The sequence below is a fragment of the Salinicola sp. CR57 genome (assembly GCF_003206585.1).
Classification (GTDB): Bacteria; Pseudomonadota; Gammaproteobacteria; order Pseudomonadales; family Halomonadaceae; genus Salinicola; species Salinicola lusitanus.
The window spans coordinates 1-50,577 of the sequence record NZ_PZJL01000009.1 but is presented as its reverse complement, the minus strand read 5'-3'; the positions used below and the strand labels follow the sequence as shown (position 1 = coordinate 50,577).

Here is a 50,577-nt window from a genome sequence, read left to right as displayed (position 1 = left end):
GGGTGCGGCGTCCTCATTTTTGGCTCGTAGCTCGTGGCTCGTGGCTCGTGGCTCGTGGCTCGTGGCTCGTGGCTCGTGGCTCAGGAATCGTTACGCCAGAAATCGCGAATCGACGCGATACCCTGGGCCCCGACGGCCCGTGCCTGGTTCGCATGGTGACGCGTCATCCCGCCCAGTGCGAAGACCGGCATCGCCGCCATCTCCACCATCTGCTGGAAATCGTGCCATCCGATCGTCACCGCCTCCGGGTGCGACGGGGTCGGTGCCAGCGGCGAGAGGGTGACGAAGTCGCAGTCGATCTGCCCGGCCTGGGTCAGTTGTTCCTCACCATGCGTCGACGCGCCCAGCCACTTATCGCTGGGAACCGGGCGCCGCTTGAGCTCCATCAGCCTGGCACTGGTCAGATGGATACCGTCGGCATCGACCCGCTGCAGCCACTCGGGATCGGCGTTGAGCAGCAACTTGGCGCCATGGCGATGGCAGAGCGCCAGTGTCTTCTCGGCGCGGGCCTGGTAGGCAGCGTCATCCAGACCCTTGGCGCGCAACTGCACCAGCCGGATGTTGTCCTCCTTCAAAGCACGCTCGAGCCGGTCGAGAAAGACAGCGTCGTCCGCCTCCTCGGCGGTGATGAGATACTCCTGGGGCAGCGCCACCGCGCGCAGAATCGGCAAATTGGCCGCCGGAAAGGCGTAGCTGGTCAGATCGTCGACCTCGACCCAGCGCACCGGTTGCCCTTCTCTGCCGTACGGGTCGCCTTCGTACTCGCGCACCTGCCAGACATCCAGCAGGATATGCTTGTCGGCGTATTCGTGATGCACGCGAATCAGCGGCTGGGCGCGCAGGATCTGGATACCGAGCTCTTCACTCAGCTCTCGCTTGAGCGCTTCGAAGCCGGTTTCGTAGGGAGCCAGCTTGCCCCCCGGGAATTCCCACAGACCGCCCTGGTCGACCGTCGCCGGACGCCTGGCAATCAGCACTCGTCCGTCACCTCGGATGACGGCGGCAGCCGCTACATGGACCCGTCTCTTGATCATCTTGCTAAGTCTCTCGCACCACTTCAGTGTTTGACGGCGATATCCGGCTTCGGGATAGCGCTCTCCGTCAGAAAGCGTTCAACTGCGGTAATCCGCGTTGATCGATACGTAATCGTGGGACAGGTCCGATGTCCAGATCGTGGCGCTGGCGTCGCCGCGACCGAGGCGAATGCGGATAACGATCTCTTCCTGCGCCATCACCCGACTCCCTGCCTCTTCCGTGTAGCTGTCGGCGCGACCACCATGCTCAACCAGGCGTTCGCCACCGAGATCGATGACAACGCGCTCGACGTCCAGATCCTTCACCGGCGCACGCCCGACGGCAGCCAGGATTCGGCCCCAGTTGGCATCGCTCGCGTAGAGCGCGGTCTTGACCAGCGGCGAATGGGCGACCGTAAACGCCACCGCCCGCGCCTCGTCGACGCTCTCCGCCTGCTCGACCTGCAGCGTGACGAACTTGGTCGCCCCCTCTCCATCGCGGATGATCGCCTGCGCCAGCTCGACGAGCACCGATGTCAGCGTGTCGCGGAACCGGCGCTCATCGTCGGCCGACTCGACGCGCGGACCGCGACCGGTGGCGATCAGGGTGCAAGCGTCGTTGGTGGAGGTGTCCGAATCGACGGTGATCGAGTTGAAGGAGACCTGCACCGCTTCGCGCAGCCACTGCTGGAGCCGCTCCTGATCGATCGCCGCATCGCAGGCGACGAACCCGAGCATGGTCGCCATGTTGGGCTGGATCATGCCGGAGCCCTTGCTGATGCCGTTGATGGTGACCGTGCCACCGCCGAGCTCGACCTGGGCCGACGCACCCTTGATGCGGGTGTCGGTGGTCATGATGCCCTCGGCGGCGAGCGCCCAGCCCTCGGCATCCCGCGCGGCCAAGGCGGTGGACAGCGCGTCCGTGATCCGACTCACTGGCAGCGGCTCTCCGATCACCCCGGTCGAGAACGGCAGCACGTGCTGGCTCTCGACGCCGGTCAGCGCCGCCAGGGCGCGGCAGCAAGCCTCGGCATCGTCAAGCCCCTTCGCGCCGGTGCCCGCATTGGCATTGCCGGTATTGATCAGCAGGAAACGTGGCGTCGCCTGCTGCAGGTGATCCCGAGCGACGTGCACGGGTGCGGCGCAGAATGCGTTGCGGGTGAACGTGGCAGCGACGGAGGCGCCCTCGGGCACCTCGATCACGACCAGATCGCGCCGGTTCGGCTTCTTGATACCCGCCATCGCGGTTCCCAGGCGCACACCCTCGAGCGCCGGCATCCAGGGAAACTGTGATTTACCTACGGCCATTCCATTCTCCTCGGCGAGCACGGACCCTGCCCGTGCCCTTGGCCATTCTCAGCTCAGCGCACCATGGCACTGCTTGTACTTCTTGCCGGAACCGCACGGGCAAGGATCGTTGCGTCCGACTTTCGGGCCTTCGCGGCGAACCGGCTGGGCACCATCCTCGGCCGGCGCGGCTTCGGTTTCCGCTTCCGCCCCTTCGGCCGTCTGCTGGGCAGCGGCGACCGCGTCCTCGTGGACGGACTGACTGGCCGCTTTCTCCCGCTCGAGCGCTTCGCGACGCTGACGCTCCAGGTCCTCGACCTCTTCCTGGCGACGCACCTGCACGTGGCTCAGGATGCGGGTGACGTCATGCTTGATGTTGTAGAGCAGGGACTGAAACAGCTCGAAGGCTTCGCGCTTGTACTCCTGCTTCGGGTTCTTCTGGGCGTAGCCGCGCAGGTGGATACCCCGACGCAGGTGATCCATCGACTGCAGATGCTCCTTCCAGCGCGTATCCAGCACCTGCAGCATGACCTGCTTCTCGAAGCGCTGCATCATGTCGACACCGATCGCGTCGACCTTGGCGCGATACTGCCCCCGATGCTGGTCCAGCAGGCGCTGGCGCAGCACCTCCTCGTTGAAGTTGTCGTCCTCTTCCGCCCACTGCACCAGCGGCAGGTCGATATTGAACTCCTGCTTGAGCTGATCCTGCAGCCCCGCCAGTTCCCACTGCTCAGGCAGGCTCTGCGGCGGCACGTAGTCGGAGATCGTCTGCTCGAGCACTTCGTCGCGGATGCTGGCGACATTGTCGGAGATCTCGTCGGCGGCGAGGATGTCGTCCCGCTGCTCGTAGATGACCCGGCGCTGGTCGTTGGAGACGTCGTCGTACTCCAGCAGCTGCTTGCGGATGTCGAAGTTGCGACCTTCGACCTTCTTCTGCGCCCGCTCGACCGCGTTGGAGACCATCTTGTGCTCGATGGCTTCGCCCTCCTCGAGCCCGAGCGCGCCCATCAGGCGTTGCACCCGGTCGGAACCGAACAGCCGCATGAGACTGTCTTCCAGCGACAGGAAGAACCGCGTCGAGCCCGGATCTCCCTGACGCCCGGCGCGGCCACGCAGCTGGTTGTCGATCCGCCGAGATTCGTGCCGCTCGGAGCCGATCACGTGGAGGCCACCGGCCTCGAGCACGGCATCATGACGTTGCTGCCACTCAGCCTTGATCGATTCGATCTGCGCCTCGCTGGGGTCCTCGAGCCTGGCGACTTCCGCTTCCCAGTTGCCGCCGAGCACGATATCGGTGCCACGGCCCGCCATGTTAGTGGCCAGCGTGACGGCACCGGGGCGACCCGCCTGAGCGATGATCTCGGCCTCGCTGTCGTGCTGCTTGGCGTTGAGAACATTGTGAGGAATCTGCTTCGCCTGCATCAGCTTGGAGAGATACTCCGAGGTCTCGATGGACGCGGTACCCACCAGCACCGGCCGCTTGGCCTCGCGCTGGGTGTTGACGTCCTCGATGATCGCGGCGTACTTCTCCTCGGCGCTCAGATAGACCAGATCGTTCAGATCCTGGCGCGCCAACGGACGGTTGGTGGGGATCACCAGCACGTCGAGCCCGTAGATATGGTTGAACTCGAAGGCCTCGGTATCGGCAGTACCGGTCATCCCGGCCAGTTTCTCGTAGAGGCGGAAATAGTTCTGGAAGGTGGTGGATGCCAGCGTCTGACTCTCGCGCTGGATCGTCACCCCCTCCTTGGCCTCCACCGCCTGATGCAGACCTTCCGACCAGCGGCGCCCGGGCATGGTACGACCGGTGTGCTCGTCGACGATCACCACGTTGCCGTCCGAGACGATGTAGTCGACATCGCGATGGTAGAGGCAACGAGCCCGCAGCGCCGAATGGATATGCTGCAGCAGCCCGAGATTCTGGACGGCGTAAAGCGAGTCTTCCGACTTGAGCAGGCCCGCCTCCCGCATCAGCTGCTCGACCTGCTGGTGACCCTCTTCGGTCAACTCCACCTGCTTCTGCTTCTCGTCGATCAGGAAATCGCCGGTGGTCGGGTCCTCTTCGTCGGTACACTGATTGAGCTGCTTGGAGAGCGCGTGAATCGTGCGGTAGAGCTCGACGTTCTCCTCCACCGGGCCGGAGATGATCAGCGGCGTGCGCGCTTCATCGATCAGGATCGAGTCGACCTCGTCGATGATCGCGTAGTGGAGCGGTCGCTGGACCTTGTCCTGCAGCGAGAAGGCCATGTTGTCGCGCAGATAGTCGAAGCCGTACTCGTTGTTGGTCCCGTAGGTGATATCGCAGGCATAAGCCTGCTTCTTTTCCTCGTTCGGCTGGCCGGAGGCGATGACCCCGACACTCAGGCCGAGGAATTCGTAGAGCGGGCGCATCCAGTTGGCGTCGCGGCTGGCCAGATAGTCGTTGACCGTGACCACATGCACGCCTTTCTCCAGCAGCGCGTTGAAGTAGACCGACAATGTCCCGACCAGTGTCTTGCCCTCACCGGTCTTCATCTCGGCAATCCGGCCCTCGTGCAGCGCCATGCCGCCAACCATCTGGACATCGAAATGACGCATGCCGAGGACGCGCTTGCTCGCCTCGCGGACGGTAGCAAACGCTTCCGGCAGCAGGGATTCGTGTTTCTCGCCATCGGCCAGGCGTCGGCGAAACTCGGCGGTCTTGGCCTTGAGTGCCGTGTCATCGAGCGCTTCGAACTGGGCTTCCAGCTCGTTGATCGCCGCCACCTGCTTGCGCATGCGCTTGACGTCGCGGTCGTTCTTGGACCCGACCAGCTTGTGTAGTATTGCATTCAACATGATCTATTCCTGCGTGCCCCTGAGGCAGCCATGCGACGACGAAGTCGGCACCGGCTGCCGGTGATGATGAGATAGCGATAGCGGTCATCAGGCAGGCACGGGCGGGCCTCGGCGGGACAGGACGTCCAGGGCGGCGCTGGGGACAACCAGGGGTTCGAGGTGGGCTCGCTTCGGCTGCGGCAAGGGGGCCACGGTGCGCGGATGCAGGGGCCGCTTGGCGGCGATGCGCGCGACCCGCCGGGACTCGGCCCGAATGGCCTCCGGGGCCATCAGGTAGACTTGCGTCAGACGCTCGGCCAGCCGCATCGCCTCGGCATGCATCAAGCCCGCAGGCAGCAGGCAGCCGACCAGCACACTGGCCAGCCACCAATGGGCTCGCTGCCGGGGGCGCCAGATGGCGCCACGCTGACCGGACTGCGCTTTGACCGAAGTCATGCTGTCGACGAACTCCGCGCCGTGATAGGTTTAGCGGGTCTTTCCCCACCGCGTGCAAGCCGATGAGTATAAAGGCTAAGCGTTTACGAGCCCAGCCCGTTTCCCGACTCCTTGAGCAACCGGGGGGATTGGGCGACGTGATGCGCATGGCGACGTTGATCGAACGCGCCCAGAACCACCTGAGACGGCAACTCCCACCGGACGTGGCCGAGCATCTCTATGTCGGCGGCTACCGCAACGGCGTGCTGACGCTGATCACCGACCGCGCCGCCTGGTTGACGTGGCTGCGTTACGAACAGCCTCGCCTGCTGGCGTTGCTGCATCAACTGCCCGGCTTCGAGGCCGTCATGAAATTCTCGCTGAAGGTGCGCCCGATCCGGCCGGTCAAGGCGCTACCACGGCAGACGCGTCGACTGTCTCCGGCCGGCGCCGACGCCCTGTCCCACTGCGCGGAGGGCCTGGAAGACTCTCCGCTAAAGCGCTCGCTGAATCGCCTGGCCTCACACGCCCAGATCGCACCGGAATCGAACGACGACTCCGCGACCTGAACCGGAGCGCACGCCCATCCCCGCCATCGCGCTGACTGACCAGGCACCGAAGCATTCGCCGTCTACAAACGAAGACGCCGACCCTGGGGTCGGCGTCTAATTCAGCGACAAGAGCCTAAGCTTTCGGGAAGGCTCAAGCCATGGCTGGGGCGGCGTAGGAGATCGGCGCCGATTGCGAGGTTTCCTCGAAAGTCACGATCTCGTAAGCCTCCGGGTGGGCCAGCAACTCACGGCAGAGCTGATTATTGAGCCCATGGCCGGACTTGTAGCCCCGAAACTCACCAATCAGGCTGTAGCCGAGCTGATATAGGTCGCCGATCGCATCGAGCATCTTGTGCTTGACGAACTCATCGTCGTAACGAAGGCCGTCCTGGTTCACGATGCGGTAGTCGTCGACGACGATGGCGTTGTCGAGACTGCCCCCCAGCGCCAGGTTCTGCGAGCGCAGAAACTCTAGATCGCGCATGAAACCGAACGTGCGCGCTCGCGACACCTCCTTGACGAAGGAAGTCGTGGAGAAATCGACCGTCGCGGTCTGCTTCTGCTGCTCGAAGACGGGGTGATCGAAATCGATCGCGAAACTGACCTTGAATCCGTCGTGGGGCAGAAACGTCGCCTGCTTGCCATCGTCGTTGACGGTCACTTCGCGCTTGATACGGATGAACTGCTTCGGCGCCGACTGTTCGGCGATACCTGCCGACTGGATCAGAAAGACGAACGGACCGGCGCTGCCGTCCATGATCGGCACTTCGGGGGCGCTCAATTCAACGTAGGCGTTGTCGATACCCAGGCCAGCGAATGCCGACATCAGATGCTCGACCGTGGCGACTTTGACGCCATCCTTGGACAGCGCAGTGCAGAGATTGGTATCAGTGACGCTTTCGGCGTGTGCCGGGATATGCACCATCGGGTCGAGGTCGGTGCGCACGAAGACGATGCCCGTATTGGGCGCCGCGGGACGCAGTGTCAGATACACTTTTTCTCCGGAATGGAGGCCTACGCCAGTGGCGCGGATCGTGTTCTGCAGCGTTCGTTGTTTGATCATGGGCATCGACCTGACAGTCAAATGGTTTGGAAACGGTGTTCACTATAACACCAAACCACTGGCCCACCAACCATATCGATGTGACAAAATGATGATGGGCAGTCAATTAGTCTATTAATCCGCCTGACGACGCAGGAAGGCCGGGATGTCGAGATAGTCGTCCATATCCGACGTCTTGCGCTTCTCCTGCTGCGACTTCTTCGCGGCGGCCTCTTGCTCCGCGCGCGCGGCCTGCTGACGCATGACGGCCGGCTGCTGAAGCTTGCGATAATCGGTCGTCTCTGGACGCGAAGCCGCCGTTTCACGGGGAACGGCCTTCTCCTTCTGGGCATCCAGTCCCGCAGCGACGACGGTCACCCGCAGTTCGTCGGACATCTCCATATCGATGGCGGTACCCACCACGATGGTGGCGTCCTGAGAAGCGAACTCCTGAACGGTCGCGCCCACATCGTTGAATTCACCGATGGAGAGATCCGGGCCAGCAGTGATGTTGACCAGAATGCCTCGCGCACCGTGCAGATCGATGTCTTCGAGAAGCGGGCTGCGAATGGCTTTCTCAGCGGCTTCCCGGGCGCGATTTTCACCCGTCGCGGCACCGGTCCCCATCATCGCCATACCCATCTCGGACATCACCGTGCGTACGTCGGCGAAGTCGACGTTGATGATACCCGGGCTGGTGATCAGCTCGGCGATACCCTGAACCGCACCCAGCAACACATCGTTGGCGGCACTGAAAGCCGTCAGCAGGCTGGCATTCTTGCCCAGCACCGACAGCAGCTTTTCGTTGGGGATGGTGATCAGCGAATCGACGTACTCGGAAAGTTCCTTCATCCCCTCTTCGGCCGCACGCATGCGCTTCGGCCCTTCGAACGGGAACGGACGAGTGACGACGGCGACGGTCAGAATGCCGAGTTCCTTGGCCACCTGAGCGACCACGGGAGCTCCACCGGTACCGGTGCCGCCGCCCATGCCGGCAGTGATGAAGATCATGTCCGCGCCCTGGAGCATCTCGGCGATGCGGTCACGATCCTCCATGGCTGCCTGGCGGCCAACTTCGGGGTTTGCCCCGGCCCCCAGGCCCTTGGTGATCTCGCCACCCAGTTGAAGAACGGTCTTGGCCGCCACGCGCTTGAGCGCCTGGGCATCGGTGTTGGCGCAGATGAACTCGACGCCTTCGATGTTACTCTCGACCATGTGGTTGACGGCGTTGCCGCCGCCGCCGCCGACACCGATGACTTTGATGACTGCACTACTAGAAGGTGCGTTATCTACTAGTTCGAACATTGCCCCGTCTCCAAGACCGCTTGCGGCCTGTCAGAAATTTCCTTTAAACCAGCCTTTGAGTCGCTCCAGCGTCGAAACCTCATCCCTGGTTGCGCGCCGGGGAAGTGAGTCTTCCCTTAGAGGCTGGGCTGATACTGCGCGAGAGTGCTTGGCGTCTTTCATTCCGTAGAGTAGCAAACCTACCCCCGTCGAATAAATCGGGTTGCGTACCACATCCGCCAAGCCACGGACGTTGTATGGGCAAGCGATGCGGACCGGCATGTGGAATATCTCTTCCGCCAGCTCGACCACCCCCTCCATTCGAGAGGTGCCCCCCGTCAATACGATCCCAGCCGCCACGAGATCTTCGTAGCCACTGCGACGAAGCTCTTCGCGCACCAGCGTGAAGAGCTCTTCATAACGTGGTTCCACGACTTCCGCCAGAGCCTGCCGGGAGAGATCTCGAGCCGGCCGGTCACCAACGCTTGGGACCTTGATCATTTCGTCGCTGCTCGCCAATTGCGTCAGCGCACAGGCGTATTTGACCTTGATGTCCTCGGCGTACTGAGTCGGCGTGCGAAGCGCCATGGCAATATCGTTGGTCACCTGATCGCCGGCGATCGGAATCACGGCGGTGTGCCGAATGGCGCCCTCGGTAAAGACGGCGATATCGGTCGTCCCGCCACCGATATCGACCATGCACACGCCGAGCTCCCGCTCGTCCTCGGTCAGCACCGCGTGGCTGGAGGCCAGCTGTTCGAGAATGATGTCATCCACTTCCAGGCCACAGCGGCGAACGCACTTCTCGATGTTCTGGACGGCGTTCATCGCGGCAGTCACCAGGTGAACGCGAGCTTCGAGGCGAACGCCAGACATCCCCAACGGCTCGCGAATACCCTCCTGGGTATCGATGGCGAACTCCTGGGGAATCACGTGCAGCACGCGCTGCCCTTCGGAAATGGCACGTGCACGGGCGGAATCGATGACACGATCGATGTCGGCAGGCGCGACTTCCCGCTCCTTGATCGCCACGACGCCATCGGAATTCATGGAACTGATGTGGCTGCCAGCGATACCGACGTAGACCGAATGGATGTCGCAGCCTGCCATCAGCTCGGCTTCTTCCACGGCGCGCTGAATCGACTGAACGGTTGATTCGATATTGATCACGACACCCTTTTTCATGCCACGCGAGGGGTGTGAACCAATCCCGGCAATTTCCAACCCGCCATCATCGGTGGGTTGCCCCACGATGGCGACCACCTTGGATGTTCCGATATCCAGCCCGACCACCATATTGGAAGCGTTGGATTGTCCTGCCATAGGTCGGGGTCGCTCCTCAAACTTCACCGATAAACCGGATAAAAATGGGCCAACAAAGATTCGTGCTTATTATAGGAACAAGACGACCCTTTTCACCAGCCCATTGCTGAAACAAAAGCCACATTAAGCCCTTTTTCTTTAAAAGGGAAATAAGGAAGGAGTGTGGCCGCTATTAACCCGGTGTGAAAACAGCGGCCCTTCGGCGATAGCAGGTGTTAAGCACACAGCCCGGAGGGTAAGAAGCCACCGATCGCAGCACCCTCATCTTCTCAGATCGCGATGCCGGAAGCGGCGCCAGCCGCGGGATCCAGCGCGACTTCCAGATCCGGATGACACCGGCCTAGTGGTTGGAGTCGGTGGCCGTTTCGCCGTGCCTCGCCACCGAGACGCCATTGGGATAACGAAGATCGATGTAGCGTATCTGCGACGCCTCCTGTCCCAACTGTCGTTTCCATGCGGCAATAAAACGAGCCAATCGCGCGTCCAAGTCCGTCCGGCCGAGAATAACCCAGACACCATCATTGATCTGAAAGCGCCAGGCACCGCGTGGCTCGAGCCTCAACTGCGTGATCGAAAGGCCAAGGTCGGAAAGGGTACGACGCAGGGAGTCGTAGTAACCAAGGACTTCGCGCCCCGTCCCATCGGGCCCACCGAGATCGGGAAGACGACGCCCAAGATCGCTGACCGGCCCCGGCGAGAACGGCTGCCCACGGTTATTCAGCAACAGCTCGTCGTTCCAGCGCGCAACGGGATCCTGCTCGTAAAGCACGAAGCGTAGGGTGTTGGGCCACTCGCGAGAGACGGTGACTTCCCGCAACCAGCCAATCTTGCGCGCTTCGGTGCGCAGGTCGCTCAAGGAGAGGGAGAGCCAGGTATGGCCGCGTACCAGAGGTGCCAGCTCTTTTTGCAAATAAGCGGCACTGACATAGTTCAGGTCACCGCTGATCGAAACCCGGGCGATCGGCTTGTCCAGCCACAACCACAATGCCCTGCCGCCGGCACCGATGAGGACGACGATCATGAGTATCCCGAGTAGCGTGCCCCGCGCGCTGGAGTTCATGACGCCCGCCCTGCCGAGGCCCCGCACCGCTCGAAACGCTTCGGTCGCGCCATGACGCATCCGCTCTCTTCCGGCAAGACCATTAGCCTCAAAGGACCACCTCGTCGAGCTTGAGCGCACAATGCGCGAGCCCTTGGGCAATACCGCCGATATCACCGGCCCCCTGGGTGATCAGGATGTCGCCAGGGCGCAGCACGCGTGCGAGGATCCCCGGCAACGCCGACTTTTCCTCGATGAATAACGGATCGACCTGACCACGCTGGCGAATCGAGCCCGCCAACATCTTTCCTTCCGCGCCGGGAATCGGTGCCTCGCCGGCGCTGTACACGTCGAGCAGCAACAGGGTATCGACACCGGAAAGCACCCTGACGAAGTCTTCGTAAAGGTCTCGCGTGCGGGTATAGCGATGGGGCTGATAGATCATTACCAGCCGACACTGCGGCCAGCCGGCACGAACGGCGCGAATCACCATCTCGACTTCGCGCGGGTGGTGGCCGTAATCGTCTACCAGCATCACCTCGCCGCCCTGCGGCAACGGATAGTGACCGTGGACCTGGAAACGGCGACCGACCCCGCCGAACGAGGCAAGGCCCCTGACGATATCGTCGTCGCCGACACCGGCGTCGGTGGCCACCGCGATCGCCGCGAGCGCGTTCAGGGCGTTATGGGTGCCCGGCATCGACAGGGTGATGGCCAGCGCCGCGAAATCGGCGGGACGTTCGGCGACGAACCGGATGGTATCAGCGGTCTGTTCGAAGTCCCGAATACGATAATCGGCGTCTTCGCTGAACCCGTAAGTGACGAATTGGCGCTGAACCTGCGGCAGCAATTCCCGTACGTTGTCATCGTCGAGGCAGAGCACGGCTCGACCGTAGAAAGGCAGATTGTGCAGGAATTCGATGAAGGTCGTCTTCAACCGGGAAAAATCGCCGTCGTAAGTCGCCATATGGTCGGCGTCGATATTCGTCACGATCGCCGTCATCGGCTGCAGGTGCAGGAACGAAGCATCGGACTCGTCGGCCTCGGCGACGAGAAAGTCCCCAGCGCCCAGGCGGGCGTTGGTTCCCGCACTGGTCAGCTTGCCGCCGATGACGAACGTCGGGTCGAGCCCCGCCTCGGCGAACAGCGTCGACAATAGGCTCGTGGTGGTGGTCTTGCCGTGGGTGCCGGCAACGGCGATACCGTGACGGAAGCGCATTAGCTCGGCGAGCATCTCGGCACGACGCACCACCGGCACGCGGTGCTCGCGCGCCCACTGGATTTCGGGGTTGGTCGGGTCGACCGCCGTGGATACCACGATCACGTTGGCACCTTCGGCGTTGACCGCCGCATGGCCGATGGCGACACGGATACCACAGTCGCGCAGATGGTGGGTGACCGCCGACTCCCTCAGATCACTGCCACTGACTTCGTAGCCTTCGTTGGCCAGCACCTCGGCGATGCCGCACATTCCAGCCCCACCGATCCCGACGAAATGGATGCCTCGGATGCGTCGCATGCCGAGATGCGATCGCGCCGGACGCGTCTGAATGCTATCGCTCAAAACCGATCTCCATGCAGCCGTCTACCAGGCGCTCGACGGCATCGAGGTGGGCAACCCGACGTGCCTGAACCGCCATTCTCGCCAGCACGACAGGCTGCAAAAGTGACTCGAGCACCGCCTGTAAGCGTTCAGGGGTGAGCTCGGCCTGCTGTATCAATTCCGCGCCACCGGCTTCGACGAGGTGACGCGCGTTATGGGTCTGGTGATCATCGACGGCGTGCGGGAACGGCACCAGCAAGGCGGGCTTGGCCGCCGCGGAGAGTTCGGCGATGGTCAAGGCGCCGGCTCGACAGACGATGACGTCCGCCCAGTCGTAGGCGACAGCCATGTCGTCGATGAAAGCGCTCACCTCGGCCTCGACGCCCGCCGCTCGATAAGCCTCCCGCGTCACGTCATCCTTGTCGCGCCCTGCCTGATGACGAACCTGCGGGCGCCGTGCGGGATCCAGCCCCGCCAACGCGACGGGTAGCTTCTGGTTGAGGGACTGTGCCCCGAGGGACCCACCCAGGACCAGCAGTCGCAACGGCCGGTCGGCCATCTGCTCGTCCGTCCGGGGCGTCTCCCCCAGCTGTGCGATGTCGTCGCGCACCGGGTTGCCGACCACCTCGGCCTTGGCCGACGGGAAGGCACCAGGGAAGGCGGCGTAGACCCGCGTCGCCAGATGCGCCAAGGATCGATTGGTCAATCCGGCAATGGCGTTCTGCTCGTGCACCACCAGCGGCTTCCCGCTCAGACGCGCAGCCAGGCCTCCAGGGCCACTGGCGAAACCGCCAAGTCCGACGACGAGCTGCGGGTCGAAGCGCTGTATCACCCGCCGGGCCTGCCAGATCGCGCGGCTCAACCGCCACGGGATCGCCAGCCAGCCACTCAGGCCATTGCCTCGCAACCCCGAAACCGCAATGCGATGCAACGGGATGTCGGCGGCGGGAACGAGACGATTCTCGATGCCTCGGGGGCTCCCCAGCCACTCGACCGTCACTCCACGCTCACGCAAGGCCCTGGCCAGCGAGAGCGCGGGCACGACGTGCCCACCGGTACCGCCCGCCATGATCAGAACGCGCCGTGCAGCACTCATGAGGTCGACTCCTCGGCCTGGGGGCCTGTCTGTGCATCGGGCCCGCCCTTCGGCTCCGCTCGGCGCTGCAGCCGCCTGACCTCCGCGTCGACGCGAAACAGGATGGCCATCATGACGCCGCTGATGATGAGACTCGACCCGCCGTAACTCAGGAGTGGCAGCGTCAACCCTTTCGTCGGCAACATACCCGAGCTCACGGAGATGTTGATGAATGCCTGGGCGCCGATGACCAACGCAATGCCGTAACACAGGTAGGCCGCGAACGGGATACCGATCAATTCCGCCTTGCGCCCGATCCTGAAAGCTCGAAAGACCAGCAGGGCGAAAAGCAGGATCACCGCCATGGCCCCGAACAGACCCAGCTCCTCGGCCAGTACGGCAAACACGAAGTCGGTGTGAGCCTCCGGCAGGTAGAACAGTTTCTGGACACTGTTACCCAGCCCCAGACCGAACCAGTGCCCCCGCCCGAAGGCGATCAGCGCCTGGGTCAGCTGATAGCCTGTGTTGTACTGATCCGCCCAGGGGTTGGCAAAGCTGGTGATACGCTGCAAACGATAAGGTTCCGCCACCGCCAGCATGACGGCACCCGACCCCACCACGGCCAGAATCAGCAGAAATCGCCACAGCGGCGCGCCGGAGAGCAGCAACATGCCCATGACGCAGCCGGTCAACACGACGACGGCGCCATAGTCCGGCTCGAGGATCAGCAGGAAGCCAATCAGCGCCATCACCGCCAGCGGCCGCATGAAGGCGCCCCAGGTGCGACGCACGTCCGGCAGGTAACGCTCCAGATAGCCGGCGATATAGACGATCAGGCACAGCTTGGCGACTTCCGAGGCCTGGATATTGATGATGCCGAGCGGAATCCAGCGCCGGCTGCCGTTGATTTCACGGCCGACGATCAGCACGACGAACAGCAGCAACAGCGCCACGATCAACATCACCGGGCCTTTCTGCCGCCACCAGTCCAGTGGCAGGCGCACGGCGATGAGGCCGACACCGATCGCGGCGAGAACGAAGATGCCGTGACGAATACTGAAATAGTAAGGGTTGCCGGTCAGGCTCGCGGCGATCTCGGTAGATGCCGAGGTCACCATCACCCAGCCGATCAGCATCAACGACAGCGTCGCCAGCAGCAGCCAGCCGTCGAACGACTGATGCTTGGTGGTCAATCGCGCCTGGGACGTCTTCATCATGGCCTTCAGCATGCAGCTTCCTGCCCTTTTCCGAGCGGTCCTTGATCCAGCAGGGCACGGAACGCCTCGCCGCGCGCCAGGTAGTTGGGGAACTGGTCGAGACTCGCGCAGGCGGGCGACAGCAGTACGCAGTCCCCCGGCTCGGCGATCGCCGCTGCGCGCCGCATGGCTTCTGCCAGCGTACCGACCCGCCAGATGGCGACTTGCGGTTCGAGCGCGGCCGCCAATTGCGACGCATCCTGACCGAAGACGATCGCTTCCCGCGCATATTGTGCCAACGGTTCGGCCAGCGGCGTGAAGTCGGCGCCCTTGCCGACCCCACCGCCCAACCAGACCAGCTTGCCGGTCAGCGTCTGCCCGACGCCGGCGATCGCCGCCAGGGTCGCGCCCACGTTAGTGCCTTTGGAGTCGTTGATCCAGCACACCCCATTGCGCTCGGCGACGATCTCGCCACGGTGCGGCAGGCCGGCGAAACGGGAAAGGACGCTCCGCATCACCTCCCGGGAGATCCCGATGACATGCCCGATCGCCATCGCTGCCAGCGCATTGGCCTGGTTGTGACGCCCCGCCAGACGCAATTCGCCGACCGGCATCAGCGGCTCGCGGCCGTGGCAAAGCCACTCGTCGGCCTCGCCCGCCACCGCCGAGATCCCCCACTCGCCGTCATTGGGAGAATGCGTGGTGAAACGCTCGCAGTTCAACGACGCCTGTTCCGGCCAGGTGGCTGCATCATCCGCGTTGACGACGGCATGCGCGGCGCCCTCGAAGATCCGCGCCTTGGCCCGGCGGTAGCCAGCCATGTCGCCATGGCGATCGAGATGATCCGCCGAGAGATTCAGAAACGCCGCGCAGGCCGCCCCCAATCCGGCGAGCGTTTCCAGTTGAAAGCTCGACAGCTCCAGCACGAACAGCTCTGCATCCTGGTGATCGATCAGCAGATCCAGCGCGGCATCCCCGAGATTGCCACCGACGGCGACGCGCCTGCCCGCCTGCCGCGCCATCTCGCCCACCAGTGTGGTCACGGTCGACTTGGCATTCGAGCCGGTGATAGCGACGATCGGCGCCTCGCAGTGCCGTGCGAAGAGAGAGATCTCACCGACGACACGATCCCGGACGGCATCCAGGCCGGCACGCTCGAGATCGACGCCGGGACTGACGACGATTTCGGCGAATGCCTCCAGGTCCAGCGACTCGAGGCTACCCAGGTGAAGCTCGACCGCCGGATGGGCTGCACGGAAAGTCTCGAGTCCCGGCGGCGCGGCGCGGGTATCGGCGACCATGAATCGCTCGCCACGGCGAGCCAGGAATCGGGCAATCGCACGACCGGAGATCCCCAGCCCGACCACCAGGGTCGCCGGCCTCCCCGCGGTGGAAGGGGCTCCCGGAGCAGAGCCAGCCGGGTCGACAGAGAGCGGATCGGTCATGGCTTCAACGCAGCTTCAATGTCGCCAGCCCCAGCAGGACCAGCATGACGGTGACGATCCAGAAACGCACGATGACGCGGGGCTCTGGCCACCCCTTCAGCTCGAAATGGTGGTGCAGCGGCGCCATGCGGAAGATGCGCCGACCGGTGAGCTTGTAGGACCCCACCTGCAGGATGACCGACACCGTCTCCATGACGAAGACGCCCCCCATGATGAACAGGACGATCTCCTGGCGCACGATGACGGCGACGATGCCCAGCGCCGCGCCCAATGCCAGCGCACCGACGTCACCCATGAACACCTGGGCGGGATAGGTATTGAACCACAGAAACCCGAGGCCGGCCCCGGCGATGGTGCCGCAGAACACGGCCAGTTCGCCGGCCCCCGGCACCTCGGGTATATGCAGGTAGTTGGCGAAGAGCGCGTTGCCGCTGGCGTAGGCGAAGACCGCCAGTCCCATGGAGACCAGTACCGTCGGCATGATCGCCAAGCCGTCGAGACCATCGGTCAGGTTGACCGCATTGGAACTGCCGACGATGACCAGATAGCTCAACACGATGTAGAACAGGCCCAGCGGGATCACCACGTCCTTGAACAGCGGCACGATCAGACTGGTCTCCACCGGACTCGCCGCGGTGAAATAGAGAACCAGGGACGCGCCGAGACCGATCACCGACTGCCAGAAATATTTCCAGCGGGCCGGCAGGCCGCGCGGATTCTTCTCCACCACCTTGCGAAAATCGTCGACCCAGCCGATCGCGCCGAAACCCAGCGTGACCGCCAGTACCAGCCACACGTAATGGTTGGTCAGGTCGCCCCACAGCAGCGTGCTGATCGCGATGGAGATCAGGATCAACGCCCCGCCCATGGTCGGTGTTCCCGCCTTGGACAGGTGGGACTGGGGGCCATCGTCCCTCACTGCCTGGCCGATCTGGCGTTCGACCAGGCGACGAATCATCTGCGGTCCCATCCACAGACTGAGAAACAACGCCGTCAACGTGCCCAGGATCACGCGCAGGGTCAGATAGCCAAAAACATTGAAAGCACTTTGAAAATGGGTAAGCAGTTCAGCCAGAAAAAGCAGCATGAGTCAGATTCACCTTGAGGCATCATCACGCAGTACGGCAACGAGTCGTTCCATGCCGGCACTGCGAGAACCCTTGACCAGTACGCTGGCCCGGGAAGGAAGCTGATCCTGGGCGAAACGCTCTAGCGTCGCCCAGTCATCGAAATGACGGCCTTCGTTGCCGAAAGCCTCCGTTGCGGCACGTGCGGGTTCGCCGTACGTGCCGAGAAAATCGAGTCCGAGCTCGCTCGCCAACTGACCGATCTCGGCGTGCAGACGCTCGCTCTCGGTGCCCATCTCGCCCATGGGGCCAAGGAAACACCAGCGCGGCGCCGGCAGTGATGCCAGGGTCTCGAGTGCCGCGCGCATGGCGCCGGGGTTGGCGTTGTAGGTGTCGTCGATCAGGCGACTATCACGCACCCCATCGATCACCTGCATGCGCCCCGGCATGCTCCGACACGCCTCGAGCCCGGCCACGATCTCCGCGGCATGGAGCCCCAGCGCCTGTGCCGCGGCTGCCGCGGCCAGCGCGTTGCGCACATTGTGTCGCCCCATCAAGGCCAGCGAGACGCGTACCGATGTCTCGCCCGGCAGAGAAAGCGTGAAAGCATAACGCCCACCCGCATCGCACACCAGATCACGGGCGGTGACGCTGGCGCCGCTCTCGATCCCGAAGTCGATCACTCGGGCACGTCCCGCCAGGGCTCGCCATACCGGAAAATAGCGCTCCTCCCGATCGAGAACCGCGCAGCCATCCGCGGCCAGGCCGGCGAGAATCTCTCCCTTGGCCTGAGCGATCTGGCCCATGCCGCCAAATTCGCCGACATGGGCCCCGGTGACATTGGTAATGACCGCCACCTGCGGCTTGGCCAGCGCGGTGGTCCAGGCAATCTCGCCGAGATGATTGGCACCCAGCTCGACGGCGGCGTAGCGGTGTTTGGCGCCAAGTTCGAGCAGCGTCATCGGCGCGCCGATGTCATTGTTGAGATTGCCGCGAGTGGCGAGCGTCGGCGCTCGTCGCGACAGAATCGATGCCAGCATCTCCTTGACCGTGGTCTTGCCACTGTTGCCGGTCACCGCAACCAGCTTGCCATCCCACTCGAGCCGGTGCGCCCGCGCCAGCAACCCCAACGCGAGCCGAGTATCGGGTACCTGAATCTGGGCCAGGGGATCGGCGACCGGACGTGAGACGACAGCCCCCACTGCCCCTTTTTCACGCGCCTGGGCAAGAAAATCGTGGGCATCGAAACGGTCGCCCTGCAGCGCCACCAGCAGATCGCCAGGCAGCAGCGCGCGCGTGTCGGTGACGACCCGGAGCACCTCGGCGTCGACGCCCGCCAGATCGGCACCGAGGCGTGCCGCAATGCCACTGAGTCTATCGCTCATGCGGACGTCTCCCGCAGGCGAAGGTAACGGCTCGCCACCTCGACATCGCTGAACGGCTGGCGGATACCGGCGATCTCCTGGTAATCCTCGTGGCCCTTGCCCGCGATCAGCACGATATCCTCGTCTCCCGCCGCCGCGATAACCCGCTCGATCGCCGCTTCACGCCCCTCCACCGACCAGCTCTCCACCCCAGCTTCCGGCGACAGTCCGGCCACAATCTGGTCGCGAATGGCTTGCGGGTCTTCGCTCCGGGGATTGTCGTCGGTGACGACGATGCGATCGGCCAGCTTCTCGGCGATTGCCGCCATCAGGGGACGCTTGCCGCTGTCACGGTCCCCGCCACAACCGAACACGCACCACAGGGCACTGCCTTGGCGGCCCGGCAGATGGTCACGCAGCGCGGAAAGCGCATTCTCCAGCGCATCCGGCGTGTGGGCATAATCCACGACCACCACCGGCGCCTTGCCGGCGCCGTCTCGCGGCAGCCGTTGCATACGCCCCGGCACCGGCTGCAGCGCGGAGGCGGCTTGCCAGAGGGATGCCAGGGGATAGCCCAGACCATGAAGCGTGGCGATCGCCAGCAGAGCGTTGTCGAGGTTGAAGCGCCCCATCAACGCCAGCTCTAGGACGCCTTCGTTCTCCGGCGTGGCGACAATGGCGCGCAGACCGTTGGGAAGTGCTTCGCAATCGACGACGCGCAACGTGGTGGCCTCGCCGCCGCCGGTCGCCAGGACCCGAGTACCGTCCGGCAGCCCCGCCAGCATCAGGCGAGCCAAGGGATCGTCACCATTGACGACGGCCAGCCGAACCGAGCTCCGCCTGAACAGCCGGGCCTTGGCGGCGGCGTAGGCCGCCATGCTGCCGTGATAGTCCAGGTGATCTCGACTCAGGTTGGTGAAGACCGCTGCATCCACTCGGGTATCACTAAGTCGCTCTTGGGCCAGCGCGTGCGATGACACCTCCATGGCAACGATCTCGACCCCGCCGCTGGCCAGCTCGCCGAGCATCTGCTGCAGGGCCAGCGGGCCTGGGGTGGTCTGCACCGCGGCGCGAACGTCGCCGGGTCGGCCGTATCCCAGCGTACCGATCACCGCAGCCGAAGTGCCGAGGGCTTCCAGCAGCGTCGCGATGTAGTACGTGACCGAACTCTTGCCGTTGGTACCGGTGACACCAATCAGTTGCAGCGACTCCGGCACCGCGAAAAGCCGGCGACCCAGCGCGGCTAAGCTCGATGTCAATCCGGGCAGGGCGAGAACGCGCTCGTCGGTGGTCCAGTCTTCCGCCAGCCCTTCGGCCTCGCAGAGCACGCCGACGGCCCCGGCATCGAGTGCCCTGGAGATGAATTCGCGCCCATCGACACTGACGCCCGGCACCGCCAGGAACAGGTCGCCCTGCTCGACCTGACGACTATCCTGCGTCAGCGTCACTTCGGCTGCCGCCGGAAGCCAGGCGGCGAGTCGCTCGGGCGACACAGGTTTGTCCGAAGGCGCGGCGACATCGGGCCATAGCTCGGTCAGCGCGGTCGCGAGCCGCGCGGCATCGATTCTCATGGCGCGGTTTCCTTCTGCGGCGCATCGGGCGGCACGTCGAGCAGACGCAAGGCGCTGCCAACGACGCGGCTGAAGACGGGAGCGGCGACCAGGCCACCGTAGTAGTCGCCCTTCTTGGGATTGTCGATCATCACCACGGTGACGATACGCGGATTCGAGGCCGGGGCAATACCGGCAAACAGCCCCCGGTACTCGGTCTCCTGATAGCCGGTACTGGTAACCTTGCGCACGGTGCCGGTCTTGCCCGCGATCTGGTAGCCGGGAACCATCGCGAGATGGCCACCGGCGTTGGGCTGCACGATCTTTTCCATCATCGCCAGTAGCTCGTGCGCCACCGTGGCCGAGATCACCTGCTCGCTCTCCGGCTTGCCGTTGAGCTTGAGCAGCGACGGAGAAAGCCGCTTGCCATCGTTGGCGATGGCGGTATAGGCGCTCGCCAGCTGCAGCGGCGTCACGGCAACGCCGTAGCCGTAGGCCATCGCCGCCTGGGCGCTGCGCGGCAGATTGGTCGGCGATGGCAGGCTACCGCTATTTTCGCCAGGAAATCCGGTGCCGGGCGACTGGCCCAGGCCGAGTTCGCGATAGCGATTCCAGATCGCGTCCTTGGGCAACTCCAGCGCGATGTGGGACATCCCGATGTTCGATGAATGAAGCAGGATACCGGCTGGTGACAACTTGCCGTAGTTACGGAAATCGCGAATGGTATAGCCATCCACCACCATCCAGCCCGGCGAGGTGTCGATGATACTCTCCGGCGTGAACTTGTCGGAAGCGAGTGCCGCCGACATGGCGAGCGGCTTCATCACCGACCCAGGCTCGATCGCATCGGTGATGGCCTGGTTGCGCAGGCCCCGGACGTCGACGTCACTGCGGTTGTTGGGGTTATAGGAGGGCAGGTTGGCCATCGCCAGCACTTCGCCGGTACGCGCATCCAGCATGACCAACGAGCCGCCATCGGCGTCGTTGTTGCGGATCCCCGCCGCCAGTTCACGATAAGCCATGTACTGCAGGCGCAGGTCGATCGACAGCGTCAGGTCGCCCCCCGGCTTGGCCTCGTCGATCAGGTGGAGATCGCGAACCAGATGCCCCTTGCGATCCTTCAGCACTCGACGCTTGCCCGGCTGGCCGGTCAGATAGCGGTTGTAGGCGAGCTCGAGCCCTTCCTGTCCCTTGTCGTCGACATTGGTCACGCCAACGAGCTGCGCCGCCACTTCCCCCGCCGGGTAATAGCGCTTGTACTCGTCACGCGAATAGACGCCGGGCATCTGCAGATCCAGCGCCGGCTTGGCGGCGGCGGGCGTCAGCTGGCGACGCAGGTACATGAATTCGTGGTCCGAGTAGCGGGAAATGCGATCCTGCAACTGCCCGGGATCCACCTTGAGCGCCTTGGCCAACAGCGTCTGCTGGATCGGATCCTTCGGCAGCTCCTGAGGGTTAGCCCATAGCGTGATCACCGGTGTGGAAATGGCCAGAGGATCGCCGTTGCGGTCGCTGATCATGCCGCGGTGAGCCCCAATGGTCTCGACGCGCAGGGTCCGAGCATCCCCCTGGTTCTGGAGGAAACTGCGATCGACGACCTGGAGATAGACCACTCGGCCGACAAGCGCGGACAGCGCGACGAGGATGACCAACAGCATGAACCAGTAGCGCCCGGCACCCAGGGGGGCATCCGGTCGGCGAGCCCTCGCTGTCGCAGCGCGTCTGGACGCACTCATGGATGAATCACCTTCACTTCATCGACACTGGGGACACGCATGTCCAGCCGTTTACTGGCCAGTGACTCGATCCGGGCCGGGGAGGACCAAGTGCTCTCCTCGAGCAGCAGCCGACCCCATTCGGTCTGCAGCGAATCGCGCTGGTTCTCCAGCTTCTGCAATCGCGCGTACTGGACCCGGGTCAGGTGAGAGGTACTGATGATGGCCAGCGCCGTTATCAGCAGCGCGATGATGACCATGCCCAGCAAAGCGGAACGCAGGTCCAGGCGTCGAGCGAATGGCCAGTTGCCCACCCCCAACCCATTGCGTCGTCCTTGAACGGCCATGTTGCTCCCTATTCCAGCTTCTCGGCGACGCGCATGACGGCGCTGCGTGCGCGAGGATTGGCGTCGACCTCGCTATCGCTGGCACGCATCGCCTTGCCTATCGGCTTGAGCCGCTTGTGAAGTTGATCCTCGCGTACCGGCATGCCGCGGGGCAAGTGCGTATCGCCTCTCGACTGATCACGGATGAACCGCTTGACCAGTCGATCCTCCAGCGAGTGGAAACTGATGACGACCAGCCGCCCTCCCACCGTCAGCGACTCAAGAGCCACATCCAGCGCGCGGGTCAGTTGCCCCAGCTCGTCGTTGAGATGAATGCGAATGGCCTGGAACACGCGGGTCGCGGGGTGCTTCCCCTTCTCCCATGCGGGATGGGCCGCCTTGACGATTTCGGCCAGTTGATGGGTGCCGACGATCGGCGTCTCCTGACGCGCGGCGACGATGGCGCGCGCGATTCGCTTGGCGAAACGCTCTTCGCCGTAAGTCTTGAAGACCCGCGCCATCTCCTGGTCATTGGTACGCGCGATCCACTCGGCCGCGCTGGTTCCCGATGTCGGATCCATGCGCATATCCAGCGGCCCGTCGCGCAGAAAGCTGAATCCGCGGCCGGGGTCGTCCAACTGGGGAGAGGAGACGCCGACATCGAGCAGAATACCGTTCAACTGGCCTGAAACGCCGCACGCCTCGGCATGCCTATCCAGTTCGGCGAACACGCCACGACACACCGTCAGGCGCGAGTCGTCGATTTCGGCAGCGACGGCCAGCGCGGCGGGATCGCGATCGATCGCGATCAGCCGCCCCTGGTCATCGAGCCGCGAGAGAATCGCCCGGGAGTGCCCACCACGCCCGAAGGTACCATCGAGATAGACACCGGAGGATGACTGCACGAGTGCGTCCACCGCACCGTCGAGCAACACGCTGGTGTGGCGAAAGTCGGAACGATTCGCCGCACCGCCCTGGGGTGCCTGTGGAGCCTTGTCGCGGTGCAGCATGCGTGTCTCGGTGTTGAACGGCAAAAAATCGGAGAGGGAGTCGGCCGATAAGCCGGGTTCTGTCTAAGACAGTCATTCATCTAGGAAACGCGTCGCCACGTTTCTCGAGCAACCTACCCGGATCCAGCGCGGGCCGCGCCAAAGGATCCCTATTTGGTCTTGCTCCAGGTGGGGTTTACCATGCCACGCACTGTTGCCAGGCGCGCGGTGCGCTCTTACCGCACCCTTTCACCCTTACCGGCAGCGAATCGCTGCTTAGGCGGTCTACTCTCTGCTGCACTAGCCGTCGGCTTGCGCCGCCCAGGCGTTACCTGGCACCTCGCCCTATGGAGCCCGGACTTTCCTCCCCCGGACATGCCGGCGGCGACTGTCTGGCCGACTCCCAAGCGCGCAAGAATAACAGCCCCCCGAGACCCTCTCAAGACAGCATTGACGCGTCGGGCAAAAGCTTTTGTCACCGCCGGCAAACCGTCTCCAGACACCGACACCAATTCGGCGCTGGCAACAACGAGATCGATACCCGAATCCCGGCAACGGGACGGCGCTGGCTCAGGCCTCCGACTTGATCGACAACGCCATCTGGTACCAGTGCTTGCGCCGCCCGCCCAGCAAACGGACTGCGATCGCCGCCGCGCTCTTGACCGCCACCTCTTCCGCCAGCAACGCGCGAAGTAGGACCTCACCCTCGGCATCGTCGGCGGACGCCTCCTTCGGCGGCGACCCCGCCAGCATCACCACGAACTCGCCCCGCGCCTGGTCGGGATCGGCATCCATAATCGCCAGCAATTCGCTGGCCGATCCCTCCAGCAGGGTCTCGAAGGTCTTGGTCAGCTCACGCGCCAGCACCACCTGGCGCTCCCCGACCACCGCGGCAAGATCATCCAGCAGATCGCGAATCCGGTGGGGGGATTCGTAGAACACACGCGTCTCTTCTCGCCAGGCACCCGCTTCCAGCCGCTTCCGGCGCGCCCCGGACTTGGCCGGCAGAAACCCCTCGAAGGTAAACCTGTCCGTGGGCAGGCCGGCGGCGCTCAGCGCGGCAACCAGCGCGCAGGGACCAGGGACCGGCACGACCCTGCAGCCGGAACGGCGAAGCTCCCTGACCAGCACGAACCCCGGATCGGAGATCAGCGGTGTCCCGGCATCGCTCACCAGCGCCAATTGCTCGCCGAGGAGAAGACGTCTTCGCAACTGATCCACACGAGCCGCTTCGTTGTGCTCGTGCAGCGAAATCAGCGGACGCTCGACGCCCAGATGCCGAAGCAGACGCTGGGTGTGACGCGTGTCTTCAGCGGCGATCGCATCGACCTCCGCCAGGACGCGCCCGGCCCTCGCGCTCAGATCCTCGAGATTCCCAATCGGCGTGGCGACCACGTACAATACGCCTTCCTTTGTCTCGCTCATTCGGTACCATCCGGATTAACGTGCATTCAGAGATCGATGACCGCCAGCGGTGGCGTCGGTGTTCAACTCATCAAGGAAGCCTCCGCAAGGCAGCGGCGGGCGGTCATCGGCCGCCGGACCGCAGCAGCCTCCAGCGGAACGGGAACGGGTCGGCGCCTCGAAACCCGGTCATAGACGACCGGAGCATCCAGGATCGCTATCGATCGCGCGCGACCACTTACACGTAAAGGGAACGACACTATGCGTTACGCGCTGCGGCGACTTCTACTGCCATTGATGGCAACCCTGATACTGGCAGGCTGTGCGGGCCAGAGCATGATGCAAGGCGTCAGCGGCCCCAGCGCGCAGGAGCTGCTCGAGCAGGCCAACAGCCAGAGCGGCCCTCAGGCCGCCGCGTCCCGGCTCGAGGCGGCGGATATCCTAGCACGCCAGGGCGATACGGCGCAGGCGCTCCAGATCGCTGGCCAGATCGACAGCACCCAACTCGATGACGCGCAACGCACCCGCTGGGCACTGGTACTATCCGACAGCGCACTGGCCGAGGAGGATGGCTGGAGCGCGATCCGGGCAACCGACATTCTCGACACCCAGGCCAATCTCTCCACCGACGACCGCCAGACGCTACGCTACCGCCGCGGCCTCGCGCTGGAGATGATCGGCGAACCCGAGGCCTCGGCCCGGCTGTTGATCGATCTGCAGCGGGAGAACGCGCCCTACGAGCTGAATGATGACATCTGGAAGCCCCTCTCGAGCCTGAGCCCCACGGCACTTGATGCACTGGCCGCGACGAATGGCGATCCGATCACCCAAGGCTGGGTCGATCTCGCTCGACTCTATCGCACCAGCGGCGGTGACATCTCCAATCTGTTCGACCGCCTGGATCAGTGGCGCAGCCGTTACCCGGACCACCCTGCCAATCGGCGACTCCCGCAGGACCTGTCGGCACTACGCCAGATCGAAGGCAATGAAATCAGTCAGATCGCCGTGTTCCTGCCGAACAGCGGCCCACTGGCCAACATCGCATCGGCCATTCGCCAGGGCCTGGAGACTCGCGCCAGCGATGCCCAAAACCAGGGAGAGCGAACCCCGCGCCTGACCTTCGTCGACTCCAGCCAGCAGAACATCGATGCCCTCTACGCTCAGGCCACCATGAGCGGCGCCCAGGCGGTCATCGGCCCACTCGACAAGGACAAGGTGAGCGAACTCGAAACCCGCAGCAGCGTTCCGCTACCCACCCTCGCACTGAATTACGGCGAACACCCCCGGGACCAGGCGACCAACCTGTTCCAGTACGGCCTGTCGGCAGAGGACGAAGCGCGCCAGGTCGCTCACCGCGCCCATCTCGACGGACGCCGTCGCGCTGGCATCATGATCCCCGACAACGAATGGGGGTCACGAGTACTGGCGGCGTTTCGCAACAATTGGGAGGGTGAAGGCGGAACGGTGGCTTCGGTGGTCAGCTACGACCCCTCGGGCTCCGTCGCTACCGCGGTCCGCAAGCTCCTGAACAGCGACCCCTCGAGCATGGACATGCTGTTCCTGCTCGCACTGCCCAGCTACGCTCGCCAGGTCCCGCCGACACTGGATTTCTACTACGCCGGAGACCTTCCGGTATATGCCACGTCACATCTCTATGAAGGCATCCCGCAACCGCGCGCCGATCACGATCTCGACGGCGTGCAGTTCGTCGATATCCCATGGATGATCCCGGATGCCGCCGTGGGCGGCACGGATGCGCTACCGTTCGTCTCCACCTACCAGCAACTGGCAGGCGAGAACGATCCGGGCCTACTCAAGCTCAACGCCATGGGCGTCGACGCCTACGAACTGGCCCGCCGCCTGCCGCTGATTCAGGCGCTGCCGAACACGCAGATCTTCGGTGCGACGGGTACGCTGCAGGCGCGGGACGACGGCCGCATCCAGCGCACGCTGCCGTGGGCGGTGTTCCAGTCCGGCACGCCGCAGCCCCTGCTGACGGCACCCGCCTCAGCCCCGACCCGCTCTCCCTCGACTTCCAACGACAGCGAGTCGTCGCAGGGAAGCCAAGGGGCCTCCAACGCCGACCTCAACGGTTTCGCGCTGGACGCCGAAGATGACGGCACCCAATAACCGGCGTCAACTCGGGCAGCAGGTCGAACAGGCCGCTGCCCGCTGGCTCGAAACGCGCGGGCTGACACTGGTCGCCAGCAACCAGCATGCCAAAGGCGGCGAGATCGACCTCATCATGCGCGATGGCGAAAATCTGGTATTCGTGGAGGTCCGCCATCGCCGCAGGTCCGACTACGGCCACCCGGCCGAGACGATCACTCCCGCCAAGCAGCGGCGCATCATCAAGGCCGCGCGTTTTTATCTTCATGCACACGGGCTATCATGCCCCTGCCGCTTCGACGTCGTCGGCGTGACCGGAAGTCTGCCCGCACTCGAATTCGACTGGATTCGGGCCGCCTTCGACGCATATTGACCGCTCAATAGGCATCTCATGGATTTTCAAGCACGCATACTCGACCTGTTCAACGCCAGCATCGACACCAAGACTTACGCTAGCGAAGTCCTGCCACCCTTCATCGAGGTCGCCAGCCAGATGATGGTCCAGTGCCTGGTCAGCGAAGGCAAGATCCTGGCATGTGGCAACGGGGGCAGCGCCGGAGACAGCCAGCATTTCTCCTCGGAACTTCTCAACCGCTTCGAACGGGAGCGCCCCAGCCTGCCGGCACTGGCGCTGACCACCGACACCTCGACGCTGACCTCGATCGCCAACGACTACAGCTACAATGATGTCTTCTCGAAGCAGATTCGCGCCCTCGGCCAGCCGGGCGACATCCTGCTGGCCATTTCCACCAGCGGCAACTCCGCCAACGTGGTGCAGGCGATCCAAGCCGCGCACGATCGCGAGATGAGCGTCGTCGCGTTAACCGGAAGGGATGGCGGCGACATGGCGTCCCTGCTGGGGCAGGAGGATTGCGAAATTCGCGTTCCCGCCACTTCCACCGCCCGCATTCAGGAAGTCCATCTCTTGGTCATCCACTGTTTGTGTGATCTGATCGACCAACAGCTTTTTGGCAGCAACGAGTGAGCCTTATGAAGAAGACACTGATCGTTTCCTCATGCCTGATCGGCCTGCTGACACTGGGCGGATGCGCCACTGGCGGCCAGCAGGAGAACTACGCCGAGCGCACCCCTGGCGCCAAGGTCGAAGACAGCAACATCCAGAGTAAGATCTTCAATGCCCTCAACGCAGCGGATGCACGGTATGGTGATGCCCACATCAATGTGGACAGCTATAACAGCAACGTCCTCCTGACCGGCCAGGTGCCCAGCGACGAACTCAAGCAGCGCGCCACCGAGATCGCCCGCGACGTGCGTAGCGTGCGACAGGTGCACAACGAACTGATGGTGTCCGCCAACACACCGGTCAGCCAGCGCATGACCGACACCTGGATCACTGGGCGCATCAAGGCCAATCTGGTCGCCAACGAGGATCTCGATGCCAATCTGATTCGCGTGATCACCGAAAACGGAACGGTCTACATGATGGGGCTGGTGACCCAGCAGCAGGCTAGCGAAGCCACCGCCGCCGCGTCGGGTGTGGGCGGTGTCCAGCGCATCGTTAAGGTCTTCGAATACCTCAACTGACCCACCCTCCAGGCGCAAAAAAGCCGCTGCCGAGTGATCTTCGGCAGCGGCTCTACGGTACCCAAGCGGATCCGTCGAACAAAGGCCCCGCTACTTGACGATGCGCAGCGACGGTTTGCCCTTCTCGGGACGACCGGGTGCATCGTCATCCTTGGTGGCGGCCGGTTCCGGTGATGCGGCGGTATCGTCATCAGAGCGATTCTCGACACTCTCGAGCGTCGGCCGCCCTTCTTCTTCCAGCGCTGCCTCCTCCTCGCTGGAGAAGCTCGGCATGACCGGCTCCTGACCAAAGACCATGCCGACACCATTTTCACGAGCATAGATCGCAATCAGAGCGTCCATTGGCACCACGACCTGCATCGGCTGTCCGCTGAAGCGCGCCCCGAAAGTGACTGCCGCATTATCGATCGCCAGGTCGCGCACGGCGGCCGGCGCGATGTTCAGTACAATCTGACCATTCTGCACGAACTGCTGCGGCACCCGGACATCGGGCTTTCCAGCATCCACCACGATATAGGGGGTCTGCTCGTTGTCCAGCAGCCATTCATAAAGGGCTCTCGCCAGATAGGGACGGCTAGTCAGCATGTCAACTCCTCTCGGGCAGCTTGCGGCGACGTCGCCTCAGCTACGCATCTCACGTTCGGTTTCGGACAGCGCCACCTTGAAGGCATCCCGCGCGAAGACACGTTCCATGTAGCTTATCAACGGAGCGATCTGCTTTTCCGGCAGCTCGACACCCAGCGCCGGGAGACGCCAGAGAATCGGCGCGATGCAGCAATCCACCAGCGTGAACTCTTCACTCATGAAATATGGCATGTCTTCGAAAATTGGTGAAATCCCGGTCAGGCTCTCACGCAACTCCTTACGAGCCTTGTCGGCATCCTTCTTGGGCCCCTGCTGAATCTGCTCGACCAGCGGGCACCACTCGCGCTCGATGCGATGCATCCAGAGGCGGCTCTGCGCACGCGCCACCGGGTAGACCGGCAATAGAGGCGGATGCGGGAAACGCTCATCCAGGTACTCCATCATGACCTTGGATTCGTATAGCACCAGGTCACGATCGAGCAGCGTGGGCACGCTGTTGTACGGATTCAGATCGGCCAATTCGGCGTTATGCTCATCGGCCGAAACGTCCAGGATATCGACGGCCACGCCCTTTTCCGCCAGCACGATTCTGACGCGATGGCTGAAATGATCATCACTACCGGAGTAAAAGATCATCGACGATCGCTTGGCCACTACACCCATGAAACTTTCCTCGCATTAATTCAACGACCAATGGTAACACGACGGGCAACCCCGCTGGGCGCCAACCATCGCCACGGAAGGCCAGAACACCCCTGCACCACGTACCAACAGCAAAACGCCCGACTGGGTAAGCCGGGCGTTGTGCGCAGACGCGAATCCCGTGGGATCAGCGCTTGGAGAACTGCGGACGACGACGTGCTTTGCGCAGGCCCACTTTCTTACGCTCGACTTCACGAGCGTCACGGGTCACGTAACCCGCCGCACGCAGCGGACGGCGCAGCTCTTCGTTGTACTCCATCAGCGCGCGCGTGATGCCGTGACGAATCGCGCCCGCCTGAGCGGAGCCACCGCCACCCTTGACCGTGACGTAGACGTCGAACTGGCCAGTGGTCTCGGTCAGCTCCAGCGGCTGACGCACGACCATCTGCGCGGTGACGCGGCCGAAGAACTCACCCAGCTCGCGGTCGTTGACGGTGATCTTGCCGGTGCCCGGCTTGAGAAACACGCGAGCGGTAGAAGTCTTGCGACGCCCGGTGCCGTAATACTGTTGTGCCATGACGGTTACCCTCAGATGTTCAGTTCTTGCGGCTGCTGCGCGGCGTGCGGATGCTCGGTACCGGCATACACCTTGAGCTTGGCGTGCATGGCACGACCCAGCGGCCCCTTGGGCAGCATGCCCTTGACGGCGCCTTCGATGATGCGCTCCGGCGCGTGGTCGATCAGTTTCTCGAACGACATGGTGCGCAGACCGCCCGGGTAACCGGTGTGACGGTAGTAGTTCTTGGCTTGCGCCTTGTTGCCGGTGACGTGCACCTTCTCGGCGTTGACGACGACGATGTAATCGCCGGTGTCGACGTGCGGGGTGTATTCCGGCTTGTGTTTGCCACGCAGGCGGCGCGCGATTTCCGTCGCCAGACGACCGAGCGTTTTGCCCGAGGCATCAACGACATACCAGTCGCGCTGCACGGTGTGCGGCTTGGCACTGAACGTCTTCATGAGTGTTTCACCAAATAAGCGTATTTGGGCGTCGAAGCACAGGCTTCTCGGCCATCCCTATTTTTCTTGGGTTGCCACCACAATCGAAAGCCGATGAACGACTACCGACAGGAGGGCAACGGATCGAAGAGCGCGTATTGTACACGCACACAATGTGCGAGGAAAGACCAGTATCGTTGTGACATTGGCGCTCGCCCGCGGCGCGCGCCGTTCAGGGTTTGTGCGCCAGCGCCAGGTAGTCCCGAGACTGCATCTCCTGAAGGCGCGAAAGCGTGCGCTCGAACTCGAAGCTCAGATTGCCCCCGGCATAGAGCGACTCGACCTCGGTCTCGGCGGAAAGCAGCAGCTTGACCGCGCGGTCATAGAACTCGTCGACCATGCTGATGAACCGCCGCGCCTGATCGTCGGTTCCGGCCCCCATGCGCGGCACGTCGGAAACCAGCACGGTATGGAATTCCCGCGACAGCTCGATATAGTCGTTCTGGCTGCGAGGCCCATCGCAGAGCACCTTGAAATCGAACCACACCACGCCCTCGTGCAGACGACGGGTCTTGAGCTCCCGGTGGTTGATCGCAACCGTGGCATTCTCTCGCCCTTCGCTGCCGGCAACCGAGCGGAAGCTCTTCGCCAGCAGCTCCTCGGCCTCGGCGTCGAGCGGCGAGTGGAATATCTCCACCTGCTCCAGGGTGCGAAGGCGGTAATCTACCCCGGAATCGACGTTGACCACCTCGCAATGACGCTTGAGCAGATCGATCGCCGGCAGGAAGCGCGCTCGCTGCAGGCCATCCTTGTAGAGATCGTCCGGCACGATGTTGGAGGTCGCCACCAGCACGACCCCCTGCGCAAACAACGCCTCCATCAAGTTGCCGAGGATCATCGCATCGGTGATGTCCTTGACGTAGAACTCATCGAAGCAGATGACCCGAGCCTCGCTGGCGAAGGTGGCCGCGATCTGGGTCAACGGGTTCTTCTCCCCCTTGTGGATCTCGAGTTCGCGATGCACTCGCTGCATGAAGCGGTTGAAATGCGTGCGCATCTTGCGCTCGAAAGGCAGCGACTCGTAGAACACGTCGACCAGGTAGGTCTTGCCACGACCGACGCCGCCCCAGAAGTAGAGCCCCATGACCGCAGGCCTGGCGGGCGCCTCGGGTTCGGCGGCCTTGCGCTTGCCGAACAGCCCCGCCACCTTCGAGAGCTTGGACTCTCCGGGCGTGGAGGGCTTGGGCGCCGGGGTCCGCTGCAGATCGTCGTACAGACGCTGCAGGTGCTTGACGGCGTTTTCCTGCGCGGCGTCGTGGCTGAAGTCATCGCGCTCCAGATCCGCGCGATAACGCGACATTGGCGTCATGGTGCCTTGATGGGACGTCGCGGCATGGGATGAACTCATGGCGGTATCGTGACCTCAGTTCGAAACAAGTGGCGTGATTATACTCTCCGACGAAAGTCTTGACAGTGCCGGGGAGACAGGCAAGGTTTGACCCGAGAGCCGAGCGGGTCGATATAATGGCACCGCACCGACCTTACGCAAGGGTCTTTGAGACAGGTCGTGCCGGGCACGACGACGAGGAGCGCACTGTGAACGAAAGCAATATCGACTGGATCCTGGCAATCGCCTGCTTCCTGGCGGGCATCGGTATCGGCGCCCTTTGTTACCACCTGCTGAACGCCAATGTAGCCCGCAATCAGAAAGTGCGTCAGCGTCTGGCCGAGACGGAGCTGGAGCTCAATCAGGTCAAGGATGCGCTGAACGATCACTTCGCCAAAGTCGCCGATCTGGCCTCGAGCATTCAGCGCCAGAGCCATGATCTCGAACAGCACCTGATCCAGGGTGCGGACAAGCTGGTCGACGACCTGAAGCTGAAACGTCGATTGCATGGCAGTCAGGAAGAGGCCGAAGAGGTCGACCTGCCCCAGGTGCCGCGCGACTACGCCGACGGTACCGGCGGCACGCTGGCCGAAGATTATGGCGTCCGGCAACGCAGAACCACCGAACAGCAGGACACCGCTCCACAGCCTCCCCGCTACTGAGTGGTCGAAGGCCGCCGGAGCCCAACGGGTTCCGGCGGCTGCCACCCCTCCCCTCAAGCCGGATTGCCGATGTCCACGAACCGGTGCTCGATACCGAAACGTTCCGCCAGCCAGTTGCCAAGCGCCTGGATACCATCGCGCTCGGTGGCATGGTGGCCTGCTGCCAGATAGGTCACCCCCATCTCTCTCGCCATGTGCGTGGTGCGCTCGGAGATTTCACCGGAGATGAAGGCATCGGCACCCGCCTCGGCGGCCATCGGCAACATGTCCTGAGCGCCTCCCGTACACCAGGCGACCCGTCTTATGACGCCGGAACACCCCTCTATCAGGGTTGGCGTCCGACCCAGAGCCCGCTCGACGAGCCCCGCCAGAGCGCCACTGTCCAGCTCAACTTGCGGCACGCCCATCCACAGCAGCCCCCGGCCCAGCTCTCCATCGAGACAGCGTTCTACCTCGAACCCCAGACGCTGCCCCAGGCAAGCGTTGTTGCCCATCGAGACGTGGGCGTCCAGCGGCAGGTGGTAAGCCAGCAGATTGATGTCGTTGCTCAACAAGGTAGCCAGACGCCGATGCTTCATGCCGGTCACGCTCACCGGCTCGTTTTTCCAGAAATAGCCGTGATGGACCAGCACGGCATCGGCGTTCCAGGCCACCGCCTCGTCGAGTAACGCCTGGCACGCCGTGACGCCGGTCAGGACACGCTCGATCCGGTCCCGCCCCTCGACCTGCAATCCATTGACGGTGTAATCCTTGAACGCGTCGATATCCAGCTCCGTATCGACCGCCTCCAGGAGAATCTGCCGCGAAATCATACTGTCTCCCAGCGCAAAGCCTTGGTGAATGTTACACTTTTAGTCCGTACCGCCATCGTGCCAGGCACTGCGCACCGCGCCATCGAGCGTATCGTACTTTCATCGATCCCGCTTCGGCTCCATCGGCGTAGCCACGGCCGCCTCGATCACTACAGCGCTGCCAGATGTGGCGAAGTCGCTCTGATTTTCAGTCTAAGGACCCAGCACATGCGCCGCCACCTAGCCGCCTATCTGTGGCCCGCCCTCTGCGGCATTCTGCTCGCCGTCGTCCTGCTCTACGCCTTTCCGTCGCTGCTGGGTCGAGACCGAACCGCCAGCGATACGTCAGCCGGTACGGCGAGCGTCAAATCCGCGACCTCGGAACGCGCCCTGCCCGGCGTCATCGATGCACCATCGCTCAATCGACAGGAAGGGCCCGTCAGCTACTCCCAGGCTGTCAATCGCGCCGCCCCGGCCGTCGTCAACGTCTATTCGTCGCGTGTCGTCGACACCGGCCAGCACCCGCTGATGTCGGACCCGTTCTTCCGCCAGTTCTATGGCAAGAACGTACCGCAACGCCAGCGCATGCTGTCGAGCCTGGGTTCGGGGGTGGTGGTCAGCGAAGAGGGCTATATCCTCACCAACAATCACGTGATCAACGACGCGGACGAGATCCAGGTGGCCCTCCGCGACGGCCGTGAAGCCATCGCCCAGGTGATCGGCACCGACCCCGATAGCGATCTGGCGGTCCTCAAGATCGATCTCGACGATCTGCCGGTCATCAAGCTGAGCGATTCTGAGAAGATCGCCATTGGCGACGTCACCCTGGCCATCGGCAACCCCTTCGGTGTCGGCCAGACGGTGACCATGGGGATCATCAGCGCGACCGGACGCGATCATCTCGGCCTCAGCCGCTACGAGGACTTCATTCAGACCGATGCCGCGATCAATCCGGGCAACTCGGGGGGCGCGCTGGTGGACACCAACGGTTCGCTGATCGGCATCAATACGGCGATATTTTCCCGCTCCGGCGGCTCCCAGGGAATCGGTTTCGCGATACCTGCCAATCTGGCACGCAGCATTCTGAACGACATCGTGACCCAGGGCCGCGTCATCCGGGGCTGGCTGGGGATCGACGCCCAACAGATGACGCCGGACCTGGCGTCGTCGTTCGGCCTCAAGACCCTGAGCGGCGTCATCGTGGCCAACGTCGTATCGGGCGGGCCCGGCGACGAAGCCGGACTGCGCCCCGGGGACATCCTGCTCGCCATCGACGGCAAGCCGATTCTCGATCCGCGGGAGACCCAGGTGGATATCGCCGAGATACCCCCCGGCACGGAGCTGCCATTGACCATCGTGCGGGGAGGCGAGAAACGCCAGGTGACGTTGAAGGTCGGCGAGCGCCCGCCGCCGACCCAGGGCAACGATGACGCAGCCAAAAGGGCCCAGGCTACTCAGGATTCGGGCGCGTCCGAGACACCCGGTACCGATGGCGATTCCGGCGCCCGCTAGCCGCCACCCAACGACGATCGCCGCCCAAGGGGCGGCGATCGTCTCTCTCCACGGACCGGATCCGATGCCCGGCCCTCAGCGCTTGAGGCGGTTCTCCGCCGAGCGGGCGTGGGCCGTCAAGGACTCGCCCCGCGCCAAGACCGATGCGGTCCGGCCCAGCGTATCGGCGCCCGCTGGAGAACACTGGATCAGCGACGAGCGCTTCTGGAAGTCGTAGACACCCAGCGGAGAGGAGAAACGCGCCGTACCGGAGGTCGGCAGCACATGGTTGGGGCCAGCGCAGTAGTCACCGAGCACCTCCGCCGTGTGGCGCCCCATGAAGATGGCACCGGCGTGACGCACGCCCTCTACCATCTCCTCGGGGGACTCCACGGACAGCTCCAGATGTTCGGGCGCGATGCGGTTGATCAACTCGACCGCCTGGCCGGGCCCCTCACAGAGGATCAGCGCTCCCCGCCTCGCCAGCGACTCGCGAATGATCGCCTCCCGCTCCATGGTCGGCAGCAGCCGCTCGATGGAAGCCAGGACAGCCTCGAGGTGTCCGGCATCCCAGGCCACCAGAATGGCCTGGGCATCTTCGTCGTGCTCGGCCTGGGAAAACAGATCCATCGCCAGCCAGTCCGGATCGGTACCGGCGTCGGAAACCACCAGTATCTCGGAGGGCCCGGCGATCATGTCGATGCCGACCTGACCGAAGACGGCCCGCTTGGCGGTCGCCACGTAGATGTTGCCGGGCCCGACGATCTTGTCGACCCTGGGCACGCTCTCGGTACCGTAAGCCAGGGCGGCAACGGCCTGGGCGCCGCCCAGCGTGAAGACCCGGTCGACGCCAGCGAGATGGGCAGCGGCCAGCACCAGCTCATTGACCACGCCGTCCGGCGTCGGCACGACCATCACGATCTCGCGCACGCCGGCCACATGGGCCGGCAGCGCATTCATCAGCACCGAGGAGGGATAAGCCGCCTTGCCGCCCGGCACGTAGATGCCGACGCGATCGAGCGCCGACACTTTCTGACCCAGCATGGTGCCGTCCGGCTCATGATACTGCCAGGATTCCGGCTTCTGGCGCTCGTGATAGCTCCGAATGCGCTCCGCCGCGTGTTGCAGCGCCTCGCGCTGGGCCGCAGGGATCGACGCGAACGCCGCCTCCAGACGCTCGGCCCCAATCGTCAGCTCGGACATGGCCGTGGCGGCGAGCCGGTCGAAGCGATTGGTATATTCGATCAACGCCGCATCGCCGCGCCGACGAACGGCGTCGATGATCTCAGCAACGCGGGCCGAGATTTCATGATCGGAAACCCCTTCCCAGGCCAGTAGCGCGTCGAGGCGCGCGTCGAAGTCAGCGTCCCGAGTGGCGAGGCGGGCAATGGTAGTCGTTTTGCTCATCATTGGTTCTCTCTACGTGCGATCGCGACCGTGACGCCGCCGACGGCGTTCATGCGGCCCAGGACTCGCTCATGGAGCCGCAGCTCAAGCGGCGGTCCGCGCGCTCACCGCGTGACGCAGACGCTCGATCAGCGGTTTGAGTCGCTCGTGCTTCATCGTCATCGACGCCTTGTTGACCACCAGCCTGGTGCTGATGTTCTCGATCAGCTCGCGAGGCTCCATACCGTTGGCGCGTAGGGTGTTACCGGTGTCGACGATATCGACGATCTCGTCGGCCAGGTTCATCAGCGGCGCCAGCTCCATCGCACCGTACAGCTTGATAACCTCGGCCTGGATGCCCTGCTCTGCGTAGTAACGACGCGCCACGTTGACGAACTTGGTCGCCACACGACGCCTGGCCCGCGCGGGCTGGGCGCCCACGATACCCGCCGTCATCAGCCGGCAGCGCGAGATCCCCAGGTCGAGGGGCTCGTAAAGCCCCTCCGCGCCGTGCTCGAGCAGCACGTCCTTGCCGGCGACACCGAGATCGGCCGCCCCCAGTTGCACATAGGTCGGCACGTCCACCGCCCGGATGACCACCAGCTTGACGTCGGGCAGATTGGTGTCGAACAGCAGCTTGCGACTTTTGCCGAAATCGTCCGCCGGCGTGATGCCCGCGTCCGCCAGCAGTGGCAAGGTCTCTTCGAGGATACGGCCCTTGGATAGCGCCAGGATCAGTTGATTGCTCATGGTATCTCTACACCCGGCTAACCCGGCACGCGACGAATGCGCGCACCCAGGAGCTGCAGTTTCTCTTCGATACACTCGTAGCCACGGTCGATATGGTAGATCCGGTCCACCATCGTCTCACCCTGGGCCACCATCGCCGCCACCACCAGGCTCGCCGACGCACGCAGGTCGGTCGCCATCACCGGCGCGCCGGACAGCTTCTCGACGCCAGTCACCACGGCGGTGTTGCCCTCGAGCGCGATGTGCGCCCCCATCCGATTGAGCTCCTGCACGTGCATGAAGCGATTTTCGAAGATGGTCTCGACGACCGTACCGGTGCCCTCGGCTACCGCGTTCAGCGCCACGAACTGGGCCTGCATGTCGGTCGGGAAGGCCGGGTACGGCGCGGTGCGCAGATTCACGGCCCTGGGCCGGCGTCCGCCCATGTCGAGCTCGATCCAGTCGTCTCCCGTGGTCAGGGTGGCGCCGGCCTCCTCGAGCTTGGCCAGCACGGCCTCCATGATGTCGGCCCGCGTCTTGCGCACCCGCACACGCCCGCCGGTGGCAGCGGCAGCGACCAAGAAGGTGCCGGTTTCGATGCGGTCCGGCATCACGTCGTAGTGACAGCCGTGGAGACGCTCAACGCCCTCGACCGTAATGGTATCGGTCCCCTGACCGCGAATATTGGCGCCCATGGCGATCAGGCACTCGGCCAGATCGACGACTTCCGGCTCACGGGCGGCGTTTTCCAGCACCGTGGTTCCTTCGGCCAGCGTGGCGGCCATTAACAGGTTTTCGGTCCCGGTCACCGTCACGGTATCGAAGAAGATCGTGGCGCCCTTGAGACGGCCATCGACGCGGGCGCGAATGTAACCACCCTCGACGGTGATCTCCGCCCCCATCGCCTCGAGCCCGCGGATGTGCAGATCGACCGGCCGGGAGCCGATGGCACAGCCGCCGGGCAGCGACACGTCGGCCTTGCCGAAGTGGGCCAGCAGCGGCCCGAGCACCAGGATCGAGGCGCGCATCTTCTTGACCAGCTCGTAGGGGGCATGACAATCGCGCACCTGCGAGCCATCGATCTGGATACTCATTTTCTCGCCCATGACCGGCTCGATGCCCATGCGGCCGAGCAGCTCGAGTGTCGTGGTGATGTCCTGGAGATGCGGCAGGTTGCCGATGGTGACGGGTTCGTCGGCGAGCAGCGTCGCCGCCAGTATCGGCAGCGCCGAGTTCTTGGCACCACTGGCCCAGACTTCGCCGTCCAGCGGCCCGTTACCGGTAATGATCAGCTTGTCCATGAAGGTTCGCTATAGAATCGAGAGAGACGACCGGCCCGAGAGGCCGGACAGGAGCTCAGGCACCGAGGTTTTCCGGCGCCGACTCCCACTGGGCGGGAGTGAACGTCTTGATGCTGATGGCGTGGAGCGCACCGGAGGCGATCTCGTCCGACAGCGCGCCGTAGATCAGCTGCTGACGCTTGACCGGGCTCATGCCATCGAAGACGTCGCCCACGGCGATCACCTGGAAGTTGCAGCCTCCGCCCTGGATATGGAATTCGCAGCCATCGATCTGACTCTCGAGGCGGCTTTTGACATCGCTGGGTTGCATGACATCGGGCTCCCTTGTGACTGCTGCGCAGGATGCGCAGGGAAAGCGCCACATGGTAGCGGAAAGCGCCCCGTCTTGGCGATCTTGGCGATGGGCAAAAACGTCGCAAGTCGATCGCGGCCGGCGAGACGCCTCGAGGGATCAGTACCGCGCCGGGGCCGGCTCGACACAGGTCGTTTCGGTAGTCGCCAGCAGCGGCGCCAGTTCGGTGATGTCCACCAGTCGCTGCAGCGGCAGGGAGAGCGCCACGCGCCTGAGGTTCAACGAGTGCCGACTGACGCTGCGCATCCAGACCAACAGCACACTGAGAACGGCGCTGCTGGCCACCTGCACGCCCGTCAGGTCGAAGGAGACCTCGGCTTGGGCCGGCAGCTCCGCCAGCCAATGCCGGCCTGCCTGAGCAAGCGGGCCGGCACTGTCGAAATCCGCTTCGCCACGGATCGTCAGCGCGTTACCGTCGACGACCTCGAGCGTGGCATCTTCTCGCTCCAGCAGGACACTCACGCGTCGCCGCCCTGCTCCAGCTCGTCGGTCCCGACTGCCGGCGCCCAGTTGTTGATCACGGTATCGATGTCCCGATTGTTGTCGCGCATCGCCTGATCGAACTGGTTGCGGAACGTCAGTCCCAGATTGATGCCGTTGACGATGACGTTGATCACCTTCCACTGGCCGTCGCTCTGACGCAGTGTGAAGTTGACCGGGTAGGTCTGGCCGCTGGTGGAAATCACTTCCATGGGCACCGAGGCCTGATCGTCGTACCGGCCCGCGTCTTCGCTATCTTTCACGCGCAGCGTCTGATAATCGAAGGTGACCAGCCCCTTGGCGTAAGTGTCGATCAGGGTCTTGCGGAACACCGTGACGAACCGTGAGCGCTGCTCCGGCGTTGCGGCCCGGAAATAGCGCCCCATCACGCTGGCGCCGATGTAACGGAAATCTGCCACTTCCGCCATGTTGGTGTCGACGAGCTTGGCCAACTCACCCTCATGCTGGGCGTAGTAGTCCTTCTTGCCCTCGAGCTCGGACATCAGGGAGTCGACACTCTGCTGGATCACCTGGGTCGGCGACTGCTGGGCCTGGGCCGGGGTGGCGATGCTCGCCAGACACACCGCGACGATCGTCAGCGCCGCCATCCAGACACCGCGCATCCCGGTATCACGCCCCGGAGCACTCGAGGCCTTACGTGCGAAGGTCATTTTCATCATCGACTCCTTGTCTGCGATTACGTTCTTCCGGCTCACTTGGCCATGTTCGACACGAACTGTTGAATGAGATCCTCCAGCACCAGTGCCTGCTGGGTATCGTGAATGACGCCACCATCATGGAGCATGTCGGGCGCGCCCCCCACGGTCAGACCGATATACTGCTCGCCCAGCAACCCGGACGTCAGGATCGCCGCCGTGGTGTCATCGGAGAGTTTGCCATCGTACTTCGAGTCCAGCTCCATGGTGACCTTGGCATCGAACCACTTGGGATCGAGCTGGATGTCGGTGACCTGCCCCACGCGCACCCCGGACATGGTGACCTTGGCCTGGGGACGCAGCCCGCCAATGTTGGCGAAATTCGCGGTCAACGTGAAAGTGTTGCTGGGGACACCCACCCCCAGCCCGCTCACCCGAAGCCCGAGAAACACCAGGCCGAGAATGCCTGCCAGCATGAAAATGCCGACGCCCAGTTCCAACCAGCTGTTGCGCTTCATCCGAGATCTCCAAACATCAGCGCGGTGAGCACGAAATCGAGGCCCAATACCGCCAACGAGGCGTAGACCACCGTGCGGGTGGTCGCGCGCGAAATACCTTCCGAGGTGGGGATCAGGTCATAACCCTGGAATACCGCAATCCAGGTCACGACCAGCCCGAATACCAGACTCTTGACCATGCCGTTGAGCACATCGTCGAAGAAATTGACGCTGTCCTGCATGTTGCTCCAGTAGGAGCCGGCGTAGACGCCAAGCCATTCGACACCGACCAGGTAGCCACCCCAGATACCGACCACACCGAAGATCACCGTGAGTATCGGCAGCGAGACGAAGCCGGCCCAGAGCCGGGGCGCGACGATCCGGCGCAACGGATCGACACCGATCATCTCCATGCTGGTGAGCTGCTCGGTCGCTTTCATCAGGCCGATCTCGGCGGTGAGCGCCGAGCCGGCACGGCCGGCAAACAGCAATGCCGCCACGACCGGTGCCAGCTCGCGGACGAGGGAGAGCGCCACCATCTGGCCCAGCGCCTCGTCGGCGCCGAACCCGACCAGGATGGTGAACCCCTGCAGCGCCAGCACCATGCCGATGAACAGCCCGGACACCAGTACGATCGCCACCGACATCACGCCGACGAAGTGCATCTGACGAAGCCAGAGGTGAAACCCCTCGCGAGAGGGCAGGCAGAAGATCGACTGGACCAGGAACAGCCCCGCTCTTCCTATCGAGCTCAGGGTATCGAGCGTGGCGCGGCCCAGCGCCGTGAGATATCGCGTCATGAGAACTGTCCCGCCGGCGCCAGGATGTCATCGAAAAAGTCCGGCGCAGGATAATGGAACGGCACCGGACCGTCGGGCTCGCCATGTACGAACTGCTTCACGTGAGCGTCGTCGTTGACGTCCAGCGTCTGCGGCGTGCCATGCGCCATGACTCGCCCATCGGCGATGATATAGACGTAATCCGCAATCGACAGCGTCTCCTTGATATCGTGAGAGACCACGATAGCCGTCAACCCCAGCGCCAGGTTGACCTTCTTGATCAACTGCACCAATACGCCCATCGAGATCGGGTCCTGCCCCACGAACGGTTCGTCGTAGAGCACCAGGTCCGGATCCAGCGCCACCGCCCGCGCCAGTGCCACACGCCTCGCCATCCCGCCGGACAGCTCCGACGGCATCAGGTGTCTGGCACCACGCAAACCCACCGCCTGGAGCTTCATCAGCACGATGTCGCGGATCATGGCATTCGGGAGTTCGGTATGGATGCGCAACGGAAAGGCGACATTCTCGAAAACGTCGAGATCCGAGAACAGCGCGCCACTCTGAAACAGCATGCCCATTCGGCGACGCAGCTTGAAGAGCGAGCGCCGGGACAGCTTGTGTACGTCTTGGCCGTCGATGAGGATCTGGCCACGATCCGGCGCCAGCTGGCCGCCGATCAGTTTCAACAGCGTCGTCTTGCCGGTCCCGCTGGGCCCCATGATGGCGGTAATCTTGCCGAGCGGAATCTGCAGATCGACACCGCGAAAGATGTCGGTGTTGCCGCGAGAGAAGTGCAGATCCTTGACCTCGACCATAATCGGATCGTCCATGCAGCATCCACCAAGCTAATGAGATCAATTATCGAACATTGTATCCTAACCTTGGCATCAGCGACCAGCAATCACTCTCGGGCGGTGAAAATCACTCGCGCAGGAGGGACGAATCACCGACCGATCAAAGGTATACTGCAGGCGTTTCGGACATGCGACGCCCACTAGCGGTCAGACGGAGTCCGAGGCCATGAACGATTTCTCCGTCTCATTCATCACCACCGGGGAGCCTTTGCCGAGACCATGAGCGACATCGCCGCGCTAGATTTCCGCGCCAGCGCCAGGCGCACGTTGACCTTGGAACAACAAGCCATCGGGGAGCTCGTGGCGAAGCTCGATGACTGCTTCGATGAAGCCTGCAAGCTGCTTCTCGCCTGTCGCGGCCGGTTGATCGTCACCGGAATGGGCAAGTCGGGGCACATCGCACGCAAGCTGGCAGCGACCTTCGCCAGCACCGGCTCGCCCTCTTTCTACGTCCATCCGGGCGAAGCCAGCCACGGCGATCTCGGCATGATCACCGGCGACGATGTCGTCATCGCTCTGTCCAACTCGGGCGAGACCCAGGAAATCACCGACCTGCTTCCGCTGTTCAAACGTCTCGGCGCGCCACTGGTCAGCCTCACCGGGCGACCCGGCTCCACGCTGGCACGCTACAGCGACGTCCATATCGATGTCGGCGTCTCTCGCGAGGCCTGCCCCCACGACCTGGCACCGACCTCCTCCACCACTGCCGCGCTGGCGATGGGAGATGCGCTGGCGCTGGCGCTGCTGGAAGCGCGGGGATTCAGCGCCGAGGACTTCGCGCTGTCGCACCCAGGCGGCACCCTCGGCAAGCGACTGCTGCTGCGCGTCGCGGATCTCATGCACGAAGGTCACCGCCTCCCCAGCGTACCGACCGGCAGCCCATTGCGAGAGGCGCTACTGGAGATGACCCTCAAGGGGATGGGGTTTACCTGCGTCGTCGATGAACGCGGCATGCTGGTCGGTGTCTATACCGATGGCGATTTGCGTCGGACCCTGGACCAGCGCGGCGATTTCGCAATGCTGCGCGTGGACGACGTCATGACCCGCGGCGGCAAGACGGCCTCGCCCGACATGCTGGCGGCGGAGGCCGTGAGGATCATGGAGGATAACCGGATTACCGCACTGGCGGTGGTCGAGAACGGCGCCCCCGTCGGCGCCCTCCACATGCATGACCTGCTGCGAAGCGGCGTCATTTGAGGCCCCGCCCGACGCCGGCTCCACCGAAACTCGAGCCCATTCCAGCCGATGGCGGACATGGGCCCCGATCACCACACTCACCACAAGGAGATAACGTGGCCAAGACAGTCAGATTCCAGTCTCCCTGGTGGCGCCGCCTCGGCCTGCTGGTCCTGCTGCTGGCACTGGGGGGCGGTCTGACCTACCTGGACCAGCGCGGCGAGAACGGCCAGGAGCCCGTCATCGGCAACACGGTCGGCGAGCCCGACTACTATCTCGAGGATGCCAGCATGACGCGCTTCGACGAACGGGGGCGCGCCTATCAGCGACTGGAAACGCCACGCCTGGTGCACACGCCCTCCGACGACATCATCCGCACCGAGGCGCCCCACGGTTACCTGACCGACGACCAGCAACGCCAGTGGCAGGTGACCAGTCAGACGGGGCAACTGAGCCGCAGCGGAGAGCAGTTGACGCTCCAGGGCGACGCCCGTCTGGTTCAGCCGGAGCAGGCGTGGAGCCTGGAAACGCAGACGCTGCACTACGACAACCGCGAGGCCCACGCCTGGAGTGACACGCCCTCCGTGTTGCGCCAGCATAATCAGACCATGCGCGGGGATCGCTTCGATGCCTGGATCAACGAAGATCGTATGCGTTTGACCGACAACGTGCAGGGGCGCCTGCCACAGCAATCTGAGGATCAAGGATCATGAGGCGAGAAATCGGCCAACTCCTGGTGCTGACCGCGCTGGGTTTCACCAGTTTTCCAACCATCGCGCTGGAAAGCGATGCCAGTTCACCGATCGAGATCGCCGCCGATCAACTCGAGCTGGACGACCGTCAGGGTACTGCAGTCTATACGGGTGGCGTCGACCTGCAGCAAGGCAGCATGCACCTCAAGGCCGCACGCGTCGACATCCAGCGCGGCAACAACGGCCAGGTCAGCCTGGTCACCGCCAAGGGCGGCGGCGGCGAGCGCGCCTACCTCGAACAGAAGCCGTCCCCCGACCAGGAGATCGTCAAGGGCTGGGGCGACACCGTGGTCTATCACGCGGCCCAACGACGCGTGGAACTGATCGGTAACGCGGAACTTCATCAGGCCGGCGACACCTTCGATGGTGCCTATGTCGAGTATTATCTCGACTCGCGACGCGTCCAGGCCCGCTCCGCCCAGAACAGCGACGGGAACGGCGACGGCCGCGTCCGCATGACCCTCACGCCGCGTGACTCGTCCCAGTAACGCTCAAACCCTGACCCGGCACGGCCTCGAGCCGCCGCGTGGGGCGTGATCGCCGACACCATACCCGGCGCGCAGCCACAAGGATCGTATTCATGAAAACGCTAACGGCCGCCAACCTTGCTAAGAGCTACAAGGGACGCCGAGTCGTCCACGACTTCAGCCTGACGCTGCGGCAAGGCAGCATCGTCGGCCTGCTGGGGCCGAATGGCGCAGGCAAGACCACCTCCTTCTACATGATCGTCGGCCTGGTCAAGTCCGATGCCGGCAGCGTCCATATCGACGACATGGATCTCAGCCGCGCCCCGATGCACGACCGGGCGCGAGCCGGCATCGGCTATCTGCCGCAGGAAGCCTCGATCTTCCGCAAGCTGAGCGTTGCCGACAACATCATGGCCATCCTCGAGACGCGCAAGGACCTGGATCGTGCCGGGCGACGCGAGCGGCTGGAACAGCTGCTCGGCGACTTCCACGTCGATCATATTCGCGACAACCTGGGCATGAGCCTGTCCGGCGGCGAGCGGCGGCGGGTCGAGATCGCCCGCGCCCTGGCCACCGAGCCGGCCTTCGTGCTGCTCGACGAACCGTTCGCCGGTGTCGACCCCATTTCGGTCGGTGACATCAAGAGCATCATCCGCCAGCTGCGCGACCGCGAGATCGGCGTCCTGATCACCGATCACAACGTGCGCGAGACGCTCGACATCTGCGATAATGCCTACATTGTCGGCGACGGCCAGATCATCGCCGAGGGCCGGCCCCAGGCCATTCTCGAAAACCAGCGCGTCCGCGAGGTCTATCTTGGCCACGAGTTCCGCCTGTAGTCGCCTCTCCCTCGTCATGCCATCGGCAGCCATACCTGGCATCCGCGTCGATGGCATGTTTCTTGCATGAAACGTTGCATCTCGTCACCGCAGCCAGTAACGTAAGCCTTCCACCGTTGATTGTGACGATCGTTTCTCCATGTCCATGAAGCCCTCGCTGCAACTCAGGGTCGGCACGCAGTTGACCATGACGCCTCAGCTCCAGCAGGCCATTCAACTGCTCCAGCTGTCGACGCTCGACCTCCGCCAGGAAATCCAGCAGGCGCTCGAATCCAATCCCATGCTGGAGATGGAAGAGCCCTACTCGGAGCAGGAAACTCAGGACGCCACGGAAGACGAGTGGGCCAGTGACATTCCCGATGAACTGGCCCTCGACAGCGACTGGAGCGATACCTACCAGGACGCCCATGCCAGCTCGTCGGGTAGCGCCAGCGAAGAAGCGCCGGATTTCGACCGCAACGCAGCCGTGACCACCCTCCAGGATTATCTGCTCTGGCAACTGGCCATGGGAGATTTCGACGAGCGCGAGCGCGCGCTCGGGGAGTGCCTGATCGACGCCGTCAACGACGACGGCTACCTGGTGGGCTCGCTGGACGAGCTGGCGACGAGTCTGCGCGAGCAGCGCAGAGAGAGCGTCAGCATGGCCGATCTCGAGCACATGCTCATGCGCCTGCAGCAGTTCGATCCGACCGGCGTCGGCGCTCGCAATCTGCGCGAATGCCTGCTGCTTCAACTCGGCACACTGGACGACGACACGCCGCTGCTACCCCAGGCCAAGCGCCTGGTGCGCCAGTTTCTCGAGGCGCTGGCCGGCAACGACCGGCGACTGCTCAAGCGTCGCCTGCGTCTCGAGGAGAACGAACTCGACAGCGTCATCGCCCTGATCCGGACGCTGGAGCCGCGCCCGGGGCAGCGCTTCGATACCAGTCGTGACGATTACGTGGTTCCCGATCTGGTTGCCACGCCCTCTCGCGATGGCTGGCGCATCGAGCTCAATGCCGAAACCCTGCCGCGCCTGCGCATTCAGCCCGACTACGCCGCCCTGATCAAGCGGGCGGACAAGAGCGATGACAACACCTTCCTGCGCCAGCACCTGCAGGAAGCCCGCTGGCTGATCAAGAGCCTCTCCAGTCGAAACGATACCCTGCTCAAGGTGGGTCGAGAGATCATGTCGCGCCAGATCGGGTTTCTCGAGCGCGGCGAAGAGGCGATGAAACCCCTGATCCTGGCCGATATCGCCCGCAGCGTCGACATGCATGAATCGACGATCTCCCGCGTCACGACCCAGAAGTACATTCACACGCCACGCGGCGTATTCGAGCTGAAATATTTTTTCTCGAGCCAGGTCGGCGGCCAGGGCGGCGAAGGTGATAGCTATTCGAGTACCGCCATCCGCGCTCGCATCAAGAAATTCATTGGCGACGAATCCCCTCGCAAGCCGCTGTCGGACAGCAAACTGGTCGAATTGCTGGCCCAGTCCGATATCAGCGTGGCCAGACGCACCGTGGCCAAATATCGCGAAGCCATGGGCATTCCGTCCTCCAGCGAGCGCAAGCGTCTGGCCTGATACAGGGCTCCGAAACCAGTCAAGACTCGCCATTCCGAATCAGATCGATCACGATGCCTTTGCAGTCCCCTGAAAAGGGTTACAATCAGAAGTGCCATCTGCCGCAACAGGAGTGTGTCATGCAAGTGAACGTTACCGGCCACCATGTCGAGCTGACCGACGCCCTCCGGGACTACGTCGGAGAGAAACTCGTTCGTTTGGAGCGTCACTACGACAACATCACCAATGTCCAGGTCACCCTGAGTGTCGAGAAGGAACGCCAGCAGGCAGCCTGTACCCTGCACGCAGCAGGCGGCGATCTACACGCCGAAGCCAGCGACACCGACATGTATGCCGCCATCGATTCACTGGCCGACAAACTCGACCGCCAACTGGTCAAACACAAAGAGAAGGCACAAGCCCGCGCCCAAGGCGCAGGCGCCCGCTGACGCCTGATGATGACACTGGAAAGCATTCTGCCCCCCGAGCGAACTCTGTTCGAGGTCACGGGGGGCAGCAAAAAACGTCTGCTGGAATTCTTCAGCACCTTCATCGCCCAGAATACACCCAGTCTGGATAGCCATGAGGTCTTCAGCCGCCTGATCGGTCGCGAGCGACTGGGTAGCACGGGGATCGGCAACGGCGTTGCCATCCCCCATGCCCGCAGTCCGCATTGCAAAGGGCCGATCGCGGGATTCATGCGCCTGGAAGACGCCATCGACTTCGATGCCATCGACGGCGAGCCGGTGGATCTGGTTTTCGTGCTGCTGGTGCCGGAAGAGGCGGATGATGCGCATCTGTCGCTGCTGGCGGAAGTTGCCGGCATCATGAATCAGAGCAGCGTTCGGCAGCAGTTGCGTCAGGCCGACTCGCAGCGGGCGTTGCATGACGCGCTCGTCGATGCCATCCGCCATCACCGTGACAGCGACGACGGATAAGCGATGCAACTCGTCATCATCAGCGGCCGCTCGGGCTCGGGGAAATCGATCGCGCTGCAGGCGCTCGAGGATCTTGGCTACTATGCCATCGACAACCTCCCGGCCAACCTGCTGGCACCGCTGATCGACGAGCTACGCAGCGCGCCACCCTCCCGCCCCAACGTGGCGGTCAGCATCGACGCACGCAACCTGCCCGAATCGCTGGAGCGTTTCCCCATCCTGCTGGAGGCGGTACGCAAGCGCGGCATCGATACTCAGGTCGTCTATCTCACCGCCGACGCCAAGATCCTGCTCGAGCGCTACTCGGCCACTCGCCGCCGTCACCCGCTGACCCGCGGCAATGACATGACCCTGGCCGAGGCCATCGATCACGAGCAAAGCTATCTCGCGCCGATTCGCCGCGTGGCCGACCTGGTCATCGATACCCAAGGGCTCTCGGTGCACGATCTCCGGGCCCGGATCGGCGAGCAGGTGGCCAAGCATACCGGTGGCCGCCTGACCCTGACCTTCGAGTCGTTCGGCTTCAAACGGGGCGTGCCGCTGGACGCCGACATGGTGTTCGACGCCCGCTGCCTGCCCAACCCGTTCTGGGACCCCGGGCTGCGCGCCTACGACGGCAGGGATGCCTCGATCATCGAGTTCCTGGAGTCTTACCCCGATGTCCATGCCCTGGCGGAGGATATCCATGGCTGGCTCGATCGCTGGTTGCCATCCTACCTGGCCAGTCATCGCAGCTACCTGACGGTTGCCATCGGCTGTACCGGCGGCCAACACCGCTCGGTCTATCTGATCGAGCGGCTGGCACGCCATTTTCACCACGACGACGCCGATATCCGACTGCGCCATCGTGAGCTGGGTATTCATACCGCTCTCTCGAGCGACTCAGCAGCGCAGCCATCGGCACCAACAGGAAACGCAGGATCCCCAGAGCGCGATGCCGACACGTGAACTTCGTCTGACCAACCGCCGCGGGCTGCATGCCCGTGCCGCCACCAAGCTGGTGCAGTGCTGCCAACCCTTCGACGTACGCGTCGCGATCTATCACGGTAACCGCCAGGCAGATGCCGCCAACATCATGTCGCTGCTGATGCTCGCCGCCCCTTGTGGCACCGAGCTGGTCGTCGTTACCGAAGGCGAAGACGAGGACATCGCCATGGACGCTATCATCGGGCTGTTCGACGCTCGTTTTCACGAGGACGAGTAACCCGCCTCATTTATGAACAGCGTTTTCCATCCTCGTCATGCGCCTCGACGATGGTAGAATGCTCACCCTATCGCCAGTCGTTCAAGGATGACCGTTCAGGATGAGCAACAATCCCGAAAAACTGCAGCCACGGCTGGCCAAGCTCAACCAAGCCCTCGAGAGCGGCGCGCTGGATCAGGCGCGGCGCATGCTCAATCGCGGCTTGGCGCCGGTGGATGTCGCCCACCTGCTCGAATCGACGCCGCCCAAGGAGCGCGAGATCCTGTGGGGCTTGCTGGACCCCGAGCTACACGGCGACGTGCTGCAGTATCTGGGCGATGACGTCCAGCTCGAATTCCTCAACCGCATGGATGCGGAAGAGCTGCTGACAGCGACCGAAGGGCTCGACGTCGACGACCTCGCCGACCTGCTTCAGCAGCTACCCAATACCGTCATTCAGGAAGTCCTCCAGTCCATGGAGGCGCAGGAACGCCAACGCGTCGAAGCGGTGCTCTCCTATCCGGAAGACACCGCCGGCGGCCTGATGAACCCGGATGCGATCACCATCCGCCCGGATATCACGCTGGACGTCGTTCTCCGCTACCTGCGTCGCCACGAGCGCCTGCCGGATGCCACCGACACCCTGCTGGTGGTCACGCGCCGCGATGAGCTGATCGGGATCCTGTCGATCAACCGCCTGCTGGTATCGGATGTCTCGGTCCTGGTTCGCGAAGTGATGCAGACCGACTTCCACGCCATTCAGGCGACCGCCTCGGATAGTGACGTGGCGACGCTATTCCAGAAGCACGACTTGATTTCGGCACCAGTCGTCGGTATCGACGGCAAGTTGCTCGGCCGCATCACCATCGACGACGTGGTCGATGTCATCCGGGAGGATGCCGAGCACCAGGTCATGAGCATGGCCGGTCTCGACGAGGACGAAGACACCTTCGCCCCCGCGCTGAGGACGAGCCGCCGCCGTGCGGTATGGCTCGGCATCAACCTGGTCGCGGCGACGATCGTCTCCATCGCCATCGGTTTCTTCGAGGACACCATCCAGCAGATCGCCGCGCTGGCCGTGTTGATGCCGATCGTTTCCAGCATGGGCGGTATCGCCGGCTCCCAGACGCTGACTGTCCTGATTCGCGGTATCGCGCTGGGCCACGTCTCGGGCGCCAATGTCCGTTGGCTGCTGATTCGCGAACTGCTCGTCGGCATGACCAACGGACTGATCTGGGCCGTCGTCGTGGGCGCGATGTCGGTGTTCCGCTTCGATGACATTCGGCTCGGCGAGATCATCGCCATGGCGATGGTCATCAACCTGACCGTCGCCACGTTCGCAGGCACCCTGATCCCGGTGATGCTGAAAAAGTTCAAGATCGATCCGGCACTGTCCGGCGGCGTGCTGTTGACGACCATCACCGACGTGGTCGGCTTCGTCGCCTTCCTCGGATTGGCGACGGCGTTCTATCTGTAACGACACCGTGGCAACGTATCCCCAAGACACGAGCGCCGGTCAGGCAAGGAGCAGCAGATGAACTTCCATACCCGCAAGTGGATCAAGCCCGAGGATCTCAACCCCAACGGGTCACTCTTCGGTGGCAGCCTGTTGCGCTGGATCGACGAGGAGGCGGCCATCTACGCCATCATTCAGCTGGGCAACGCCCAGGTGGTGACGAAATACATCTCCGAGATCAACTTCGTCTCCAGTGCCCGGCAGGGCGACATCATCGAGCTGGGCATCACCGCCACCCGTTTCGGCACCAGCTCCATTACCCTGGAGTGCCACGTCCGCAACAAGATAACCCGCAAGAGCATCCTGACGATCGACAGGATGATTTTCGTGAATCTCGGCGAGGACGGCGCTCCCGCCCCGCATGGCCGCACCGAGATCACCTATGTCAAGGATCGCTTCGACGCCTGAAGCCGCGAGCCGCGAAAATCATGCCGCTAAGAAAAAACCAGCGACGAACGTCGCTGGTTTTTT

Annotated in this window: 52 protein-coding genes and 1 other RNA gene; 18 read left to right on the top strand and 35 right to left on the bottom strand. The window is 63.6% G+C overall.

Annotated features, from left to right (window positions below; all coding sequences use genetic code 11):
* Positions 1–80 precede the first annotated feature (80 nt).
* The 4 genes from DOM56_RS14760 to DOM56_RS14745 all read right to left on the bottom strand — a co-directional run bounded on the left by DOM56_RS14760 (position 81) and on the right by DOM56_RS14745 (position 5,552).
* On the bottom strand, positions 81–1,034 hold the full coding sequence (locus tag DOM56_RS14760) for a Nudix family hydrolase (RefSeq protein ID WP_110709849.1): 954 nt from the start codon (positions 1,032–1,034) through the stop codon (positions 81–83).
* 78 nt (positions 1,035–1,112) lie between these two features.
* Positions 1,113–2,321 carry a bifunctional glutamate N-acetyltransferase/amino-acid acetyltransferase ArgJ gene (argJ, locus tag DOM56_RS14755; RefSeq protein ID WP_110709848.1) on the bottom strand — a complete coding sequence of 403 codons (1,209 nt, stop codon included), beginning with the start codon at positions 2,319–2,321 and terminating at the stop codon, positions 1,113–1,115.
* Between the two features lie 48 nt (positions 2,322–2,369).
* Positions 2,370–5,117, bottom strand: a complete 2,748-nt coding sequence (secA, locus tag DOM56_RS14750) for a preprotein translocase subunit SecA (RefSeq protein ID WP_110602381.1) — start codon at positions 5,115–5,117, stop codon at positions 2,370–2,372.
* Positions 5,118–5,204: 87 nt separating this feature from the next.
* A complete protein-coding gene (locus DOM56_RS14745) occupies positions 5,205–5,552 on the bottom strand; it encodes a hypothetical protein (RefSeq protein WP_110709847.1) in 348 nt (115 codons plus the stop codon).
* A gap of 146 nt (positions 5,553–5,698) precedes the next feature.
* Between DOM56_RS14745 and DOM56_RS14740 the strand changes: the two genes are divergently transcribed.
* Complete coding sequence (locus DOM56_RS14740) at positions 5,699–6,100, top strand: DciA family protein (protein ID WP_348627119.1); 402 nt, start codon at positions 5,699–5,701, stop codon at positions 6,098–6,100.
* Positions 6,101–6,233: 133 nt separating this feature from the next.
* On the opposite strand, the gene lpxC is transcribed toward DOM56_RS14740, so the two are convergent.
* From lpxC to rsmI, 16 genes are all read right to left on the bottom strand, one after another.
* Positions 6,234–7,145, bottom strand: a complete 912-nt coding sequence (gene lpxC / locus DOM56_RS14735) for a UDP-3-O-acyl-N-acetylglucosamine deacetylase (RefSeq protein WP_110602376.1) — start codon at positions 7,143–7,145, stop codon at positions 6,234–6,236.
* 114 nt (positions 7,146–7,259) lie between these two features.
* Positions 7,260–8,429, bottom strand: a complete 1,170-nt coding sequence (gene ftsZ, locus DOM56_RS14730) for a cell division protein FtsZ (RefSeq protein WP_110709845.1) — start codon at positions 8,427–8,429, stop codon at positions 7,260–7,262.
* A 30-nt stretch (positions 8,430–8,459) separates the two neighbouring features.
* Positions 8,460–9,731 (bottom strand): cell division protein FtsA, encoded by a 1,272-nt coding sequence (gene ftsA / locus DOM56_RS14725; RefSeq protein WP_110602373.1) that lies wholly within the window; start codon positions 9,729–9,731, stop codon positions 8,460–8,462.
* A 340-nt stretch (positions 9,732–10,071) separates the two neighbouring features.
* On the bottom strand, positions 10,072–10,791 hold the full coding sequence (locus tag DOM56_RS14720) for a cell division protein FtsQ/DivIB (protein ID WP_110709857.1): 720 nt from the start codon (positions 10,789–10,791) through the stop codon (positions 10,072–10,074).
* A gap of 88 nt (positions 10,792–10,879) precedes the next feature.
* Positions 10,880–12,289, bottom strand: a complete 1,410-nt coding sequence (gene murC / locus DOM56_RS14715) for a UDP-N-acetylmuramate--L-alanine ligase (RefSeq protein ID WP_110709856.1) — start codon at positions 12,287–12,289, stop codon at positions 10,880–10,882.
* A 34-nt stretch (positions 12,290–12,323) separates the two neighbouring features.
* Positions 12,324–13,409 (bottom strand): undecaprenyldiphospho-muramoylpentapeptide beta-N-acetylglucosaminyltransferase, encoded by a 1,086-nt coding sequence (murG, locus tag DOM56_RS14710; protein ID WP_110709844.1) that lies wholly within the window; start codon positions 13,407–13,409, stop codon positions 12,324–12,326.
* Positions 13,406–14,617, bottom strand: a complete 1,212-nt coding sequence (gene ftsW / locus DOM56_RS14705) for a putative lipid II flippase FtsW (protein ID WP_232822317.1) — start codon at positions 14,615–14,617, stop codon at positions 13,406–13,408. Before ftsW ends, murG begins: the two co-directional genes overlap by 4 nt.
* Positions 14,611–16,029, bottom strand: a complete 1,419-nt coding sequence (gene murD / locus DOM56_RS14700) for a UDP-N-acetylmuramoyl-L-alanine--D-glutamate ligase (protein WP_110709843.1) — start codon at positions 16,027–16,029, stop codon at positions 14,611–14,613. Before murD ends, ftsW begins: the two co-directional genes overlap by 7 nt.
* Before the next feature lie 4 nt (positions 16,030–16,033).
* Positions 16,034–17,116, bottom strand: coding sequence for a phospho-N-acetylmuramoyl-pentapeptide-transferase (gene mraY / locus DOM56_RS14695; RefSeq protein WP_110602368.1), 1,083 nt, complete (start codon positions 17,114–17,116; stop codon positions 16,034–16,036).
* Between the two features lie 9 nt (positions 17,117–17,125).
* Positions 17,126–18,481, bottom strand: a complete 1,356-nt coding sequence (murF, locus tag DOM56_RS14690) for a UDP-N-acetylmuramoyl-tripeptide--D-alanyl-D-alanine ligase (protein ID WP_110709842.1) — start codon at positions 18,479–18,481, stop codon at positions 17,126–17,128.
* Positions 18,478–20,031, bottom strand: coding sequence for a UDP-N-acetylmuramoyl-L-alanyl-D-glutamate--2,6-diaminopimelate ligase (locus tag DOM56_RS14685; RefSeq protein ID WP_110709841.1), 1,554 nt, complete (start codon positions 20,029–20,031; stop codon positions 18,478–18,480). The genes murF and DOM56_RS14685 overlap by 4 nt, the downstream gene beginning before the upstream one ends.
* Positions 20,028–21,746, bottom strand: coding sequence for a penicillin-binding protein 2 (locus tag DOM56_RS14680; protein ID WP_110709840.1), 1,719 nt, complete (start codon positions 21,744–21,746; stop codon positions 20,028–20,030). Before DOM56_RS14680 ends, DOM56_RS14685 begins: the two co-directional genes overlap by 4 nt.
* Complete coding sequence (ftsL, locus tag DOM56_RS14675) at positions 21,743–22,072, bottom strand: cell division protein FtsL (RefSeq protein ID WP_110602363.1); 330 nt, start codon at positions 22,070–22,072, stop codon at positions 21,743–21,745. Before ftsL ends, DOM56_RS14680 begins: the two co-directional genes overlap by 4 nt.
* Before the next feature lie 8 nt (positions 22,073–22,080).
* Complete coding sequence (gene rsmH / locus DOM56_RS14670; protein WP_110709854.1) at positions 22,081–23,061, bottom strand: 16S rRNA (cytosine(1402)-N(4))-methyltransferase RsmH; 981 nt, start codon at positions 23,059–23,061, stop codon at positions 22,081–22,083.
* A gap of 32 nt (positions 23,062–23,093) precedes the next feature.
* Positions 23,094–23,444, bottom strand: an RNA gene (gene rnpB, locus DOM56_RS14665) — RNase P RNA component class A.
* 166 nt (positions 23,445–23,610) lie between these two features.
* Positions 23,611–24,465: a 16S rRNA (cytidine(1402)-2'-O)-methyltransferase gene (rsmI, locus tag DOM56_RS14660; protein ID WP_110709839.1), complete on the bottom strand. Its 855-nt coding sequence runs from the start codon at positions 24,463–24,465 to the stop codon at positions 23,611–23,613.
* Positions 24,466–24,705: 240 nt separating this feature from the next.
* On the opposite strand from rsmI, the gene DOM56_RS14655 reads away from it, so the two are divergent.
* Genes DOM56_RS14655 through DOM56_RS14640 form a run of 4 tightly spaced genes read left to right on the top strand, consistent with a single transcriptional unit; the run spans position 24,706 to position 28,098 of the window.
* The gene (locus DOM56_RS14655) at positions 24,706–26,574 is read left to right on the top strand and encodes a penicillin-binding protein activator (protein ID WP_110709838.1); all 1,869 of its coding nucleotides are present in this window, start codon (positions 24,706–24,708) and stop codon (positions 26,572–26,574) included.
* On the top strand, positions 26,558–26,926 hold the full coding sequence (locus tag DOM56_RS14650) for a YraN family protein (protein WP_110602359.1): 369 nt from the start codon (positions 26,558–26,560) through the stop codon (positions 26,924–26,926). The genes DOM56_RS14655 and DOM56_RS14650 overlap by 17 nt, the downstream gene beginning before the upstream one ends.
* Before the next feature lie 18 nt (positions 26,927–26,944).
* The gene (locus DOM56_RS14645; RefSeq protein ID WP_110602357.1) at positions 26,945–27,538 is read left to right on the top strand and encodes a phosphoheptose isomerase; all 594 of its coding nucleotides are present in this window, start codon (positions 26,945–26,947) and stop codon (positions 27,536–27,538) included.
* A 5-nt stretch (positions 27,539–27,543) separates the two neighbouring features.
* Positions 27,544–28,098 carry a BON domain-containing protein gene (locus tag DOM56_RS14640; protein WP_110709837.1) on the top strand — a complete coding sequence of 185 codons (555 nt, stop codon included), beginning with the start codon at positions 27,544–27,546 and terminating at the stop codon, positions 28,096–28,098.
* 90 nt (positions 28,099–28,188) lie between these two features.
* Here the strand turns inward: DOM56_RS14640 and DOM56_RS14635 are convergent, their stop codons facing one another.
* The 5 genes from DOM56_RS14635 to zapE form a co-directional block, all read right to left on the bottom strand.
* The gene (locus DOM56_RS14635; protein ID WP_110709836.1) at positions 28,189–28,683 is read right to left on the bottom strand and encodes a ClpXP protease specificity-enhancing factor; all 495 of its coding nucleotides are present in this window, start codon (positions 28,681–28,683) and stop codon (positions 28,189–28,191) included.
* 36 nt (positions 28,684–28,719) lie between these two features.
* A complete protein-coding gene (locus tag DOM56_RS14630; protein ID WP_110602353.1) occupies positions 28,720–29,346 on the bottom strand; it encodes a glutathione S-transferase N-terminal domain-containing protein in 627 nt (208 codons plus the stop codon).
* A gap of 166 nt (positions 29,347–29,512) precedes the next feature.
* Positions 29,513–29,902: a 30S ribosomal protein S9 gene (gene rpsI, locus DOM56_RS14625; protein WP_087717922.1), complete on the bottom strand. Its 390-nt coding sequence runs from the start codon at positions 29,900–29,902 to the stop codon at positions 29,513–29,515.
* A gap of 11 nt (positions 29,903–29,913) precedes the next feature.
* Positions 29,914–30,342, bottom strand: coding sequence for a 50S ribosomal protein L13 (rplM, locus tag DOM56_RS14620; protein ID WP_110602351.1), 429 nt, complete (start codon positions 30,340–30,342; stop codon positions 29,914–29,916).
* A 211-nt stretch (positions 30,343–30,553) separates the two neighbouring features.
* Entirely contained in the window at positions 30,554–31,729 is a 1,176-nt protein-coding gene (gene zapE / locus DOM56_RS14615; protein WP_232822316.1) for a cell division protein ZapE, read from the bottom strand.
* A 188-nt stretch (positions 31,730–31,917) separates the two neighbouring features.
* On the opposite strand from zapE, the gene DOM56_RS14610 reads away from it, so the two are divergent.
* Positions 31,918–32,370: a DUF1043 family protein gene (locus DOM56_RS14610; protein WP_110709835.1), complete on the top strand. Its 453-nt coding sequence runs from the start codon at positions 31,918–31,920 to the stop codon at positions 32,368–32,370.
* 53 nt (positions 32,371–32,423) lie between these two features.
* On the opposite strand, the gene DOM56_RS14605 is transcribed toward DOM56_RS14610, so the two are convergent.
* A complete protein-coding gene (locus DOM56_RS14605; protein WP_110709834.1) occupies positions 32,424–33,182 on the bottom strand; it encodes a Nif3-like dinuclear metal center hexameric protein in 759 nt (252 codons plus the stop codon).
* Between the two features lie 207 nt (positions 33,183–33,389).
* Here DOM56_RS14605 and DOM56_RS14600 point away from each other — a divergent pair, with 207 nt between their 5' ends.
* On the top strand, positions 33,390–34,673 hold the full coding sequence (locus DOM56_RS14600) for a Do family serine endopeptidase (protein ID WP_110709833.1): 1,284 nt from the start codon (positions 33,390–33,392) through the stop codon (positions 34,671–34,673).
* Positions 34,674–34,748: 75 nt separating this feature from the next.
* Here DOM56_RS14600 and hisD read toward each other — a convergent pair whose 3' ends face one another.
* The 9 genes from hisD to DOM56_RS14555 all read right to left on the bottom strand — a co-directional run bounded on the left by hisD (position 34,749) and on the right by DOM56_RS14555 (position 41,665).
* Positions 34,749–36,059 (bottom strand): histidinol dehydrogenase, encoded by a 1,311-nt coding sequence (gene hisD, locus DOM56_RS14595; RefSeq protein ID WP_110709852.1) that lies wholly within the window; start codon positions 36,057–36,059, stop codon positions 34,749–34,751.
* Between the two features lie 84 nt (positions 36,060–36,143).
* The gene (hisG, locus tag DOM56_RS14590; protein ID WP_110709832.1) at positions 36,144–36,788 is read right to left on the bottom strand and encodes an ATP phosphoribosyltransferase; all 645 of its coding nucleotides are present in this window, start codon (positions 36,786–36,788) and stop codon (positions 36,144–36,146) included.
* 17 nt (positions 36,789–36,805) lie between these two features.
* Positions 36,806–38,068 (bottom strand): UDP-N-acetylglucosamine 1-carboxyvinyltransferase, encoded by a 1,263-nt coding sequence (gene murA / locus DOM56_RS14585; RefSeq protein ID WP_110602340.1) that lies wholly within the window; start codon positions 38,066–38,068, stop codon positions 36,806–36,808.
* 55 nt (positions 38,069–38,123) lie between these two features.
* Positions 38,124–38,378: a BolA family protein gene (locus DOM56_RS14580; RefSeq protein WP_110709831.1), complete on the bottom strand. Its 255-nt coding sequence runs from the start codon at positions 38,376–38,378 to the stop codon at positions 38,124–38,126.
* A 141-nt stretch (positions 38,379–38,519) separates the two neighbouring features.
* Positions 38,520–38,882: an STAS domain-containing protein gene (locus tag DOM56_RS14575; RefSeq protein ID WP_110709830.1), complete on the bottom strand. Its 363-nt coding sequence runs from the start codon at positions 38,880–38,882 to the stop codon at positions 38,520–38,522.
* Positions 38,879–39,508 (bottom strand): ABC transporter substrate-binding protein, encoded by a 630-nt coding sequence (locus DOM56_RS14570; RefSeq protein WP_232822318.1) that lies wholly within the window; start codon positions 39,506–39,508, stop codon positions 38,879–38,881. The genes DOM56_RS14575 and DOM56_RS14570 overlap by 4 nt, the downstream gene beginning before the upstream one ends.
* Before the next feature lie 104 nt (positions 39,509–39,612).
* Positions 39,613–40,074 (bottom strand): outer membrane lipid asymmetry maintenance protein MlaD, encoded by a 462-nt coding sequence (gene mlaD / locus DOM56_RS14565; protein WP_110709829.1) that lies wholly within the window; start codon positions 40,072–40,074, stop codon positions 39,613–39,615.
* Complete coding sequence (gene mlaE / locus DOM56_RS14560; RefSeq protein ID WP_110602334.1) at positions 40,071–40,853, bottom strand: lipid asymmetry maintenance ABC transporter permease subunit MlaE; 783 nt, start codon at positions 40,851–40,853, stop codon at positions 40,071–40,073. The genes mlaD and mlaE overlap by 4 nt, the downstream gene beginning before the upstream one ends.
* Complete coding sequence (locus DOM56_RS14555) at positions 40,850–41,665, bottom strand: ATP-binding cassette domain-containing protein (protein WP_110602332.1); 816 nt, start codon at positions 41,663–41,665, stop codon at positions 40,850–40,852. Before DOM56_RS14555 ends, mlaE begins: the two co-directional genes overlap by 4 nt.
* Positions 41,666–41,908: 243 nt before the next feature.
* Here DOM56_RS14555 and DOM56_RS14550 point away from each other — a divergent pair, with 243 nt between their 5' ends.
* From DOM56_RS14550 to DOM56_RS14500, 11 genes are all read left to right on the top strand, one after another.
* The gene (locus DOM56_RS14550; protein ID WP_110709828.1) at positions 41,909–42,886 is read left to right on the top strand and encodes a KpsF/GutQ family sugar-phosphate isomerase; all 978 of its coding nucleotides are present in this window, start codon (positions 41,909–41,911) and stop codon (positions 42,884–42,886) included.
* Positions 42,887–42,981: 95 nt separating this feature from the next.
* A complete protein-coding gene (gene lptC / locus DOM56_RS14545; protein WP_110709827.1) occupies positions 42,982–43,578 on the top strand; it encodes an LPS export ABC transporter periplasmic protein LptC in 597 nt (198 codons plus the stop codon).
* Positions 43,575–44,105 carry a lipopolysaccharide transport periplasmic protein LptA gene (lptA, locus tag DOM56_RS14540; RefSeq protein ID WP_110709826.1) on the top strand — a complete coding sequence of 177 codons (531 nt, stop codon included), beginning with the start codon at positions 43,575–43,577 and terminating at the stop codon, positions 44,103–44,105. The genes lptC and lptA overlap by 4 nt, the downstream gene beginning before the upstream one ends.
* Before the next feature lie 92 nt (positions 44,106–44,197).
* Positions 44,198–44,923 carry an LPS export ABC transporter ATP-binding protein gene (gene lptB / locus DOM56_RS14535; RefSeq protein ID WP_110602325.1) on the top strand — a complete coding sequence of 242 codons (726 nt, stop codon included), beginning with the start codon at positions 44,198–44,200 and terminating at the stop codon, positions 44,921–44,923.
* 139 nt (positions 44,924–45,062) lie between these two features.
* Entirely contained in the window at positions 45,063–46,490 is a 1,428-nt protein-coding gene (locus tag DOM56_RS14530; RefSeq protein ID WP_110709825.1) for an RNA polymerase factor sigma-54, read from the top strand.
* A 119-nt stretch (positions 46,491–46,609) separates the two neighbouring features.
* Positions 46,610–46,918: a ribosome-associated translation inhibitor RaiA gene (gene raiA, locus DOM56_RS14525; RefSeq protein ID WP_071232900.1), complete on the top strand. Its 309-nt coding sequence runs from the start codon at positions 46,610–46,612 to the stop codon at positions 46,916–46,918.
* Positions 46,919–46,927: 9 nt separating this feature from the next.
* Positions 46,928–47,407 carry a PTS IIA-like nitrogen regulatory protein PtsN gene (ptsN, locus tag DOM56_RS14520; protein WP_110709850.1) on the top strand — a complete coding sequence of 160 codons (480 nt, stop codon included), beginning with the start codon at positions 46,928–46,930 and terminating at the stop codon, positions 47,405–47,407.
* Between the two features lie 3 nt (positions 47,408–47,410).
* Positions 47,411–48,355: an RNase adapter RapZ gene (rapZ, locus tag DOM56_RS14515; RefSeq protein ID WP_110709824.1), complete on the top strand. Its 945-nt coding sequence runs from the start codon at positions 47,411–47,413 to the stop codon at positions 48,353–48,355.
* Entirely contained in the window at positions 48,342–48,611 is a 270-nt protein-coding gene (locus tag DOM56_RS14510; protein WP_110709823.1) for an HPr family phosphocarrier protein, read from the top strand. Before rapZ ends, DOM56_RS14510 begins: the two co-directional genes overlap by 14 nt.
* A gap of 100 nt (positions 48,612–48,711) precedes the next feature.
* Positions 48,712–50,067, top strand: a complete 1,356-nt coding sequence (gene mgtE, locus DOM56_RS14505; RefSeq protein WP_110709822.1) for a magnesium transporter — start codon at positions 48,712–48,714, stop codon at positions 50,065–50,067.
* A 57-nt stretch (positions 50,068–50,124) separates the two neighbouring features.
* A complete protein-coding gene (locus DOM56_RS14500; protein WP_110709821.1) occupies positions 50,125–50,514 on the top strand; it encodes a hotdog domain-containing protein in 390 nt (129 codons plus the stop codon).
* Positions 50,515–50,577: the final 63 nt, after the last annotated feature.

Excerpts from the sequence above, each read along its gene's own strand:
- DOM56_RS14760 (WP_110709849.1), bottom strand. The coding sequence starts at position 1,034 with ATGATCAAGAGACGGGTCCATGTAGCGGCTGCCGCCGTCATCCGAGGT.
- argJ (WP_110709848.1), bottom strand. The coding sequence starts at position 2,321 with ATGGCCGTAGGTAAATCACAGTTTCCCTGGATGCCGGCGCTCGAGGGT.
- secA (WP_110602381.1), bottom strand. The coding sequence starts at position 5,117 with ATGTTGAATGCAATACTACACAAGCTGGTCGGGTCCAAGAACGACCGC.
- DOM56_RS14745 (WP_110709847.1), bottom strand. The coding sequence starts at position 5,552 with ATGACTTCGGTCAAAGCGCAGTCCGGTCAGCGTGGCGCCATCTGGCGC.
- DOM56_RS14740 (WP_348627119.1), top strand. The coding sequence starts at position 5,699 with ATGGCGACGTTGATCGAACGCGCCCAGAACCACCTGAGACGGCAACTC.
- lpxC (WP_110602376.1), bottom strand. The coding sequence starts at position 7,145 with ATGATCAAACAACGAACGCTGCAGAACACGATCCGCGCCACTGGCGTA.
- ftsZ (WP_110709845.1), bottom strand. The coding sequence starts at position 8,429 with ATGTTCGAACTAGTAGATAACGCACCTTCTAGTAGTGCAGTCATCAAA.
- ftsA (WP_110602373.1), bottom strand. The coding sequence starts at position 9,731 with ATGGCAGGACAATCCAACGCTTCCAATATGGTGGTCGGGCTGGATATC.
- DOM56_RS14720 (WP_110709857.1), bottom strand. The coding sequence starts at position 10,791 with ATGAACTCCAGCGCGCGGGGCACGCTACTCGGGATACTCATGATCGTC.
- murC (WP_110709856.1), bottom strand. The coding sequence starts at position 12,289 with ATGCGACGCATCCGAGGCATCCATTTCGTCGGGATCGGTGGGGCTGGA.
- murG (WP_110709844.1), bottom strand. The coding sequence starts at position 13,409 with ATGAGTGCTGCACGGCGCGTTCTGATCATGGCGGGCGGTACCGGTGGG.
- ftsW (WP_232822317.1), bottom strand. The coding sequence starts at position 14,617 with ATGCTGAAGGCCATGATGAAGACGTCCCAGGCGCGATTGACCACCAAG.
- murD (WP_110709843.1), bottom strand. The coding sequence starts at position 16,029 with ATGACCGATCCGCTCTCTGTCGACCCGGCTGGCTCTGCTCCGGGAGCC.
- mraY (WP_110602368.1), bottom strand. The coding sequence starts at position 17,116 with ATGCTGCTTTTTCTGGCTGAACTGCTTACCCATTTTCAAAGTGCTTTC.
- murF (WP_110709842.1), bottom strand. The coding sequence starts at position 18,481 with ATGAGCGATAGACTCAGTGGCATTGCGGCACGCCTCGGTGCCGATCTG.
- DOM56_RS14685 (WP_110709841.1), bottom strand. The coding sequence starts at position 20,031 with ATGAGAATCGATGCCGCGCGGCTCGCGACCGCGCTGACCGAGCTATGG.
- DOM56_RS14680 (WP_110709840.1), bottom strand. The coding sequence starts at position 21,746 with ATGAGTGCGTCCAGACGCGCTGCGACAGCGAGGGCTCGCCGACCGGAT.
- ftsL (WP_110602363.1), bottom strand. The coding sequence starts at position 22,072 with ATGGCCGTTCAAGGACGACGCAATGGGTTGGGGGTGGGCAACTGGCCA.
- rsmH (WP_110709854.1), bottom strand. The coding sequence starts at position 23,061 with ATGCTGCACCGCGACAAGGCTCCACAGGCACCCCAGGGCGGTGCGGCG.
- rsmI (WP_110709839.1), bottom strand. The coding sequence starts at position 24,465 with ATGAGCGAGACAAAGGAAGGCGTATTGTACGTGGTCGCCACGCCGATT.
- DOM56_RS14655 (WP_110709838.1), top strand. The coding sequence starts at position 24,706 with ATGCGTTACGCGCTGCGGCGACTTCTACTGCCATTGATGGCAACCCTG.
- DOM56_RS14650 (WP_110602359.1), top strand. The coding sequence starts at position 26,558 with ATGACGGCACCCAATAACCGGCGTCAACTCGGGCAGCAGGTCGAACAG.
- DOM56_RS14645 (WP_110602357.1), top strand. The coding sequence starts at position 26,945 with ATGGATTTTCAAGCACGCATACTCGACCTGTTCAACGCCAGCATCGAC.
- DOM56_RS14640 (WP_110709837.1), top strand. The coding sequence starts at position 27,544 with ATGAAGAAGACACTGATCGTTTCCTCATGCCTGATCGGCCTGCTGACA.
- DOM56_RS14635 (WP_110709836.1), bottom strand. The coding sequence starts at position 28,683 with ATGCTGACTAGCCGTCCCTATCTGGCGAGAGCCCTTTATGAATGGCTG.
- DOM56_RS14630 (WP_110602353.1), bottom strand. The coding sequence starts at position 29,346 with ATGGGTGTAGTGGCCAAGCGATCGTCGATGATCTTTTACTCCGGTAGT.
- rpsI (WP_087717922.1), bottom strand. The coding sequence starts at position 29,902 with ATGGCACAACAGTATTACGGCACCGGGCGTCGCAAGACTTCTACCGCT.
- rplM (WP_110602351.1), bottom strand. The coding sequence starts at position 30,342 with ATGAAGACGTTCAGTGCCAAGCCGCACACCGTGCAGCGCGACTGGTAT.
- zapE (WP_232822316.1), bottom strand. The coding sequence starts at position 31,729 with ATGAGTTCATCCCATGCCGCGACGTCCCATCAAGGCACCATGACGCCA.
- DOM56_RS14605 (WP_110709834.1), bottom strand. The coding sequence starts at position 33,182 with ATGATTTCGCGGCAGATTCTCCTGGAGGCGGTCGATACGGAGCTGGAT.
- DOM56_RS14600 (WP_110709833.1), top strand. The coding sequence starts at position 33,390 with ATGCGCCGCCACCTAGCCGCCTATCTGTGGCCCGCCCTCTGCGGCATT.
- hisD (WP_110709852.1), bottom strand. The coding sequence starts at position 36,059 with ATGAGCAAAACGACTACCATTGCCCGCCTCGCCACTCGGGACGCTGAC.
- hisG (WP_110709832.1), bottom strand. The coding sequence starts at position 36,788 with ATGAGCAATCAACTGATCCTGGCGCTATCCAAGGGCCGTATCCTCGAA.
- murA (WP_110602340.1), bottom strand. The coding sequence starts at position 38,068 with ATGGACAAGCTGATCATTACCGGTAACGGGCCGCTGGACGGCGAAGTC.
- DOM56_RS14580 (WP_110709831.1), bottom strand. The coding sequence starts at position 38,378 with ATGCAACCCAGCGATGTCAAAAGCCGCCTCGAGAGTCAGATCGATGGC.
- DOM56_RS14570 (WP_232822318.1), bottom strand. The coding sequence starts at position 39,508 with ATGGCGGCGCTGACGATCGTCGCGGTGTGTCTGGCGAGCATCGCCACC.
- mlaD (WP_110709829.1), bottom strand. The coding sequence starts at position 40,074 with ATGAAGCGCAACAGCTGGTTGGAACTGGGCGTCGGCATTTTCATGCTG.
- mlaE (WP_110602334.1), bottom strand. The coding sequence starts at position 40,853 with ATGACGCGATATCTCACGGCGCTGGGCCGCGCCACGCTCGATACCCTG.
- DOM56_RS14555 (WP_110602332.1), bottom strand. The coding sequence starts at position 41,665 with ATGGACGATCCGATTATGGTCGAGGTCAAGGATCTGCACTTCTCTCGC.
- DOM56_RS14550 (WP_110709828.1), top strand. The coding sequence starts at position 41,909 with ATGAGCGACATCGCCGCGCTAGATTTCCGCGCCAGCGCCAGGCGCACG.
- lptA (WP_110709826.1), top strand. The coding sequence starts at position 43,575 with ATGAGGCGAGAAATCGGCCAACTCCTGGTGCTGACCGCGCTGGGTTTC.
- lptB (WP_110602325.1), top strand. The coding sequence starts at position 44,198 with ATGAAAACGCTAACGGCCGCCAACCTTGCTAAGAGCTACAAGGGACGC.
- DOM56_RS14530 (WP_110709825.1), top strand. The coding sequence starts at position 45,063 with ATGTCCATGAAGCCCTCGCTGCAACTCAGGGTCGGCACGCAGTTGACC.
- raiA (WP_071232900.1), top strand. The coding sequence starts at position 46,610 with ATGCAAGTGAACGTTACCGGCCACCATGTCGAGCTGACCGACGCCCTC.
- ptsN (WP_110709850.1), top strand. The coding sequence starts at position 46,928 with ATGACACTGGAAAGCATTCTGCCCCCCGAGCGAACTCTGTTCGAGGTC.
- rapZ (WP_110709824.1), top strand. The coding sequence starts at position 47,411 with ATGCAACTCGTCATCATCAGCGGCCGCTCGGGCTCGGGGAAATCGATC.
- DOM56_RS14510 (WP_110709823.1), top strand. The coding sequence starts at position 48,342 with ATGCCGACACGTGAACTTCGTCTGACCAACCGCCGCGGGCTGCATGCC.
- mgtE (WP_110709822.1), top strand. The coding sequence starts at position 48,712 with ATGAGCAACAATCCCGAAAAACTGCAGCCACGGCTGGCCAAGCTCAAC.
- DOM56_RS14500 (WP_110709821.1), top strand. The coding sequence starts at position 50,125 with ATGAACTTCCATACCCGCAAGTGGATCAAGCCCGAGGATCTCAACCCC.